Raw genomic sequence first — 57,671 nt, 5'->3', positions numbered from 1 at the left:
TTGTCGGTAGAATCGGAACGCTGCTTCTCGCTGAGCTGCGAGCCGCCGCACCTGTTTTCGCGCCCCGCCATCGACTTTGTCATGGCCTCGGCGGCGGACGTGTACGGCCCCGCGCTGGTTGGCGTGCTGCTCACCGGCGCCAACCACGACGGCGCGGCGGGACTGGCCGCGATAGGCGAGGCGGGCGGCCTGACGGTGGTGCAGGACCCCGGCGAGGCCCAAGTGGGCGTGATGCCGCGCGAAGCCATCCGGCAACGCGCGCCGGATTTGATATTGCCCTTGCGGGACATCCGCCACCTGCTGGCGGCGCTGGAGACAACGTTGGAGAAACGCTGATGCTGGAACGGACCAAGCTGCTGATCGTGGATGACCTGCCGGAGAACCTGCGCGCGCTCCAGGCCTTGCTGCGCGACGAGGAACGCACCGTGTACCAGGCCACGTCCGGCGACGAGGCGCTGGCGCTGCTGCTCGAACACGACTTCGCGCTGGCCATCCTGGACGTGCAGATGCCCGGCATGGACGGCTTTGAACTGGCGGAGCTGATGCGCGGCACCGAGAAAACGCGCCACATCCCCATCGTGTTCGTCAGCGCGGCCGGCAAGGAGCTGAATTACGCTTTCAAAGGCTACGAGGCGGGCGCGGTCGACTTCCTGTACAAGCCGCTGGACGGCGACATGGTCAAGAGCAAGGTGAATGTGTTCGTGGCGCTGCACCGGCAGCGGCAGGAAACGCAGCGCCAGGTGGTGGCGCTGGAAAAGGCGCGCGCCGAGCAGGAGGCCACGCTGCAAGCACTGCACCTGGCGCAGGAAGAACTGCAGCGCGCCTTGCGCACGCGCGACGAGTTCATGTCGCTGGTGGCGCACGAGCTGCGCACGCCGCTCAACACCCTGTCGCTGGAAACGCAGCTGCGCAAGCTGCAGATCGAACGCGGGGTGCAGGAGGGCTTCAATCCCGAGGTGTGGAAAAAGATGGTGGCGCGCGACGACCGCCAGATCCAGAGCATGATACGGCTGATCGACGACATGCTGGACGTGTCGCGCATCCGCAGCGGCAAGCTGTCGATACGGCCCGCCGAGACGGAGCTGTCCGGGCTCTTGCAAAGGGTGGTGGCGGATCTGTCGAGGCAGGCCCGCGAAACCGGCTGCGAAATCAGCCTGAAAGCGGAGCAGGAAGTGCGCGGCCACTGGGACGAATTCCGCATCGAGCAGGTGATCGTCAACCTGCTGACGAACGCGCTGCGCTACGGCTGCGGCACACCGGTGGAAGTGAAGCTGGAAGCGGACTGGCGCGCCGCGCGCATCACCGTGCGGGACGGCGGCAAAGGCATTGCCGAGGAAACCCAGGCCCGCATCTTCGAGCCCTTCGAGCGCGGGCTGGACACGGGCGTGAGCGCCGGCCTGGGGCTGGGCCTCTACATATCGAAGCAGCTCGCGGAAGCCCACCAGGGCACGCTCAGCGTCAGCAGCGCCCCCGGCGACGGCTCCACATTCACGCTAACCTTGCCGCGCACGGCGGCTTAGAACTCTTCCCAATCGCTCTCGGCAGGCTTGCCCGGCGCCAGCCGCTGCGCAGGTTTGGCAGGCGCGCGCACGGCAACGGCGCGCGCCTGCGCCGCAGCCTTGGCCGGTGCAGGCGCGCTGCGCCGTGGCGCCGGCGCCGCCGCTGCGGTATGCGTTCCCGTCTTGAAGAACCCCACCACGGTGGCCAGATTGCCCGCCTGCTCCTGCATGCTCTGCGACGCGGCCGCAGCCTGCTCCACCAGCGCCGCGTTCTGCTGCGTCACTTCGTCCATCTGCGAGATGGCCGCGTTGATCTGTTCGATGCCCAGCGTCTGCTCCTGGCTGGCGGAGGTGATCTCGCCCATGATGTCCGTCACGCGCTGGATGCTGTTGACGATGTCGCCCATGGTGCTGCCCGCGTCGTTCACCAGGCGCGAGCCGGTGTCCACATTGGCCACGGAGGCGTTGATCAGCTCCTTGATCTCCTTGGCCGCCGCCGCCGAACGCTGCGCCAGGTTGCGCACCTCGGACGCCACCACCGCGAAGCCGCGTCCCTGCTCGCCCGCGCGCGCCGCTTCCACCGCCGCGTTCAGCGCCAGGATATTGGTCTGGAAAGCGATGCCGTCGATGACAGCGATAATGTCCACGATCTTGCGCGAGGAATCATTGATGGTGCCCATGGTGTCCACCACCTGCGCCACGATGTCGCCGCCCTTGACCGCCACTTCGGACGCGGACTTGGCCAGCGTATTGGCCTGGCGCGCATTGTCCGCATTCTGCTTCACGGTGGAAGTCAGCTCCTCCATCGACGACGCGGTTTCCTCCAGCGAGCTGGCCTGCTCCTCGGTGCGCGAGGACAGGTCCAGATTGCCCGCCGCGATTTCGCTCGATGCGGTGCTGATCGCGTCGGTGCCGGTGCGCACCTGGCTCACCACGTTGAGCAGGCTGTCGTTCATGGCCTTGAGCGCGTTCAGCAGGCGCCCGGTCTCGTCGCCGCCGCCGCTTTCGATATGCGAGGACAGGTCGCCCGAGGCCACCGTCTCGGCCACGTCCACCGCCTTGTTCAGCGGGCCGGTGATGGAGCCGGTGATGAACCACGCCACGCCCGCACCGATGACGATGGCGGCGATGCCCAGCACCAGCATCAGCGTCTTCGAGCTGGCGTAGACCTGCACCACGTCGGTGCTGGCGTCGGCGGCCAGCTTGGCCTCGTAGGCCACGAAAGCGTCCAGCGCCTTCAGCACCGCGTTCAGCGACGGGCCGGTTTCCTTGATCAGGAAGGCGGTCGCGTCCTGGATCTCGCCTTCCTTGCGCAGCTTCACCAGCTCGTTGTTCTTGGCGGCGCCGGCTTTCAGCGCATCGTCAACCGCTGCCATGAGCTGCTTCTCCTTGTCGTCGGCCAGCAGCTTGAGCATGGTCTCCTTGGCGGCACCGTACTTCTTGCGCGCCTCGGCGATCTTTTCCAGCTCGGCGTTCATTTCCGGCGTGCCCGGCACCACGATCATGGTGGTCAGCGCCAGGGAGATGTTGCGCACGTTGTCCACCATGGTGTTGGCGGCGGCCATCTTCACGTTCTTGTCGTGCACGATGTCGTTGGTGCGGCTGCCGATGCGCGACAAGGAGCTCAGGCCCAGCACCAGCATCGCCGTCAGCAGCGCCAACACAATCGCGAATCCAACGCCCAGGCGGGCTCCTATCTTCATGTTTGAAAGTAGCATGTCATCCCCAATGAGCTGATTGTTATAGCCTGCTATTGTTCCTCAAAAAAAGCGGCGGGCGGAGCATTATTATGCGCGGACCGGCGCTTATGTAATTTGTTGTCGTTAGGAAACAACGAGAGTCAGGTTTCACGTCGAACGGAGCAGTCGTAAAATAGCAAGAAAAGGAGGCGGCGGCATGCGGCGTGACCTTGATAGACGCGAGTGGCTATGGCGGCGCAATTGTTCGCTGACGCCGCGCCAGACGGTGGCGGCGTGGGCCATGCTGTGCGTGCTTTCCCTGGCCGTGGCGGCGGTGTTCCTGCTGCATGGCGTATGGCAGGTGCTGTGCTTCACCGGCGTGGAACTGGCTGCGGTGACGGCCGCCTTCCTGTGCTACGCGCGCCATGCGTCAGACTATGAACAGGTGGTGCTCACCAGCGGCTGCCTGGTGGTGGAGCAGGCCAACGCCGGGAAAATAGCGCAGACCCGCTTCGTACCCAGCCGCACGCGCATCGGCATGCCGGAGCACGCAGGGGAACTCATTACACTGGAATCGGGCGGCGTAACGCTGGAGGTGGGGCGCTACGCGCTGGCCCCGCAGCGCACGGCCTTTGCCAGCGAGCTGCGCATGGAGCTGCTGGCGGGACGGTTTTAAATCAGAAGCGGTAGCCCACGCCCACCGCCAGCAGCACAGGGTCCACTTTCACTTTGCTGATGATGGCGCCGGCGCTATTGACGTCGCTGCGGATCTGCACCTTCTTCACGTCCACGTTGAGCGACCAGTTTTTATCCAGCGTGAAGTCCGCGCCTGCCTGCAGCGCCAGGCCGAAGCTCTTGTGTTCCAGGCCGGCGGCGCCGTTCAGGATATGCACCTTGGACATGGTGGTGTAGTTCAGGCCCGCGCCCACATACGGCCGGAACTGCGCGTCCGGCAGGAAGTGGTACTGCGCCAGCAGCGTGGGCGGCAGGTGCTTCATGGTGCCGATGCTTTTCCCGTCCAGCAGCACGTCGTGTTTTTGCGGGTAGGTCAGCACCAGCTCGGCCGCGAACTGCGGCGTGAAGAAGTAGGAAACGTCGACTTCGGGGATGGTCTTGCTGTCTATGGTGAGACGGTTGGCCGCGCCGGTGCCGCCCACGGGGTCGGATTTGTCGGCCGGGTCCAGGTGCACGGCGCGCAAGCGCACCAGCCAGGGACTGGCTTCCGCTGCCGCCGCATGGCCCATGGCCAGGGTGGCGATACTCATGATCATTGCTGCTGCCGTTACTCTTGCGTGCTTCATACACTTCCTCTCTGCTTCATCGTTAAGTAATGAGCGCAGTGTATTGAGGTGCATGAATGAGTACCTTGATGTAAGTCAAAAAGCCCCGAGCTTGCCGCGCTACTTTGCGATACAAAACGGTGCTCTGCAGGGCGGAAATTCCGGGTGTAAGATGTCCCTCTTTGATTCCGGTCAACACACCCTCAGGGAGATAGCATGGCGCAGCTCAATGTCAATGGAACCACGCGTGATTTCGAGGCGGAGGACGATACGCCGCTGCTGTGGGTGCTGCGCGAGCAGCTCGGCATGACCGGCACCAAATACGGCTGCGGCGTGGCGCAATGCGGCGCCTGCACCGTGCATATCGACGGCGAAGCGACGCGCAGCTGCGTGCTGCCGGTGTCCGCGCTGAACGCGAAACAGAAAATCGTCACCATCGAAGGCCTGTCCAAGGACGGCTCGCATCCGGTGCAGAAAGCCTGGGCCGCGCTGGACGTGCCGCAATGCGGCTTCTGCCAGTCCGGCATGATCATGGCCGCCGCCGCGCTGCTCAAGCAAAAGCCGAAAGCCACCGACGCCGACATCGACGCGGCCATGACCAATATCTGCCGCTGCGGCACCTACAACCGCGTGCGCGCGGCGATCAAGGTGGTGGCCAAGGGAGCGGACCCCAAATCGGCCGGCCTGGCCATTACGCACGTGGGCGACCACGCCGGGAGCAAAGCATGAGCCGCGCCGAAATGCGTAGTGCATCAGTCTCGCGCCGCAGCTTCCTGAAAGGCGCTTCGCTGGCCCTGGGCGGGCTGATGGTGCCCTTCGCCATTCCTTTCGACGCCGCCGCGCAGGAAGCCGGCATCCCGCCCGAGGTCAACGCCTGGGTGGTGGTCAAGCCGGACGACACCATCGTCATCCGCATCGCCCGTTCGGAAATGGGGCAGGGCACGCTGACCGGCCTGGCCCAGCTGGTGGCCGAAGAACTGGACGCCGACTGGAGCAAGGTCAGCACCGAATACCCCACGCCGGGCCAGAACCTGGCGCGCAAGCGCGTGTGGGGCAGCTTCTCCACCGGCGGCAGCCGGGGCGTGCGCGAGTCGCACGAGTACGTGCGCAAGGGCGGCGCCGCCGCGCGCATGATGCTGGTGCAGGCAGCGGCTGCTGAGTGGGGCGTGCCTGTGGCCGAATGCGTCGCTGCGAACAGCGTGATCACGCACGCCGCCAGTGGCCGCAAGACCAGCTACGGCAAGGTGGCTGAAGCGGCGGGCAAGCTGGCCATCCCCGCCGAGGTGAAACTGAAAGACCCCAAGGACTGGAAGCTGGCCGGCAAGCGCCTGGCGCGGCTGGACACGGTGGACAAGACCACCGGCGCGCAGATCTACGGCATGGACCTGAAGCTGCCCGGCATGCTGAACGCCGCCATCAAGGACTGCCCGGTATTCGGCGGCAAGGTGAAGAGCTTTGATGCGGCCGCCATCGAAAAGCGGCCCGGCGTGAAGAAGGTGGTGCAGGTGGGCGACAGCGCCGTGGCCGTGGTGGCGGACACCTGGTGGCGCGCGCGCACCGCACTGGACGCGCTGCCCATCGTATGGGACGAAGGCCCCAACGCCAAGCTCTCCAGCGCCGACATCGCCGCCATGCTGAAGGAAGGGCTGGACGCGCCGGACGCAGTGGTGGGCAACAGCAATGGCGACGCGCGCGCGGCCATCGCCTCGGCCAAGCGCAAGGTGGAGGCGGTGTATTCCTATCCCTTCCAGAACCACGCCACGATGGAGGTGATGAACGCCACCGCCAAGTGGACGCCGGAGCGCTGCGAAGTGTGGACGCCCACGCAGAACGGCGAAGCGGCGCTGGCCGCCGCGTCCGAAGCGGCTGGCCTGCCCGCCGCCAAGTGCGACGTCTACAAGCTGCACCTGGGCGGCGGTTTCGGCCGCCGTGGCGCGGTGCACGACTGGGTGCGCCAGGCGGTGGCCATCGCCAAGGAGCTGCCCGGCACGCCGGTGAAGCTGCTGTGGACCCGCGAGGAGGACATGCAGCACGGCCGCTACCACCCCGTCACGCAGTGCAAGCTGACGGCGGGGCTGGACGAGAAGGGCAATATCACCGGGCTGCATATGCGCATCTCCGGCCAGTCCATCCTGGTATCGGTGGGCATGGCCATCAAGGACGGCAAAGACCCGGCGGTGTTCCAGGGCCTGAACGCGCCGGGGCCGGAGGCGTCCATCGGCTACACCTTCCCGAATCTGCTGATCGACCACGCCATGCGCAATCCGCCCGTGCCTGCGGGCTTCTGGCGCGGCGTGAACCTGAACCAGAACGCGGTCTACCTGGAGTGCTTCCTGGACGAAGTGGCGCACGCCACCAAGCAGGACCCGCTGGCCCTGCGCCGCAAGCTGATGGCGAACCATCCCAAGCACCTGGCGGTGCTGAACGCGGTGGCCGAGAAGGCCGGCTGGGGCAAGCCCGCGCCCAAGGGCGTGTTCCGGGGACTGGCGCAAACCATGGGCTTCGGCAGCTATGTGGCCGCTTGTGCCGAGGTATCGGTCAATAAAAACGGCAAGCTGAAGATACACCGCATCGTCGCCGCCACGGATTCCGGGCACGCCGTCAATCCGCAACAGATCGAAGCGCAAGTGGAAGGCTCCTTTGTGTATGGCTTGTCCGCCGCGCTGTACGGCGAATGCACGCTGAAGGACGGCCGCGTGGAGCAGACCAACTTCGACACCTACGTGCCGCTGAAGATGGACGAGATGCCGAAGGTGGAAACCATCGTCATGCCGTCCGGCGGCTTCTGGGGCGGGGTGGGCGAGCCGACCATCGCGGTGGCCGCGCCGGCGGTGCTCAACGCCATCTTCGCCGCCACCGGCAAGCGCGTGCGGGACCTGCCGCTGAAGAACCACAGCCTGAAGAAGGCCTGATCTTCACGGCGCCCGCGCTATGCCTGGATTGCTGCCCAATGCCGCACTGCCCGCCGCGCTGGCTGCGGCGGCCGTGCTATTCCTTGCGGACGCGCGGGCCGCAGACTATTCCTCGCCGCTGCAGGGCGCAGCCGCCGGCGACGCTGCGCGCGGCCGCGCCATCGTCGCCAACCGCCAGGTGGGCCTGTGCCTGCTGTGCCACACAGGCCCCATTCCGGAGGAACGCTTCCAGGGCAATCTGGCGCCGCCGCTTGACGGTGCGGGCGACCGCTCCACGGCGGCCCAGCTGCGCCAGCGCCTGGTGGACGCGCGCAGCATGAACCCATCCACCATCATGCCCTCCTACTACAAGACCGAAGGCCTGGCCCGCGTGAGTGCCGCCCACCAGGGAAAAACCATCCTCACCGCCCAACAGATTGAAGACGTGATCGCCTACCTGCAAACCCTGCGCGCGGAGCGGGCGCCATGACCACGCGCCGCCAGCTGCTGCAAGCCGGCGCCGCCTTGCCGTTGCTGGCACTGGTGCGTCCCGCGTCCGCCACGCCGGAGGAAATGCGCGCCGCCATCTCCGCCTACACCGGCGGCGTGTTGCCCAAGACCGGCAAAGTTGTTTTCGACATCGCCAAGCTGATAGACAACGGCAACGCAGTCCCCGTCACCATCACGGTGGACAGCCCCATGACGGCGGTGGAGCATGTCACCGGCATCGCCATCTTCAACGAACGCAACCCGGAAACCGACATTGTCCGCTTCACGCTGGGACCGCGCAGCGGCAAGGGCGAAGTGTCCACCCGCATCCGCCTCGCCACCTCGCAAAAGCTGGCGGCCGTGGCGCGCCTGAGCGACGGCAGCTATTGGCAGCAGACGGTGGACGTCATCGTGGCGCTGGCTGCATGCATCGAAGGGGAGGCCCCGTAATGGCGCGCGCCCTGATCCACATGCCCGCCAATGCGCGCAAAGGCGAAGTGATTGAAATCCGCGCCCTGGTCGCCCACCCCATGGAAAGCGGCTACCGCCCCGATGCCGGCGGCAAGCTGGTTCCGCGCGACATCCTCACCAGCTTCACCTGCCGCTACAACGGGGTAACCGTGTTCAGCGCCGAACTGCATCCCGCCGTTTCCGCCAACCCCTACATCGCCTTCTTCACCGTGGCCACCGAAAGCGGCACACTCGAATTCAGCTGGCAGGGCGACCACGGCTTTGCGCAAACGGAAACCATGCCCATCACGGTGAGCAACTCATGAAGGCCGGCCGCGCCGCCCGGCAGCACGCAGCAGCAATGGCGGCCTGCTTCGCCACGGCCTGTGCCGCGCTGGCTGTAACTCCGCCGGACACGCGCAAATCCGGCGCCGAATTCATGAACGCCTCCACCCAGGCCATGCAGCGCGACGACACGCAAAACCCCGCCATGCTCTGGGTCAGCGGCGGCGAAGCGCTGTGGAACGCCAAGGCCGGCAAGTCCGACCGCTCCTGCGCCAGCTGCCACGGCGACGCCAAACAGAGCATGCGCGGCGTCGCCGCCCGTTTCCCCGCCTTCGACAAGGCCAGCGGCCGCGTTGTGTCGCTCGGCCAGCGCATCGACATGTGCCGCCAGGGCGCCCAGCAGGCCGCCCCGCTCAAGCCGGAAAGCGAAGACCTGCTCAGCCTCGAAAGCTATGTCGCCCTGCAATCGCGCGGCATGCCCATGAACCCGCCCCAGGACCCAGGCACCATAGCCGCAGCCGCGAAGGGCGGGCAGCTCTACCGCCAGCGCATCGGACAGCTGAACCTCTCCTGCGCCCAATGCCATGACGAGAACTGGGGCCGCAAGCTGGCCGGCGCCACCATCCCGCAAGGGCATGCCAACGCCTACCCCATCTACCGTCTTGAGTGGCAAGCCGTGGGATCGCTGCAGCGCCGCCTGCGCAACTGCATGAGCGGTGTGCGCGCCGAAGTGCCGCCCTACGGTGCGCAAGACCTGGTTGACCTCGAAGCATTCCTATCCCTGCGCGCCAGAGGCATGGCGCTCGAAACCCCGGGCGTGCGCCCATAACAAGGAGCAGTCATGCAACTGATACGACACTGTCTCACCGCCGCTGCGTTCCCGGTCTTCATCGCTTGTGCATTCTCCTCCGCGCACGCCGCCGAGCCCATCGCCTCCGGCGCGCGCCTGGCCGCCACCTGCACCGGTTGCCACGGCACCAACGGCGCCACCACCGGCACCGCTTTGCCGCCGCTGGCCGGCCAGTCCCGGGAAGCGCTGCTCACTTCCCTGCAGGCCTTCAAATCCGGCGCCCGCCCGGCCACCGTCATGACACAGATCGCCAAAGGCTACAGCGAAGAGCAGCTGGCCATGCTGGCCGCCTACTTTGCCGCGCAGCGGCCCAACACCACCGTCCAGGGAGGCCGACCATGAAACGCCGTCAATTCCTGCAAGCCTCCGGCGCCGGCATGGTCCTCGCCAGCACGGGCTGCGCCAGCATTACCGGCAGCGCCAAACCGCAAGTCGTGGTGGTGGGCGGCGGCTACGGCGGCGCCACCGCCGCCAAATACGTGCGCATGTGGAGCGGCGGCGACATCGACGTCACGCTCATCGAGCCCAACGCCAGCTTCATCTCCTGCCCGCTCTCCAACCTGGTGCTGGGCGGCTCGAAGCAGCTGGCCGACATCACCATCAGCTACGACGCGCTCGCGCGCCACGGCGTCCGCATCCTGCGCGACAGCGTGCAAGCCATTGATGCAGGCAAGCGCACCGTCACTCTCGCCGGCGGCCAGGTGCTGGGCTACGACCGTCTGATCGTCTCGCCCGGCATAGAATTCATGTGGGACCAGCTGCCCGGCATGCAAAAGCCCGGCGCGCAGGAGCGCCACCTCCACGCCTGGAAAGCCGGTGCGCAAACAGCCGCGCTGCGCGCGCAGCTTGAAGCCATGCCGGACGGCGGCGTCTACGCCATGACCATTCCCGCCGCGCCTTACCGCTGCCCGCCCGGCCCGTACGAACGCGCCTGCCAGATCGCCCACTACTTCAGCCAGCGCAAGCCCAGGTCCAAGGTGCTGGTGCTGGACGGGAATGAAGATGTGGTGTCCAAAGGCCCGCTGTTCAAGAAGGTATGGCAGGAGCGCTACAGCGGCATTATCGAATATCGGCGCGGCTTCAAGACGGTGGACATCGACGTCGCAGGCCGTGCCGCCATCTCCGAGCTGGACGACCATGTGAAAGCCGACGTGCTCAACGTGATCCCGCCGCAGCGCGCCGGCGCCATCGCCGTGCAGAGCGGGCTGGCCAACGCCGGCGGGCGCTGGTGCGCGGTGGACTTCCTCACTTTCGAATCCACGCAGGCAAAAAACATCCACATTCTCGGCGACGCCATCCTGGCCGCGCCGCTGATGCCCAAGTCCGCCCACATGGCCAACCAGCACGCCAAGGTATGCGCCGCCGCCGTGGTGGACCTGCTGAACGGCCGCGCGCCGGAAGCCAAGCCCATGCTCAGCAACACCTGCTACAGCTTCGTCTCCGACAAGGACGTCATCCACGTCGCCTCCGTCCACGCCTACGACGCGGACAAGAAAACGCTGCTCGTCGTCCCCGGCTCCGGCGGCCTCTCCAGCGCCCCCAGCGCGCTCGAAGGCGAATACGCCCTGAGCTGGGCGCGCAACATCTGGAGCGACACCCTAGGCTAGCACTCCTCCCCCCTGCGATCCATGGCCGATCATGACCGATGATGGGTCGTAGGGCGGGTTAGCGCAGCGTAACCCGCCAAGCTCCGCCTGCGTCCTCATTATCCGCGCAATGTCCGCTCCAGCCACGCATAAGCGATCCGCTCCTGCTCCAGCCGCAAGCCCGGCTGGATGCGGTTGTCGCGCAGGTCGTCATACAGCATGCGCTCGGCCGCGTCGAGCCGGGGCAGGTCGTGCCTGACCTGGTCGGCCTCCGTTCCCCACGCCCCCTGGTGCGCCAGCAGGGTAGCGCGGTCCATCAGCAGTGATGCCGCATGGGGAAAGCGGCCGCGCAGTTGATCCAGGATCGCAAAGCCGTGCGTGTCGATGTCGCCCCAGTAGCGCAGCGCGCAGCGTTCCAGCCAGCGCGCCTGCGCCAGCGCGTCCCAGCCGTAGCCCGCGCCGAACACCACCAGGCTTCCTGGCGCCGGCGGGAATGCGAGGAAGTTGATTTCGTTTTCGGTAATGAACACCTGCCGCGCCGGTGGCGCCAGGGCGGCGAAACTGGCTGCGTCCAGCGTGACGTCGGCCTGGCGCGTCCCCGGCAGGATGGCGAGCGCATCGTCCAGCACGCGGAAGCGGATGCGCGCCGGCTTGTCGCGGAAACCGTAGCGCAGGTTGAACTGGCCCGCGCCCGTGGCCTCCGTCTTGATGGCCTCCGCTGGCAGCACCATCTCCAGCAGCTCGCCCAGCGTGCCCCGGTGCCCCTCGATGAATTTGCTGTGCACGCCGGGAATGTCGATCTGGCGCAGATACAGGCCGCAGCGCGGATGCGCGCACGCCCAGTCCACCACGTCCAGCAGCTGCGGCCAGGCCCCAGCCAGCTCCAGCGCGCGCAGCGGCCTGCGCGCCAGCCAAGGCAGCAGCGCGGGCCGGCGCGCCGCCGTGGCGGCGCACAGCGCCCGGTAGCGCTCGGCCTCGCGCCGCTTGCCGATCCAGGCCAGCGCCGAGTCCAGGCTGTCGACCCATGCCGTGTGCGGCACCGCGTTGGCGCCCAGCACACGATGCGCCACTTGGCGCAGCTCGATGCGGCAATGGGGCATGGCCTGCAGCTCCGCGATCCAGGCGCGCACGCTGTCGAAGCGCTGCGCCAGTTCGTCGGAGCTCGGCCCTTTCAGCGCCAGGCGGCGCGGAAACGCCGCCTCGCCGGCCGCCAGCAACTCGCCTTTGTCCCACAGCTTCTGCACCTGCGCGCGCAGGTCGGCCGGGCGGGTCCAGTTCATCGCGCCGGCCCCGCCTTGCCTTCCTGCTCCGCCTTCTCGGCGCGGTATGCCTCGATGCTGAGGTTGCGCAGCCTGGAGTCGCGCCCCTGCTCGTTGTGCACGAAACCGACCGAGGCCACGTGCGGCTCGATGATGTGGATTTTTTGCAGCGGCGTGACGATCAGCAGCTGCAGATTGAGCTGGGCGAACAGCTTCAGGCCGTACTGCGCCGACTCGTCCGAGCCGCGTCCGAAGGCCTCGTCGATCACCACGAAACGGAACGAGCGCGAACGCACCGCGCCCCATTCCAGCCCGAACTGGTAGGCCAGGCTGGCGGCCAGGATGGTGTAAGCCAGTTTTTCCTTCTGGCCGCCGGACTTGCCGCCGGAGTCGGAATAGTGCTCGTACTCGGCGCCGTCGTGCCGCCAGCGCTCGCTGGCGCCGAACAGGAACCAGCTGCGCACGTCGGTCACCTTGGCGGTCCAGCGCCGGTCCAGCTCCGTCAGCCCGTCGCGTCCCCGGAAGCGGTCGATGATGGCCTTCACCTGCACGAACTTGGCCTCGGAATACTGGCTGTCCTCCGAGCCCGTCAGCGCGCCCTCGGTGCAGGCCCGCAGCTCGCTCTGGAAGTCGCGGATCTCGGCGTCCGGGCTGGGCTGCGATTCGAGCACGATGTAGCGGCCGGCGTTGTAGTCGATCTGCGTCAGCGAACCGTTGATGTGGGCGATGCGCTCCTTGATGGTTTCGCGCTCGCGCGCCAGCTGCGCGCTGAAGTTGGCGATTTCGTTGATGGTGTTGATGTTCAGCAGTTCCTTGAAGCGCGCCTCGAAACGGGGCAGGTCGTCGCGCCCGAGCTGGTCCAGCAGCTTGCGGTACTCGTGGTCCGCCTCCACGCTGGCGTCGAACTCGCTGGTCTCCAGCTTGAACTCGTCCTTGAAGCCCATCATGGCCTGGATGATGCGGTCGCGCAGGCGCTTGAGCGCCTTGTCCTCGGCGTCGATACGGTCCTGCAGCCAGCCGCGCGCGTCCTGTTCGCGGTTATCGCACGACTCCACCGTGAGCTGGTGCTCGCCCAGCGCCGCCTGGCGTATCGCCTCCAGCTCGGCGCCGGCCGCCGCCAGCTGCGCGGCGTCGGCCGCGCCGTGCGCGGCTTGCGCCTGGCTGCGCAGCTCCTCGGCCGCCTGATGCCTGTTCTCGACCGCCCCGCCTTCCCTGGCTTTCGCCTGCAGCGCCGCCTCGGTGTCGGCCAGCTCCCGCTGCAGCTGGACCAGCTGCGCGTTGAGCTGGCGCAGCGTGTCGGAGGCCGCTTCGAGCCGGAGGTACTCGTCGCGCAGGCGTTCGATGCCGGCCGCCAGCCCGGCCCAGTCCAGTTCGCGGAAGTCGGTGAACTCCTCCAGCCGCGACAGCGCATCGATGCGCCGCTGCGCGGCGCGCCGCGCTTCCTGCAGCGCGCTGATGCGGGCGCCCACCGCGCCCAGGCGCAGTTCCAGCTGGCGCACCTTGTCCTCCAGCGCGGCGATTTTGGCGGCGTTGGACCAGCCCAGCACATACAGGCTGCGGTCGTCGATGCGGCGCCGGTCGTCCTTCTCGTGCCGGCCGGTGGGATCCTTCAACTGGCCGGCACGGGTGATGGCGCGCGCTTCGCGCCGGAACTGCTCCTGCGTGGCGCAGCAGGCCACGTCGTAGCGGTGCGCCAGTTCGCGCTCCATCCAGTCGAAGTAGGGCGAATCGGGCTTGACCGACAGTTTGCGCACCAGTGAGTCGCGGTGCAGTTCGGGCAGCGCGCCGGCGCGCGCCTGGCGCACGTGGAAATACACCAGGCGCCCGCGCAGCTGGCTGCGGTCCACCCACTCGGCCACCGCCTGGTAGTGCCGGTCCGGCACCAGCAGCGACAGGCCGAAACCGCGCAGCAGGCGCTCGGCCGCGCCCTCCCATTCGCGCTCGTCCTGGCGCACCTGCAGCAGCTCGCCGGCGAAAGGCATGTCCTCCTCGTCCAGCTCCAGCGCCTGGCACAGCGCGGCGCGGATGCGCACCTGCTGGTCGTCGATATTGCTGCGTCGCGACTTCAGGCTGGCCACGTCCGCCAGCAGCGCGCTGCGCTCCTCCATGCCCTGGCGGAAGCCGAAGTCCTGTTCGCGCTCGGCGTTTTCGGCATCGGCCGCCTGCGCGCGGGCTTGCTCGGCCAGCTCGGCGAACTGGCGGCGCTGCGCCAGGAAGGCCGTCTCGTCGCCGGCCGGCTGCGCGTCCGCCAGCGCGGCCAGGCGCGCATAGCGCTGCGCCTTGTCGTGGCGCGCGCCGCGCTCCTGGTCCTTCTGCTGGATTTCCGCCGCCAGCCGCTCCAGCCGGTCGCCGCCGTTGTCCGCCACCGCGCGTTTCAGTTCGTCGGCCTGGATGTGCTGCGCGTCGCGCCGCTCCTGCAAGCGCTTGTGCTGCGCCTCCACGCGCTCCCACTCCTCGCGCAGCTTGGCCAGGCGGTGGTCCAGCAGGCCCAGTTTCAGGCCCGCGAAATAGGGGCGCAGCAGCTCGCGGCAGGCGCGCATGGCGTCCACCTGTTGCGCCAGGCCGCCATGACGGTCGCAGTCGGCCACCATGGGCTCGAGCAGCGCCACCTGGCGCTTGGCCTTCAGCACCGCCTCGTGCGCGCGGTTCAGGTCGTCGAAGTGGCCGATCAGCGCGGACAGGCGCGGCGCCACGTCGAACGGCTCCAGCATGTGGCTGCGCACGAAGTCCGTCAGGTTGCCGACCGATTTCATCGACACGGTCTGGTGGAACAGCTCCAGCGCCTGCTCGTTGTCGATGCCGAAGCGGCGCCGGAACCAGGCCCCGTATTTCGGAAAGCTGTCCTCGATCTCGGCGCCCAGGCCGCGCAGCTTCTTGCGCAGCTGCGCGATGTCGGTGCCGAACTGCGAGAAGTCGGCGGCGATCGACAGATCGCGCTCGGCGCCGACGAAGAAGCGCGCCGGCTGGCCCTGCGCGTCCTTCATCCAGAACACCTGCGCCAGCGTGACGGTCTGCTTGTAGCCGGCGTTGTGGAACACGCCCAGGATCACCGAATAGCTGTTGTGGCCGCGCAGGTTGACCGGCTTGGACGCGCCGGTGGCCTCGTTGCGCTCGGACTTGTAGCTGCCCAGCACATAGGAGCGCAGCGAGCGTTCCTTGCTGTCCGCCCCGGCCGCCTTGTTGTAGGCGATGCGGTTGGCCGGCACCAGCAGCGTGGTCACGGCGTCCACCAGGGTGGACTTGCCGGAGCCGATGTCGCCGGTCAGCAGCGCGTTGCGCCCGTCCAGCTGCATGCTCCACACGCGCTGGTCGAAGGTGCCCCAGTTGAACACCTCCAGCCGCACCAGGCGGAAGCCGGACAGGGTGTCGTCGCTCATGAACTCCAGGTCCATGCTGGCGGTGTCGTTATGCATCGCCGCCCTCCGCGCCACCCTGCAGCTGCAAACGGTAGGCGTCCAGGCGCGCGTCGAACTCCGCCAGCCACTGCGCGTCCACGAAGGCCTTCAGGATGCGCCGCACTTCGTAGCTGGGCGGGCCGCCGCTGGCCTTGAGCTTGCGCAGGAAGCCCATCTCGTCGATCTTGTTGGCGTGGGTCTCGATCTGGTCGACGATGCGGGTCTCGTTGCTGCCTGCCGGCAGGAACACCCGCACCAGCTCCGCCAGCTCGTCGCGCGACAGCACCAGGCGCGTGCCGCCGCCGCTGGCGTCGAACTCGGCCAGTTTCTTGCGCAGCAGCGCAAGCAGCAGGCTGACCGGGAAGGACAGCGGGCGGCGCGCCACCAGCCGCGGCATCCTGGCCGCCGCCTCGTCGCCCTCGCTCGCGCCGCGCGCGCGCAGGAAAGCGTAGCCCTCGGCCTCGTCCAGCACCAGCTCGAGCTGCAGCACCGCCACGTAGTCGCGTACGCGCGCCTGCAACTGGAGCAGGGCGCTCCACAGGCGCTCGTCGCCCTCGCGGTACAGCACCCCCTTGAGCAGCGCGATGGCCAGCGCGGACAGCTCGTCCTGCGGCGCGGCGGCCGGGGCCGCGTTGATGTCGTGTTCCATGTCTACCTTATAAAAATCACGCGCGGCAGGTGTGCGCGCCGCAGCGCCGGCGCGCCGTCGGCGTCCACGCCCTGCCATGCAATCTGTTCCGGCGTGTCCTCGTCGACCACCGTCTTGAACGACTCGCCGGCCAGCTGCAGGTAGGTCACCAGTTCGGCCAGGCCGTGCTGCAGCGGATAGCGCTCGGCCAGCTGCTTCAGCGTCACCTGGCTGTGCTCCTGCAGCGCGTGGCGCACGTTGCGCGCCATTTGCGCTTTGTCGATCACGATCTGCGCGTACAGGGCGGCCGCGTCCACGTCCGCCGCGCCCGCTTCCAGCGCGATGTTGGTGAAGACCGGCTTGACGGACGGGGTGTGCAGCGGCCGCTCCATCGGCAGCTCGATCTCGGCCGCCGGCTCGGCGATCTCCATCACCGCGCCCGGCGGCGGCGCCTCGCGCAGCGCCAGCGCCTTGGCCTCGATGCCGTGCAGGATCTCCATGATGCGGCGGTTCTCCAGCCAGGCCCGGTCGTCCAGGAAGCGGCGCAGCTGCTGCGACAGCTGCGCCACGGTGCGCTGGGTATGCTCGCCGGCCTCCAGCCAGTCGTAGTGCACGCGCCGCGTGCGCGGGTCCGGTTTCAGATCGGCCACCGGCGGCAGCGCCAGCACGCGTTCCAGCAGCGCCGACAGTTCGTCCTGGCGGCGGCTCGACATCAGGAAGTCCCAGAAGGCGCGGAAGCTGCGGCCCTGGTCGGAGTCGGCGATGGCGTCGCGCTCGCCCATGATCTGCTCCAGCAGCGCGCCCTTGGCGCCGTCCCACAGCGCGATGCGCTCGCGCACGTTGCGGTCGAGTAGGCGGAAATTGTGCTCCACCTCGCGGAAGTCGGTCAGCAGCTCGCGCGCGATCTGGGTGAACTGCTGGAAGCGCTCCTTCAGCGCGGTGTCGTCCAGCAGCGGCACGTCGCCGCCCAGCACCTGCGCGATCTCGATGTCGATCTCGTCGCGCCGCCGGCGCAGTTCCGCCACCCGCAGCGCGGGGTCGGTCTCGCTGCCCTCGCTCATCTGCTTGAGCAGGTCGAACAGGGTGAGCAGGCGCGACTCGGTGCCGACGAAGCTGCGCGCCGACAGGGTGGCCAGCCAGGCGATCGCCTTCTCGGTGGCGGGCGTCAGGTCGAACTGCGCCTCGTCCGAGCCCTGGCGGTAGAACTTGCGCAGCCAGCCCTTGTCGGTGGCGGCCCAATCGTTCAGGTACTCCAGCGGCGCCTTGGGAAAGGCGTCCGCTCCCAGCTGCTGGCGCAGCGCGTACAGCTCGTCGTCCAGCGCCTCGGCCAGGTCGGCCGCCGCCATCACGCGCACGTTCGGCGCCACGAACACGCGGTGCAGGAAGCTTGCCACCAGCGGCGCGTGGTCCGAGCGCAGCAGGCGCCAGGCCGGATGGCGCGCGCGCAGCGCGTCTAGGGTGGCAAAGTCGAGTGTCATGGCGTGCGGGCTGGCGGAGGAGCCATTATGATACTGGAAGTGCCCCGCCATGAACACTTGCTTGCGCATACCGCGAGGATGAATATGCCGCACTGGGCCAATCTATTGCGCTGCATCAACACTGCAGGCGCCGCAGTATGACACCATCGCTGAACCTCCACGCAAGGGATCCGACGATGGAAAAACTGCTGCCGTATTTTGAACGCGAACTGGGCATGCTGCGCCGCGCCAGCCACGACTTCGCCGAGCGCTACCCCAAGCTCGCCGGCAGCCTGCTGATGAACGGCGAAACCTGCGCCGACCCGCACGTCGAGCGCCTGATCCAGTCCGTGGCCCTGCTCAACGCCCGCACCGCCAAGCGCCTCGACGACGACTACGCCGGCTTCACCGAAGCGCTGCTCGGCGTGCTCTACCCGCACTATCTGCGCCCCATCCCGTCCTGCTCCATCGTCCGCTTCGACAACAGCACCGTGGCGCGCGGCGCCGCAAGCAGCGCCGTCATCCCGCGCGGCACCGCGCTCAAATCCCTGGGCAGCACCGCTCCGGGCTGCAAATTCCGCACCGCCTACGACGTGGCCGTGGCCCCGGTGCAGATCAGCACCGCGCGCTTCGACACCTTTATCCACGCACCGTCGTCGCTGCCGCTGCCGCCCGACATCACCGCCGCCATCCGCATCACCATCGCCTGCACCGTGCCCAACCGCAGCCTGGCCGAAATGCGCCTGCCGGTGCTGCGCGTGTATCTCGACGGCGAAGCGTCGCTGCGCGCCACCCTGCGCGATACGCTGTTCATGCGCACCTCCTGCGCCTGCATAGAAACGGAAGGACAATGGCGCATGCTGGAGCGGATACCCGTGCGCCCCGCCGGCTTCGATGACGCCGACGCGCTGCTGCCCTTCGGCCCTGCCGAGCAGCCCGCCTACCGCCTGCTCAGCGAATACTTCGCCTACCCCGAAAAATTCGACTTCATCGACATCGACCTGGCCGACCTGCTGCGCCACGCCGCCCCCGGCTGCGCCAACGTCACGCTGCACCTGGCGCTCAACGGCCTGCGCGGCGACTCCAGCGCCGCCCGCGTGCTGCGCACGCTCACGCCGGACAACCTGCTGCTCTCCTGCACGCCTATCGTCAACCTGTTCCGCCACATCGCCTCGCCTATCCGGATCACGCACACCCGCAGCAGCTACCCCCTGCTGCCGGATGCACTGCCGGCCCAGGCCTGCGAGGTCTACAGCGTGGACTCCGTGCACCTGCTCCAGCGCGCCGGATCGAGGGACGGCATCAGTACCGAGTTCGTGCCTTACTACTCCCTGCGGCACGGCGAATCGTCCAACGGAAAAGGGCACTACTGGATAGTGCGGCGCGACGAAGAACTGGCCAACGGCCGCCAGGCCCACGAATATTCGCTCGCCCTGATAGACCGCGACTTCGACCCGCTCAAAGCCGAATCCGGCACCGCCTCCATCGGTATCACCTGCACCAACCGTGACCTGCCGCACGAATTGCAAGGCGGCCTGCCCGGCGGCGACCTGGCCTCCGAATCCACGGCAGGCAACGTGCCGATACGGCTGCTGCGCAAGCCCACGCGCTCCCAGCGCCTCACGTCCGCGCGAGGCGCTCAGTGGGGGCTGGTGTCGCACCTGTCGCTCAACCACCGCGCCCTGACGCAGCAAGGCCTGCCCGCATTCACCGCCATGCTGCGCCTGTACGCCATGCGCGACAGCGCCGTCTCCCAGCGCCAGATCGACGGCATCACCGGCCTGGCGCACAGGCTGGGCACCGCCTGGCTGCAGCGCGGCGCGGGCCTGGCCTGCCTGCACGGCGTGGACATCCGCATCACGCTCGACGAGCAGGCCTACGCCGGCACCGGCATCCACATCTTTGCGCAGATGCTGGACAACCTGCTTGGCATGTATGCCCATCTGAACAGCTACACCCAGCTCACCATCGTTTCTCACGCCACCGGAAAGGAGCTGCTGCAATGCGCACCCCGCAACGGCAGCCTGCCGCTGGCCTGACTGGTTTGATCGGCGCGCTGCTGGCCGCACCGCAGCGTTTCGACTTCTTCCAGGCCGTGCGCCTGCTCGAGCAATGGCTGGACGCCGCATCACCGTCCAGCGAGTCGCAGCCCGGCATGCCGTCGCTGCGCTACCGCAACCGCCTGTCGCTGGCCTTCCCGCCCTGCGAAATCACCCGCATAGATGAAGCCGATGGTCACCTTGACGTCACCCCAGCCTTTATGGGCCTGCTCGGCAGCAGCGGCACGCTGCCGCACCACTACACCGAGCGCATCGCCGCGCACGAACAGCGCGAAGACGACGACGGCCCGCGCGCCTTCCTCGACATGCTGTCCCACCGCGCGCTCGCCATGTTCTGCACAGCCTGGGCCATGCACCGCCCCGAATGCATGCAGGATGCCGGCGGCGGTGATGGCTACCTGGCCAAGCTTCTGCAGCTCTCCGGCGCGCAACCTCCGCCGGACTGCGTCATCGGACGCGAAAGCTTCGCCCGCTACGCCATGCAGATCCGCAGCCGCACCGTCTCGCACGACGTAATGACAGGCATGCTCACCGAATACTTCGGCGTGCCTGCCAAGGTTGAGCCGCTGGTGGGTGTGTGGGAAGCCCTGCCCGCGCCGCAGCAGGCGCAGCTCGGCCGTAGCCACTGCTGCCTGCGCAAAGGCGTGCTGCTCGGCGAACGCATCCACCGCTGCGACACGCGCGCCCGCATCCGCATCGGCCCTTTGTCGAAGGCGGACTTTGAGCGCTTTCTCCTCCATGGATCCGGCGCCGCTGCCCTGCAAGGCATGCTCGCCATGTTCTGCACAGTCGGCATCGCCTTCGAAATCCGCCTGCTGCTGCGCGCCGCAGATGCCCGTGGCTTCTCCCTGCACCCCAGCGAGCAGGAAGGCGGCGCCCGCCTCGGCGTCAACGCCTTCCTGCTCGGCGCTCCATCCGCGCACGACCGCGAAGACGCCAGTTATTTGCTCACGCCATGACGCTGCGGCTTTGCGGCATATCAATTCGTTCCATCCTCCCTGGACCTAGAATGCAATTCCACCCTGTACGCCCAGCCGCTACGAGGCCATAGACCATGCCCAGCCCCAGCACCAAACCCGGCGACAAGCTTGACCGCGCCCGCCAGGAGTTCGAAATCCTGCTTGCCAAACTGGCGGAAGCCCGCCGTATGCACGCGCGCTGGGAAGCCAGCGCTGTGCGGCTGCGCGAGCTGGGGCGGCGCACCCTGGAGCCACTGGAGGAACAGTTCAATGTCTACGCGCGCCAGTTGATCAAGGTGTTCGACCAAGCCTACGGCCACAGCACCTTGAACGATTCCGAACGGGTTGCTATCGCCGAATCCATCTGCACCCTGGCCAACCGCATGCTGAACACCAGCGGCGACAACGAAATCCAGCAGTTCTTTGACCGCTACAGCAGCAGCGAATACGGGGTGAACCGCATGCATTTCGGACCGGTGCTGCGCGAAATAGGCGATATGCTGCTGGCAGACACCTACCCGATGTCCTTGTCCTGGAACGAGGAAGAAGACCAGGAGCAGGCGGAAGAACTTCACGCCAAGCTTGTGCGCGCCATCCTCACCATGCCGCCGGAGCAGCAGCCGGCGCTGCTCGAACAGGCCGATGCCGGCTACATCAACGGCGACCCTGTTGCGCTACGGGTGCTCGAAATAGAAATGGAGCAGGGCAGGCGGCCAGGTTCGGCGCACCTCGGCCGCAAGCAGATCGAGCAAAACATCGAGGCACTTGAAGACTACCTGATCGACCTGGAATTCGACACGGTCGGCATCCAGTTCTCGCTGATGGTGAAGCTCAACCTGCCCGCCACCACGCAGCTGACCGAATACATCGCTCGCCAATGCGTACGCATGCAAAAACACCTGCTCGAGCACCAGCTGGAAAACATCGCCTGCGACGTGGCCGACTTCCGCGACATCGTCAAGCTGAAAGCCTGGCTCAAGGAAAAGCAGCGCAACACGGAGAGCGCCGCGCCTACCCATCACTAGGCTTACTGCAGGCGAATGGCCGTATCGAACACCCAGGTGCGGCGGATCTCGATCACATCATACTGGCGCGCCACGGTTGGCGGGAACGCACCGTAGGGAGCCTGGCTGGCCACCACGCGCCGTATCGCCTCGTCGATGGCAGGCACGCCGCTGGAGACCACGAACGTCACCTTCTCCACCGAGCCGTCCGCGCGGATGGCCACCGTGACCGTTGGCTGGGTGTGAGGCTGCTTCACCACTTCACGGACCATGTCGAAGGTCATGTTCAATTCGATCTTCTTGCTCATGGCTTCCGCGTACAGCACCAGGTCGGGATTCGGATCGGCGCGGCCGTAGAGCCATCCGCGACGCAGACCGCTTGCCGTAGGCAGCAGCGAGCGGGAAGGGCGGTTCTGCGCGTCGCGCTGCGCCGCCTCCGCGTCGAGCTGCTTACCGATCGCGCGCAGCCGCTCCTCCCGCTCCGCCTTGTCACGCAGCGTCTGCTCCTGTTTCGCCGCCACCTGGCGCGCCGCTTCCTGCCTTGCCGCCTCCTGACGCCCCGCTTCCAGCTTCGTCGCTTCCTGCCGCGCCGCTTCCTGTCTCGTCGCTTCTTGCCGTGCCGCTTCTTGTCTCGCCGCCTCCAGCTTTGTCGCCTCTTGCCGCGTTGCCTCCTGTCGGGCCGCTTCCTGTCTTGCCGCTTCCTGCCGCACCGCCTCCCGCTTCATGGCATCCTGCCGCGCCGCTTCTTGCCTGATTGCGTCCTGCCGTGCGGCTTCCTGCCGGAAGGCCTCCTGTCGCGCCGCTTCCTGCCTGAGAGACTCCTGCCTTGCCGCCTCTTGCCGCACCGCCTCCTGTTTCGCGGCGTTCTGCCTAGCCGCCTCTTGCTTGAGTGCGTCCTGCCGTGCGGCTTCTTGCCTGAGTGCTTCCTGTCGCGCAGCTTCCTGCTGGAGTACTTCTTGCCGCGCGATCTCCTGTCTTATCGCCTCTTGCCGCGCTGCCTCCTGCCGTGCCGCCTCTTGTTTTAGTGCGCTCTGCCTAGCCATCTCTTGCTTGAGCGCCTCCTGCCGTGCGGCTTCCTGCCTGAGCGCCTCCTGCGGCGCAGACTCCTGCTTTGCCGCCTCCTGGCGCCCCATCTCCTGCTTCAAGGCTTCCTGCCGTGCAGCCTCTTGCTTGATTGCGTCTTGTCGCGCCGCTTCCATCTGGCTCTGGGTCTGCCGCGCCTTCTCATCCTGTCTTGCCTGCTCCTGGCGCAGTGCTTCCCGGCGCAATTCCTCCTGGCGGACAAGCGCCTGGCGCTCAGCCGCCAAGCGTGCTGCTTCGGCGCGTTCCCGCTCCAGCCGTGCAGCCTCCTGCCTCGCCTTCTCGTCCTGTCTTGCCAGCTCCTGCTGCAGCGCCTCCCGACGCAGCGTCTCCTGCCTGGCAAGCTCCAACCGCTCGGCCGCCAGCCGCGCCGCTTCGTTCCTGGCTGCCTGCTCAAGCGCCCGATCCCGCGCCTCCTGCTCGACCTGCTTCTGCGCCGCCTCGCCCCCCACATCCGGCGCCGGAACGTCGCTCCCCTGAACCGGCAGGTTGCGCTCCAGGGAGGTAGCCGGCGCTCTGGCGGCCGGCGCATTCGGCGCGATAGGCAAGTTGACGTCGGGTCTGGTCCAAGCCGTCATTCCCGGCGCCTGCGGCTGCGAAGAAGCAGTCTCCGTGACAGGCACCGGCTCGGAGGTTGATGGCAATATTGCCGCTGCCGCTGCCGGTCCCGCATCCCCCTTGCCCGCCAACCCGGCGTCTTCCGGCCCAGATAGAGGCACAGGCAAAGGATCCGCCGGCGGCGCCGGCATCAGCAGAATGCGCAAATCACTGGCATCCACACGCCTATCCTTCCAGGGAAAGTTAAGTCCCGGAAGCCCAAACGTCTGCCCGCCAAAAGTGATGCTCAACAGCGCGGCATGCACGAGCAAGGAGAGCAGCAGCGCATTGCTCAAGCGCCAGCGGTCACGCTGAATGACGCCAGCCGTTCTCAAGCCGGAAATCCTTCGCGCAGCGATTCCCGGCCGCACAAAACCACTCTACTTTTAACCTGCGCAATCAAAGCCATTGCATCGCCCGGAAAGGAATGTTGATAAATTCAACACAGCCTATCACAAGCGCACACGCTTGCTTAGCCTTACGTTGCGCCCGCTCAAAGTAGCGTTGCCAAAGCAGTGCCATCATCGCCGAACCCCTAGCCCCCGAGGAGCCCCAGTGGAAAGCGATCTGCTCGACTTCCTGGTCCAGCCCAAGGACCTCATCACCACCAACCGCCCCCTGCGCCTGCGCCTGGACTGCTCCACCCAGCTCTCCGACGACATGCTGCTGCCGCAGCGCGTGTACGGCGCCGAAAGCATCTGCGGCGGACTCGAATACCGCATCCTGTGCGTCTCCGCGCGCGCCCAGCTCCCGCTCAAGGAATTCATCGGCCTGCCCGCCGCGCTGGACTTCGTCACCGACCGGGGAGGCCTGCGCAGCATCTGCGGCATCATCACCGAGATTGCCGCCGGCGACAGCGACGGCGGCCTGGCCAGCTACCAGCTGGTGCTGCGCGACGCGCTCTCCATCATGGACAAGCGCACCAACACCCGCGTGTTCCGCAACAAGGACGAAGTGGAAATCGTCCAGCTGATCCTGGACGAATGGCGGCTGGGGAACCGCATCGTTGGCATTTGCTTCAAGCACGAGCTGGCCGACTTCTTCGACACCATCAGCTACCCCAAGCGCGAATTCACCATGCAGCACAACGAGTCCGACGGTGCCTTCATCCGCCGCCTGCTCAAGCGGCGCGGCATCTCCTGGTACTTCCGCGCCGACCACGGCGAGCGCACCCTGTTCCACACCATGGTGCTGCTGAATCGCCCCGACAGCGTGCGCGAAAACGCCGCTGGCACCGTGCGCTACCACCGCGACAGCGCCACCGAAGAACGCGACAGCATCACCTCGTGGAGCGCGGTGCGCACGCTACAGCCGGGCAGCACCGCCACCCACAGCTGGGACTACCGCAATCCGCTCGGCGTGCACTTCATGAGCGTGGCCGCGCTGGGGGAGGCCGACCAGGGCAGCAGCGGCCGCTGGATGGCCGCCAGCATGGACGACTACCAGGTACTGCCCCCGCACGCCGGCGACGACCATGAAGATCTGTTCAAACTCGGCCAGCTGCGCATGCAGCGCCACGACTACGAAACCAAGTGCTTCCACGCCGAAGGCAGCGTGCGCGACCTGTGCGTGGGCGAATACTTCACGCTCGAAGGCCACCCGGAGATCAGCAGCCACGCCGCAGAGGAGCGCGACTTCACCGTCACGGCGCTGCAGGTGACCGCGCAGAACAACCTGCCCAAGGCGCTGGCCGCACGCGTGGAACGCCTGTTCGCCCGCAACCGCTGGATGCGCAAGGACGCGGACGGCGCGCACGACGCGCAGCTGCGCCAGGAGCTGGCCGGGCACGTGGCCGAAGGCAGCTCGCGCATGCACATCCAGTTCACCGCCGTGCGGCGCGGCGTCCCCATCGTGCCCGCCTATGACCCGCGCACCGACCTCCCGCAGCCGCAGATGCAAAGCGCCATCGTGGTCGGCCCGGAAGGCGAGGAAGTGCATTGCGACGAAATGGGCCGCGTAAAGATCCGCTTCCCCGGCACGCGTGCGCAGGACCACACTGACCGCGACCTGGCCGGCACCACCAACGACGAATACGACTCTGCCTGGATACGCGTCGCCTCCAACTGGGCCGGCAACGGCCCCGGCCACCAGAGCCAGTGCGGCACCCTGGGCCTGCCGCGCATCGGCAGCGAGGTGCTGGTGGCCTTCCTCGGCGGCGATCCGGACAAGCCGGTGATCGTGGGGCAGCTCTACAACCAGGAAGGTTTGCCGCCCGCGCTGAGCACGATGGACGGGCTGCCCGGCAACAAGCACCTGTCCGGCATCAAAAGCCGCGAAATCAAAGGCGGCCGCGCCAATCAACTACGGCTGGACGACACGACTGGCCAGATCAGCGCGCAGCTGGCGAGTGATCACGGCAATAGCCAGTTGAATCTTGGCTTTCTTACGCATCCGAGAAGTTGCGGCGAGAGTGAGGCGCGCGGCGAAGGCGTTTAATTGAACAGTGGCGAGCAGATCGCGCTGCGAGCTGCAAAAGGCCTATTACTCTCAACATGGAAGCACACTGGGACTAACGGCAAGCAGATGGATCGCCAGCAGTTCCTTGACCTCTTGGCCGATTGCGCCGAACTGGTTAAGTATCTCGGTGAATATGCTGGTGAGCACCAGGCAAAGCCGATTGAAACGAAATCCCATGAAGAATTGCTTATGGACTTTAAGTCGTGGGAGGCAGGAAGTAACACAGAACCACGCGCCGTTGGTGGTGGTTCGCCAGCCATCGCATTGACGGCTCCAAAAGGCATCAGCTTTGCGACTCCGAAAGCAATTGTGAGCTACGCGGGTACTGGTCTCAATACCGTAGCACAGCAGAATTTACAAATGACTGCAGGCCAATGCCTCAACCTCAACGCTGGCAAGGGCATCTCGCTATTCGCCCAGAGCGACGGCATCAACCTGATCGCGCACAAAGGAAAGCTGCTGCTCCAAAGCCAGCATGACGAGACCGAGTTTAACGCGGCCAAGGGTATAAAGCTCACCGCTAGCGAGGGCAAGATCATCGGCATGGCGACGGAAATTGTCTTGATTGCGGAAGACGGTTCCTTCATCAAGATCGGCGACGGAATCACGCTCGGCACCAGAGGCACGATTACACACCATGGCGCCAAGTTTCCATTCAAAGGGGCAACCACGATGAGCGCCTCTCTCCCAACCTTCGACGAAGGAAATACAGACCTCAAATTCGAAGCACGCTACTACAGCCAGTTTGACGACAGCATCCCCGCACCTGACGTGGATGTCGAGATTAATGCCAGCGATGGGACTGAACGCTCGGAAAAAACCGATGGCAGTGGAAAGACGGCGATGCTGCAAAGCGACGCGATGCATCTTGCCTCCGCCAAGGTAATGCGTAACAAGTCCAGCTAGCCTTTGCCAAAAGGAGTTTAAGGTGGGAATCTACACGAAAGTGCCATACGAAGCAGGCTTTGCCAGCGGCGTCTACGCCCGTAAACGCTTGAAAGACAAGGTGATTCCGCTGCGGCATAACGTGCCCGGCAACATCATCGTCATTCATGGCGTCAACGATGTCGGCACAGCATACGCAGCGGTTGAAAGTGGCTTGTGCGAGGGTTTAAGCACCCGCCTTTGCGGCGACCTCAAGGCGGCCAGCTATCGCCTTCCAGCCGAATCAGACAACAACAAAGTGGAAGAAGACCCCGACGCCATCTTCTACAAACGCACCATCTCCGACAGTACTCACAGTCCCGTGATCCCGTTCTATTGGGGATTCCGGGAACTCGACGCGCATGTCAGCAGCAACGCCAAGCTGGCGCGGGGACAGTTCCTTGATCGCCATGGCAATCGCCTGGACAAGGATTATTGGAAGGGTGGCGGTCCGTTCGCCAATGCCACTAGCACATTGCCCGATATGTGGAATCGCGGCAAATGGGGTGTGTTCCGGGCGTTGGACATTGCGCAGAAAGACGCTACTCACCCGGTTTTGAACAACCCTGGTCGCATGTATATGATCTTGGCCGCGCAACGCTTGGCCGCGCTGATTTGCATGATCCGGGACTATGATGAGAATGAAACTGTTTCCATCGTGGCGCATAGCCAAGGCTGCCTGGTCAGTCTGTTGGCGCAGGCGTTTCTGCTCGATCCGAAGATCAAGGCGGTCCAGCCCAATGCCAGGCCTGCCGACACTTTGATTCTGAACAATCCGCCCTATAGCTTGGTCGAAAACATCCCGATATCGGTGTCCGCTGTCGACGGCTATTCCGATGATGATGCCCTGATGAAGAATCGATATAGTTCGATCGACGGTATTCAAACTTTGAACGCGCGCTTGACTACCCTATCGCGGATAACCAAGGCCATCTGGGCGCGCAAACACACTCAACCTCCGATGGCGGAGTTGCCTGAGGTCGCGAAGCACTTTGGTGTAGTCGGCAAAGCCTGGAAGGCCAGTGAGGACCGGGATAATCGCGGGAAGGTGTATTTGTACTTCGGCCCGGAAGACATGACGGTGGCCCTCTCCAATGTTCAAGGCATTGGATGGCAGGGTGTGCCTGAGTACCAACGCGGCACAAAGACAGTACGGAAGGAGACCGCTGGCATCAAGCACAATAGTTCCAGCGACATCCTGCGCAAGCCGTTGGGAGAGTTGGGAGAAGGGTTCCGCCAGCGCGTGTTTACGCGCAAGCGTCGGCCTGATCCAATGTCCGGCGAATACGTGCAAGTTGGGGCTGCTAACAGCCCTTACTACTTCATGTTGCGTCAGCCAGGAGAGGACGACCAGTCGCACAGCGAGGTCAGTGATTTTTTCCTGAGCAAGCACGCGGTGCGGGGCCATCTCGCCGGCAGGAAGGATACCCCGGAGGGCGCAGACGTGGAGGAGACGATCAGCCATGGTGTGCGGCTCATCAACGGAGAGGCGCTAAAACAGCCCGTACTTGCCAGCCTTCTTGAAGGATCGTTCTCCGATGCGAAAGGGCGTGCAGGGGGCATAGAGGCTGTCGATCAGATCGACGCAGCTATCGCTGTCACGAGTGAATACGGCGTGTACAACATGTGGCTGACTGTCCCCTACGTATATCCAGCTGCAGAAGCAGACAAGTTGGTCATTTCCGACAGCCCCAGGCGGGAATTGCATAACCTGAGGGTTGGGCATACAGCCGATCTGAAAAGCAAGGTGCAGGACTGGCTAAACAAGGATAAGGTTGTAGGGGAGTGCTGCGAAGTGCTGGAGGCTTACGTTTGCATGAATAACGGCTTTACGCCGCTGCCGGCCAACCCCGCCAAGGTGATTGTCAAACGCACCGAAACGCCCAATGAAGCGAGGTTGCGTTGGCAGAAAACCAAAGTCCCCCGCTCCTTCCACGGCGCCATCTTCGGCGGCAAGGAAAACCACCGCAACGTGACCGCTTATGACGTCGCTATCGGTAGCGGCAAAGCGTCGAGCGATCCCAAATTCTACAAGTACCTGTGTGAGTTCGCGGACTGGCGGGTGCAAAAGGATCCTCTTAGGAAGCGGAGGAGCATCCTGCAATGGGAGGAATTTAGAGCAACTCACGCGGCCTATTTGGGATCCGAACCGGCGTGGCGAAGACGCCTAATCGAGGGCAATGCCGAGTACTACTCGACAGGTGTATTGCCAGCTGGATTGCCGGTATTGCCGGAGGGCTTGCCTGCTGACGTGCTGTCGGAGTTGAAATCCTGAATATATTCCGTGGAGGCCACATGTCGAAAGCGATGATGGTTTTTTGGGTTTGTTTGGGAGTGCTGGTGTTCTTCATCTATAAGGCCTACGTGAACACGCATTCAAGAACTCCAACGCCAGCCAAACAGACAGCTGCTATAGCCCGGAAAGCGGCTGATACCCCAAGAGCAAAAGAGTATGTCCTGGAGGTGATTGGTCTTGGCGTTACCCTTGATAAATATCGCCAGAAAGCGCTTTGGCAGGCGTTGGTGAATGGGAATGCTCACACAACTATAAGGGAGACGGATCCAAAAAAATATCCCTGGCAAGGAACCGATAAGAGTGGCCTGTCTGGTGAACACGAGGGTGCCAGCCTTGAGAATGCCGCTTTTGAAATTCCCCAATTTTGGGGAACGCCGGTATTTAATGCGGAGCCATTGTGCCACCGGAGTATTCAAGCAGGCGGGACAAAGCTTGAGCAAGTAGGGATTACGGGCGGTGTTGGTGTATCGGGAATGATCACCCATCTCTTTGTGGCCAATCATCACGAGCTGTCCGAGAGGCCTGATCGGATTGTTGAAATGATTTTCACATTTTTCGACAAGAACCCCGATGTTCCTTACGTAGTCCTCACTTCTGCCGATAGTATGCCAATGCGATTAGCATATCTGCCAACTTACACGGTTATGAAAGACGGCTACTATGTCCCCGAGATGCCGGACTCGTCTGCTCTATTTGTGTTGGCAAGGCGCGAGCGTGTCGACGCCATGCGGCCATTTGTCTTCGAGGATGTCAGTGATGGTAAGTCAGTAGCCTTCCAAAACGACTACGGAATTGCCAGACGTCTGTTTCTCGCTTACTTGAACCTGCGTGATTCGGTTCCACGTCATCCCGACAGCATTGGCTTGCAACCAAACACCGCGGAATGGCTCGCCGAAGCAGCAAAATTCGGCGCCCGTCCCGACATCCGTGGCACAGGCCCAATCAGCTTCCTGGACGCCACTTCCTTGTGGAAGCACCATCCGCCGCGCGACTGGAAGCCCACTCCCTGGTTCCCCGTCCCATGGAACACTGATCAGCTTGAACGCTTTGATGCGCTGCCGAGCCTCGGCTTCATTCACCGCCCCGTCTTCGTCAAGATGACCGATAACGAAGGCAAGGCAATCAAGCACCAGGCCGACCGTGAAGCCGCCTTGCACGCCGGCTGGCAGGAAGCATTGCAGACCTTGCCGCAAGCAGAGCGCGCCGCCGGACCGGCGCGCGTGATCGTCGCCACCGCCAACAACCAGAAGCAACTGATCACCTTCCACGGCCTGCTCCGCCAGATCGAAGCCGACGGTGGTCCCGAGATCGACCCGTCCAAGTCCAACCAGTTCATCGACACGGACCGCCGACTCGGCAACACTGGTGCCGCGACGTTCTTCATGCAGATGGCAATCGGCGTGATCGGCAGCTACCAGGAGGGCGGCGTCAGCGCCGCTTTCAACCTGCGCGACCCGAACGAAGCCAGCATCATCCTCGTGACTCCGCCGTCCGAAGAAAAACGCAGATCTCAATATCACACAATAGGCACCAGAATCCTGGAAAACACGACCCTGCCCCAGATCGATCCGAAAAACTACGAGCGTCCATAAGGAAAGAACCATGCGCAAAGTCATCTGCGTCGGCTACTCCACCTCGCACGGCGGCAAAGTCATCAGCAGCGCCGCGCCGCACTTCACAGTCGACGGCAAGCCCGTCGCCGTCTTGGGTGACAAATGCACTTGCCCGGTTGTTGGCCACGGCGGTGTCTGCACCATCATCGAAGGCGATTCCGATCACACAATAGACGGCGTTCCCGTGGCATATGAAGGCCACAAAACCAGCTGCGGCGCAACGCTCATGGCGAGCGGCGACATGCTTCACAAGGGCTAATCCAGCGCCGCTACACGATCCACGCATGCTGCTAAAATGAAGGCGCGTGATGCTACGCTTGCTGACGACTTCCGTCTTTGACGACTGGCTGTTGAACCTGAAGGATAAGGCGGCTGTCAGTTCCATCCAGGTACGCATTGCGCGTGCGCGTAACGGAAGCTTTGGAGACTGCGCTGCAGTGGGTGGTGGCGTCTCCGAAATGCGGATTCACCTTGGCCCCGGCTACAGAATCTACTTTGCAAGGTATGGCAAGGAGATCGTGATCCTGTTGGCGGGCGGTGACAAGTCTTCTCAGCGTGACGACATCAAGCGAGCACGGCAACTATTGCGTGATATACAAGGTATAGAATGACAATCCAGCTGACGGAATGGGATGGCTCAAGATATTTGCAGACGCGCGAGGACGTGGGCTTATACCTGACAGCATGTTTTACTGAGGGCGGCAGTGACGCCGCTTTGCTTGCCCAGGCGTTGGACGATATCGCCCGTTCCACTGGCTTGGCGCAACTCGCACTGGAAAGTGGGATCGATGCTCATGAATTGGCGCAATCGCTTTCTCCAGGGGAGGGGCCCAGTTTTGATGCAGTCCTGAAATTGGTCAGCATGCTTGGACTTCAGTTCAGAATCGAACCGTGCGCGGCATAGCTGGCGTATCTACTTCTTGCCATGCACCTTGCTGGGTCTGCAATAGGCGACCCACGATGAGCAACATGTTCGGGTAAGCGATCGGTATTATTTAGAAGCGAGGGCGAAAGAATAGTTCCACTGCTTGCCCGGCAGCGCACACTGCTACGTTCCAATTCGCTATATTCTAGGTTTCACAAGATAGCTCAGGAATCTCCTTCTGCATGAATGATAGGCTAAGGGCTATGACCAGTCCTGGGGCTTGCTTGGCCTTACGTTGCGCCCGCTCAAAGTAGCGTTGCCAAAGCAGTGCCATCATCGCCGAACCCCTAGCCCCCGAGGAGCCCCAGTGGAAAGCGATCTGCTCGACTTCCTGGTCCAGCCCAAGGACCTCATCACCACCAACCGCCCCCTGCGCCTGCGCCTGGACTGCTCCACCCAGCTCTCCGACGACATGCTGCTGCCGCAGCGCGTGTACGGCGCCGAAAGCATCTGCGGCGGGCTCGAATACCGCATCCTGTGCGTCTCCGCGCGCGCCCAGCTGCCGCTCAAGGAATTCATCGGACTGCCCGCCGCGCTGGACTTCGTCACCGACCGGGGCGGCCTGCGCAGCATCTGCGGCATCATCACCGAGATTGCCGCCGGCGACAGCGACGGCGGCCTGGCCAGCTACCAGCTGGTGCTGCGCGACGCGCTCTCCATCATGGACAAGCGCACCAACACCCGCGTGTTCCGCAACAAGGACGAAGTGGAAATCGTCCAGCTGATCCTGGACGAATGGCGGCTGGGGAACCGCATCGTCGGCATCTGCTTTCAGCACGAACTGGCCGACTTCTTCGACACCATCAGCTACCCCAAGCGCGAATTCACCATGCAGCACAACGAGTCCGACGGCGCTTTCATCCGCCGCCTGCTCAAACGGCGCGGTATCTCCTGGTACTTCCGCGCCGACCACGGCGAGCGCACCCTGTTCCACACCATGGTGCTGCTCAACCGCCCCGACAGCGTGCGCGAAAACGCCGCCGGCGCCGTGCGCTACCACCGCGACAGCGCCACCGAAGAACGCGACAGCATCACCTCCTGGAGCGCTGTGCGCACGCTGCAACCGGGCAGCACCGCCACCCACAGCTGGGACTACCGCAACCCGCTCGGCGTGCACTTCATGAGCGTGGCCGCGCTTGGGGAGGCCGACCAAGGCAGCAGCGGCCGCTGGATGGCCGCCAGCATGGACGACTACCAGGTGCTGCCGCCGCACGCTGGCGACGACCATGAAGACCTGTTCAAACTTGGCCAGCTGCGCATGCAGCGCCACGACTACGAAACCAAGTGCTTCCACGCCGAAGGCAGCGTGCGCGACCTGTGCGTGGGCGAATACTTCACGCTCGAAGGCCACCCTGAGATCAGCAGCCACGCCGCAGAGGAGCGCGACTTCACCGTCACGGCGCTGCAGGTGACCGCGCAGAACAACCTGCCCAAGGCGCTGGCCGCGCGCGTGGAACGCCTGTTCGCCCGCAATCGTTGGATGCGCAAGGATGCGGACTGCGCGCACGATGCGCAGCTGCACCAGGAGCTGGCCGGGCACGTGGCCGAAGGCAGCTCGCGCATGCACATCCAGTTCACCGCCGTGCGGCGCGGCGTCCCCATCGTGCCCGCCTACGACCCGCGCACCGACCTGCCGCAGCCGCAGATGCAAAGCGCCATCGTAGTCGGCCCGGAAGGCGAGGAAGTGCATTGCGACGAAATGGGCCGCGTAAAGATCCGCTTCCCCGGCACGCGTGCGCAGGACCATGGCGACCGCGGCTTGGCCGGCGCCAACAATGACGAATGCGACTCGGCCTGGGTCCGCGTCGCCTCCAACTGGGCCGGCAACGGCCCCGGCCACCAAAGCCAGTGCGGCACCCTGGGCCTGCCGCGCATCGGCAGCGAGGTGCTGGTGGCCTTCCTTGGCGGCGATCCGGACAAGCCGGTGATCGTGGGGCAGCTCTACAACCAGGAAGGTCTGCCGCCCGCGCTGAGCACGATGGATGGGCTGCCCGGCAACAAGCACCTGTCCGGCATCAAAAGCCGCGAAATCAAAGGCGGTCGCTCAAACCAGCTGCGGTTGGATGATACGACTGGCCAGATAAGCGCGCAGTTGGCGAGTGACCACGGCAACAGCCAATTGAATCTTGGGTTTCTTACGCATCCGAAAAGTTGCGGCGCTGGCGACGCACGCGGCGAGGGCGTGGAATTAAGCAGCGGTGAGCAGATCGCGCTGCGAGCTGCAAAAGGCCTGTTGCTCTCAGCATGGAAGCACTGCGGGACTGACGGCAAACAGATGGATCGCCAGCAGTTCCTTGATCTCTTGGCCGACTGCGCCGAATTGGTCAAATCTCTTGGCGAATACGCTGGTGAGCATCAGGCAAAGCCGGTGGACGCGAAATCCCATGAAGAACTGTTTGAAGATTTTAAGGTATGGGCTGCAGGAAGCAACACAGAACCGCGCGCCGTTGGTGGCGGTTCGCCAGCCATCGCATTGACGGCTCCGACAGGCATCAGCTTTGCCACACCGAAAGCAATTGTGAGCTACGCCGGTACTGGTCTCAATACTGTCGCACAGCAGAATTTACAAATGACTGCAGGCCAATGCATCAACCTCAACGCAGGCAAGGGCATCTCGCTATTCGCCCAGAGCGACGGCATCAACATGATCGCGCACAAAGGAAAGCTGCTTCTCCAAAGTCAGCATGACGAGACAGAGCTTAACGCGGCCAAGGATATGAAGCTCACCGCTAGCGAGGGCAAGGTCATCGGCATGGCGAAAGAAATTGTTTTGATTGCGGAAGATGGTTCCTTCATCAAGATCGGCGACGGGATCACGCTCGGCACCGGGGGCACGATTACACACCATGGCGCCAAGTTTCCATTCAAAGGGACATCCACGATGAGCACCGCTCTTCCAACCTTTGATGAAGGTAATACAGACCTCAAGTTCGAAGCACGCTACTACAGCCATTTGGACGGCGGCATCCCTGCACCTGAGATGGATGTTGAGACCAGTGCCAGTGATGGGACTGAGCACTCTGAAAAAACCGATGTTGACGGCAAGACGGCGATGCTGCAAAGCGACGCTATGCATCTTGCTTCCGCCAAGGTAATCCGTAACAAGTCCAGCTAGCCTGCGTGCAAGGGAGTTTAAAGTGGGAATCTACAAGAAAGTGCCATACGAGGCGGGCGCTGCCAGCGGCGTGTACGCTCCCAAACGCTTGAAGAACAAGGTGATTCCGTTGCGGCATAACCTGCCTGGCAACATTATCGTGATCCATGGCGTAAATGATGTCGGAACCGCATACGAAGCGGTTGAAAGTGGCTTGTGCGAGGGCTTAAGTACCCGCCTTTGCGGTGATCTCAAGGCGGCCAGCTATCGCCTTCCAGCCGAAGCAGACAACAAAAAATTGGAAGAAGACCCAGATGCCATTTTCTACAAGCGCACCATCTCGGATAGTACCCACAGTCCCGTGATTCCGTTCTATTGGGGATTCCGAGAGCTCGACGCGCAGGTTAGCAGCAACGCCAAGCTGGCGCGCGGACAATTCCTTGATCGCCATGGAAACCGCCTTGACAAGGATTTTTCGAAGGGCGGCGGTCCGTTCGCCAATGCCACCAGCACCTTGCCCGATATGTGGAATCGTGGCAAATGGGGAGTGTTTCGGGCGCTAGACATCGCGCAGCAGGACGCCACTCATCCGGTTCTGAACAACCCGGGCCGCATGTACATGATTCTGGCAGCACAACGGTTGGCTGCGCTGATTTGCATAATCCGGGACTACGACGAGAATGAAACCGTGTCCATCGTGGCGCATAGCCAAGGCTGTCTGATCAGTCTGCTAGCACAGGCATTTCTGCTAGATCCGAAGATCAAGGCGGTTCAACCCAATGCCAGGCCTGCCGATACTTTAATTCTGAACAACCCTCCGTACAGCTTGGTCGATGACATCCCGACACCTGTGGCAGCTGTCGATGGCTATAGTGATAACGATGACGTGATGCAGGATCGATATGATCCTATCAAGGGCGTTCAAACCTTGAACGCCCGCCTGACGACGTTATCGCGGATAACCAAGGCGATCTGGTCCCGCCGGCACACACAGCCGCCGCTAGAGGAGTTGCCTGAGATTGTGAAGCACTTTGGCGTAGTCGGCAAAGCCTGGAAGGCCAGCGACGACCGTGACAACCGCGGCAAGGTGTATTTGTACTTCGGTCCGGAAGACATGACGGTTGCCCTCGCCAATGTTCAAGGCATTGGATGGCAGGGCGTGCCGGAGTACCAGCGCGGCACAAAGACAGTGCTAAAGGAAATCGCTGGCATCAAGCGCAATAGCGCCGTCCGCATCCTGCGTAAGCCGCTGGAGGAATTGGGAGAAGGGTTCCGTCAGCGCGTGTTTACGCGCAAGCGCAGACCTGATCCGAGGTCCGGTGCATACGTACAGGTGGGGGCTGCTAACAGCCCTTATTACTTCATGCTGCGTCAGCCTGGGGAGGACGACCAGTCGCATAGCGAGGTCAGCGACTCCCTCCTGAGTAAGCATGTCGTACGGAGCCATCTCGCTGGCAGGAGGAATACCCCGGAAGGCGCAGATGTGGGCGAGACGGTAAGCCATAGTGTTCGGCTCATTAATGGAGAATCGCTAAAACAGCCCGTATTGGCCAGCCTTCTGGAAGGATCGTTTCCCGATGCGAAAGGGCGTGTCGGCGGCACGGAGGCTGTCGATCAGATCGATGCGGCAATCGCTGTCACCAGTCAATACGGTGTGTACAACATGTGGCTGACCGTCCCCTACGTTTATCCGATTGCGGAAACGGACAAGTTGGTCATTTCTGATAGCCCTAAACGGGAATTGCACTACCTCAGAGTCGGGCATACGGCTGATCTGAAGAATAAGGTTCAGGATTGGCTGAATAAAGAAAAGGAGGCAGGCGAGTGCTGCGAAGTGCTGGAAGCTTACGTTTGCATGAATAACGGTTTTACCCCGCTGCCGGCCAAGCCCGCCAAGGTGATTATCAAACGTACCGAGACACCCAATGAAGCGAGGCTGCGTTGGCAGCAAACCAAAGTCCCTCGATCTTTCCACGGTGCCATTTTCGGCGGCAAGGAAAACCACCGTAACGTGACCGCGTATGACGTCGCTATCGGTAGCGGCAAAGCGTCGAGCGATCCCAATTTTTACAGCTACTTATGTGACGTCGCAGACTGGCGGTTGCAAGAAATGCCCTCCAGAAAGAGGCCGGGCATTATGCAATGGGAGAAATTCCAAGGCACTCATAAGGTCTATTTGGGATCCGAACCAGAATGGCGGAAACGCCTAATCGCGGGCAATGCCCACTACTACTCAAGCGGTGTATTACCTGATGGATTGCCAGTACTGCCGGAAGGCCTGCCTGCCGATGTCTTGACGGAGCTGAAATCCTGAAAACTAATGCGTGGAGTCAACATGTCAAAAACGATGATGGTTCTTTGGGTCTGCCTAGGGGGGCTGATATTTTGCTTATATAAGACATACATGAACACACATTCAAAATCTCCTTTGAAGCAAGCCAAGCTGTCAGCGGCTGCGGCTCCGAAAGCGGCTGCTGAGCCCGGAAGAAAGGAGTACGTTTTGGAGGTGATTGGTCTTGGCGTGACGCTCGACAAGTATCGGCAGAAGGCGATCTGGCAGGCCTTGGTGGACGGGAACGCCTATACGACGATACGCGAGATGGATCCGAAGAAATATCCATGGTCAGGCAACGACAAGGACGGTCTTTCCGGTGGGCATGAAGGCGCTAGTCTTGAAAATGCCGGGTTTGAGATTCCTCAATTTTGGGGAACGCCGGTATTTAATGCCGAGCCATTGTGCCATAGGATTATTCAAGAAAACGGGACAAAGCTTGCCCAAGTGGGAATTACTGGCGGTGTTGGCGTATCGGGAATGATCACCCATCTCTTTGTGGCTAATCATCATGAGCTGTCCGAGCGACCTGATCGTATTGTCGAAATGATTTTCACGTTTTTTGACAAGAACCCAGATGTTCCTTACGTAGTCCTCACTTCTGCCGATAGCACGCCGATGCGACTTGCATATATGCCGACCTATACGGTGATGAAGAACGGCTACTATGTCCCCGAGATGCCGGACTCGTCTGCTATGTTTGTATTGTCCAGACGGGAGCGTGTCGACGCCATGCGGCCGTTTGTTTTCGAGGATGTCAGTGACGGAAAATCAGTGGCCTTTCAAAATGCTAACGGGATTGCCCGACGCCTATTCCTCACTTACTTGAAGTTGCAGGAATCGGTCCCACGGCACCCGGACAGCACTGGTCTGCAACCAAACAGCACAGAATGGCTCGCCGAGGCAGCAAAATTCGCCGCCCGTCCTGAAATCCGTGGGACCGGCACTATCAGCTTCCTGGACGCCACTTCCTTGTGGAAGCACCATCCGCCGCGCGACTGGAAGCCCACTCCCTGGTTCCCCGTCCCATGGAACACTGATCAGCTTGAACGCTTTGATGCGCTGCCGAGCCTCGGCTTCATTCACCGCCCCGTCTTCGTCAAGATGACCGATAACGAAGGCAAGGCAATCAAGCACCAGGCCGACCGTGAAGCCGCCTTGCACGCCGGCTGGCAGGAAGCATTGCAGACCTTGCCGCAAGCAGAGCGCGCCGCCGGACCGGCGCGCGTGATCGTCGCCACCGCCAACAACCAGAAGCAACTGATCACCTTCCACGGGCTGCTCCGCCAGATCGAAGCCGACGGTGGTCCCGAGATCGACCCGTCCAAGTCCAACCAGTTCATCGACACGGACCGCCGACTCGGCAACACCGGTGCCGCGACGTTCTTCATGCAGATGGCAATCGGCGTGATCGGCAGCTACCAAGAGGGCGGCGTCAGCGCCGCTTTCAACCTGCGCGACCCGAACGAAGCCAGCATCATCCTCGTGACTCCGCCGTCCGAAGAAAAACGCAAATCTCAATATCACACAATAGGCACCAGAATCCTGGAAAACACGACCCTGCCCCAGATCGATCCGAAAAACTACGAGCGTCCATAAGGAAAGAACCATGCGCAAAGTCATCTGCGTCGGCGACTCCACCTCGCACGGCGGCAAAGTCATCAGCAGCGGCGCGCCGCACTTCACAGTCGACGGCAAGCCCGTCGCCGTCTTGGGTGACAAATGCACTTGCCCGGTTGTTGGCCACGGCGGTGGCTGCACCATCATCGAAGGCGATTCCGAGCACACAATAGACGGCGTTCCCGTGGCATATGAAGGCCACAAAACCAGCTGCGGCGCAACGCTCATGGCAAGCGGCGACATGCTTCACAAGGGCTAATGCAGCGCCGCTGCACGATCCACGCGCGCTGCTAAAATGAAGGCGCGCGATGCTACGCTCGCTGACGACTTCCGTCTTTGACGACTGGCTGTTGAACCTGAAGAACAAGGCTGCTGCAGTTCCATCCAGGTACGCATTGCGCGTGCGCGTAACGGAAGCTTTGGAGACTGTGCTGCAGTGGGTGGTGGCGTCTCCGAAATGCGGGTTCACCTTGGCCCCGGCTACAGAATCTACTTTGCAAGGTATGGCAAGGAGATTGTGATCCTGTTGGCGGGCGGTGACAAGTCTTCTCAGCGTGACGACATCAAGCAAGCACGGCAACTATTGCGCGCTATACGAGGCATAGAATGACAATCCAGCTGACAGAATGGGACGGCTCAAGATATTTGCAGACGCGCGAGGACGTGGGCTTATACCTGACAGCATGTTTTACTGATGGCGGCAGTGACGCCGCTTTGCTTGCCCAGGCGTTGGACGATATCGCCCGCTCTACTGGCTTGGCGCAACTCGCACGGGAAAGCGGGATCGATGCTCATGAATTGGCGCAATCGCTTCCTCCAGGGGGGCGTCCCAGTTTTGATGCAGTCCTGAAATTGGTCAGCATGCTTGGACTTCAGTTCAGAATCGAACCGTGCGCGGCATAGCTGGCGTATCTACTTCTTGCCATGCACCTTGCTGGGTCTGCAATAGGCGACCCACGATGAGCAACATGTTCGGGTAAGCGATCGGTATTATTTAGAAGCGAGGGCGAAAGAATAGTTCCACTGCTTGCCCGGCAGCGCACACTGCTACGTTCCAATTCGCTATATTCTAGGTTTCACAAGATAGCTCAGGAATCTCCTTCTGCATGAATGATAGGCTAAGGGCTATGACCAGTCCTGGGGCTTGCTTGGCCTTACGTTGTGCCCGCTCAAAGTAGCGTTGCCAAAGCAGTGCCATCATCGCCGAACCCCTAGCCCCCGAGGAGCCCCAGTGGAAAGCGATCTGCTCGACTTCCTGGTCCAGCCCAAGGACCTCATCACCACCAACCGCCCCCTGCGCCTGCGCCTGGACTGCTCCACCCAGCTCTCCGACGACATGCTGCTGCCGCAGCGCGTGTACGGCGCCGAAAGCATCTGCGGCGGGCTCGAATACCGCATCCTGTGCGTCTCCGCGCGCGCCCAGCTGCCGCTCAAGGAATTCATCGGACTGCCCGCCGCGCTGGACTTCGTCACCGACCGGGGCGGCCTGCGCAGCATCTGCGGCATCATCACCGAGATTGCCGCCGGCGACAGCGACGGCGGCCTGGCCAGCTACCAGCTGGTGCTGCGCGACGCGCTCTCCATCATGGACAAGCGCACCAACACCCGCGTGTTCCGCAACAAGGACGAAGTGGAAATCGTCCAGCTGATCCTGGACGAATGGCGGCTGGGGAACCGCATCGTCGGCATCTGCTTTCAGCACGAACTGGCCGACTTCTTCGACACCATCAGCTACCCCAAGCGCGAATTCACCATGCAGCACAACGAGTCCGACGGCGCTTTCATCCGCCGCCTGCTCAAACGGCGCGGTATCTCCTGGTACTTCCGCGCCGACCACGGCGAGCGCACCCTGTTCCACACCATGGTGCTGCTCAACCGCCCCGACAGCGTGCGCGAAAACGCCGCCGGCGCCGTGCGCTACCACCGCGACAGCGCCACCGAAGAACGCGACAGCATCACCTCCTGGAGCGCTGTGCGCACGCTGCAACCGGGCAGCACCGCCACCCACAGCTGGGACTACCGCAACCCGCTCGGCGTGCACTTCATGAGCGTGGCCGCGCTTGGGGAGGCCGACCAAGGCAGCAGCGGCCGCTGGATGGCCGCCAGCATGGACGACTACCAGGTGCTGCCGCCGCACGCTGGCGACGACCATGAAGACCTGTTCAAACTTGGCCAGCTGCGCATGCAGCGCCACGACTACGAAACCAAGTGCTTCCACGCCGAAGGCAGCGTGCGCGACCTGTGCGTGGGCGAATACTTCACGCTCGAAGGCCACCCTGAGATCAGCAGCCACGCCGCAGAGGAGCGCGACTTCACCGTCACGGCGCTGCAGGTGACCGCGCAGAACAACCTGCCCAAGGCGCTGGCCGCGCGCGTGGAACGCCTGTTCGCCCGCAATCGTTGGATGCGCAAGGACGCGGACGGCGCGCACGATGCGCAGCTGCGTCAGGAGCTGGCCGGGCATGTTGCCGAAGGCAGCTCGCGCATGTACATCCAGTTCACCGCCGTGCGGCGCGGCGTCCCCATCGTGCCCGCCTACGACCCGCGCACCGACCTGCCGCAGCCGCAGATGCAAAGCGCCATCGTGGTCGGCCCGGAAGGCGAGGAAGTGCACTGCGACGAAATGGGCCGCGTAAAGATCCGCTTTCCCGGCACGCGTGCGCAGGACCACGGCGACCGCGGCCTGGCCGGCAGCGGCAACAACGAGTGCGACTCGGCCTGGGTCCGCGTCGCCTCCAACTGGGCCGGCAACGGACCCGGCCACCAAAGCCAGTGTGGCACCCTGGGCCTGCCGCGCATCGGCAGCGAGGTGCTGGTGGCCTTCCTCGGCGGCGATCCGGACAAGCCGGTGATCGTGGGGCAGCTCTACAACCAGGAAGGTCTGCCGCCCGCGCTGAGCGCGATGGACGGGCTGCCCGGCACCAAGCACCTGTCCGGCATCAAAAGCCGCGAAATCAAAGGCGGCCGCGCCAACCAGTTGCGGCTGGATGACACGACTGGCCAGATCAGCGCGCAGCTTGCGAGTGAGCACGGCCGGAGTGAACTCAACCTTGGATACCTTACCCACCCCAAGGAAGGCGGTCATGGCAAGCCGCGAGGCGAGGGTGCTGAGCTCCGAAGTGACGAGCACATAGCCTTGCGTGGTGCAAAAGGAATGTTGTTATCCACTTGGAACGCACTGCAGGGTAGTAGCCAACTGGAGTGAGGAGGACACCTTGCTTTGATGGAGGAGTGTCTAACTCTATTTCGTGCATTGGGCAATTATGCCGCTGATCATCAAGGCGTCAAACTGGACTCGAACCAACAAAATGAACTGCGTACTGCATTCGAAAAATGGGAAGGTGGAAGTAACACCCAACCTGGAGGGAATGGTGGAATCCCTGTTCTGGGAATAACAGCACCTGCCGGAATCAGCCTTGCTTCGTCTTCAACAATCGTTGGCTATGCCGGAAGCAATATCGATATGGTTGGAGCTCAAAACTTGCAACTGGCAGCCGGCGGTCGTTTGAACGTAAATGCGGGAAGAGGAATTGCGCTCTTTGCTCAAGACGGTGGCGTCAGTGCCATCGCTCACCAGGGAAACATGCTCCTGCAAAGTCAGCATGGCGACACTACGATCAACGCGTCTGGCGAGTTAAAACTGACCGCGAGTGAAGGTAAGCTAACAGCAGTTGCGGACGAGATCATGCTGGTGTCAAAAGGGGGGGCATTCATACGACTAGGCGAAGGCATCACGTTTGGTGCGAGCGGAGATCTTACCTTCAATGGCAGCGCTTTTCGTTTTGAAAAACCGGCCACCATGAAGGCAGAGGTGCCAGAGTTTGCGGCGGCGGCTCTCGTTCCGGAAGAGCTTTGTAAGCTTGAGAGCGACTTCGCCTTACAGCAGTTGACCGGTGTGGCAAGACGTTGCAGTGAAGGGGAATTCATAATCTTTGCCGCCCCTGTTTTCGGTTTCGATGTTCCTGCACCGGTGTACGTCAGCTTGTATGAAGCCCTGCGTGACGGCCGTATTCCTAATGCCCGAATTGTGGTCGTACAGGGTGGTGTCTACCCAGGGGCATTCGACACCGTAAAGCGCGAAATTGTTGTCCATCAAGGAGCTGCGTGCAAAGCCGCGAAAGATGCAGAGGCAGCTTGGGAGCTATTGACGGTACTCTTGCACGAATTCGGTCATCACATAGACTCAGTAATACGCGAAGACTTGGCTTCAAGCGAGGTGGAAGAGGCAAGCCCCTTGAAGACGGACGCGGAGGGCGACGAGGGGGCCAAGCTCGCTTATGCACTCGCATTTTTTGATTTTGAAAACAGTGTGGACACAGAGTTCGCACAGCTTGTATCGCAAGACTACTCCGGACCACTTCGCGTCAACTACAAAGATGCCCGGAACTATATCAAGCTTTCCCAAGATGACGAGGCGCAGCGGAAGGAGGGGAAATCCGGTGACCTTGAGTTGTTCGGAGCAAGTGGCGAGCATGTTAAGCAACGACCACTGGAATCGTTCGGCCATGAACAGATTGAGCAAGGATTGATTGCTGCCGACAAATTTGTCTTTGACCGCGACACAAGGCTACATATCTACTTTGGCAATTGGCTACGTGATTATTCGCAAATTCTGGATCCGAAAATCATCCGTCCTCCCGGTATGCCAAAGGATCTGACGCGCTATATCTCACGCGATACACTCACTAAAGTGGTCGATGTTCTTGCAGAAGAAAAATTCGTGTTTGAGGCGGCAAGCAAGAAAGAGTTCGCGGTTACAAAGGAAAACCTGGGCGTATACCGGGCCGTTGAGCATATCGACAACCCAACGAATTTTGACACTAACCCACGGGACAACCGTGCCGTGTATGCCGACTTCGAGCCGCCCCCTTCCGCAACTTACCTAAGTATAGATGCAGGCTCGTCGATGAAGCACTACATCGCCGCATCGCGAGACTATATGACCGCCCAAATCAACAAGGCAGTAGGTAGTGGAAAAACAGCCGAAGGTTGTCGCCATTTCGGAGCAGGGCTTCACGTCCTGGAAGACTATTTTGCACATAGCAATTTCGTCGAACTGAGCCTACGCAAGCTCGGTTATTCGAAAGTACTTCCTTGGACTTCAAAGACTACTTGTAAGTACGGCTATCCGGTCGTAACCGGCATGTTCGACAGCGAAGATGTTATCGCGAGTGTGGCTGCATTGTTCGCGGAGCCGATGCTGGTCTTCGAGCCTCGCAAGCCAGGTGAACGCACCAAAGGGGAAAGAATTCTGCTGATTCTTCTTGCGGATCACAGCGATCAGACATGGCTGGCCGGCTACGAGACGATGCTCAATCTTCGCGACAAAGTAGCAGCGATGCCAGGTGGAGTTTACTTGCAGGCTATCTTGTTTTATGCGCTGACTCCTGTTCACCTAATCAGTTTTGTTCGCAATTGCTTTGTTCATCTCATCGGTAATAGCGTCGACGACGCCCAGGTCTATGGTAAAGGAGACCCCAACATAAACGGCTCTACGGATCCCTCTCACTCACAGCTTGCCAAGGATCATGATGACCACCCATTTCATACGTTAGCCGCTTCTCTGGCAAAAACGGCCGTTACTCAGGTAGGGAAAGCCATGGCAGAAAGCTGGAAAGGAGCGGCAGGAGCTGATCCTGCCGCTCTGGCTGCGGCATATTTGGTGCATCCCTATGACTGCAATTGGCAGGATGAGACCGTTAAAACTTGGGCGCAGACGCACCAGGAAAATGTTAAGCGAGGTGAGTCTGTTACGGCATTTGAAGCCCTGCATGTAAAGCATGAGGCAGCAGTTAGGCAACGATTCAGGGAAGTCGAAAAACGAGCCCAAGAAGCAGAGGCGTACTTTAGGAAGTATGCCTTGTCAATCTCAGGAGAAAAAGCGCAGGTAAAGCCATGAAAGACGGAATCTTGTTTGCGGTCATCCTGGCCTACTCTTGCATTTGTAGTGCAGAAGATAGTTGCTCTGTAGGTAGGCTGGAGAAAATTAAATGCAGCGTGTCCGAGAGTGCCGCAGCTTTATTCGGCTTGGGCAAGACAAGAACTGTCACTCGGGGGGCGAAGCCTGAGATTGTTGTCAAAGGGACGCAAATATTCGTTAACAACCGAGCCATCGCGATAGGCCAGTCATTGGAGAAGTGGGCAAAACTTTTACCCGGCACGCCAATTTGCTCTACGGAGCTTCTAAGGCAGAGCTGTGTATGGGATAAGCTCGGCGTAGATATCTTGGCGGAGGATTCCTTGGTAATCTCCGTTACTGTTTTTTTTAACATCGAACCCTGGGGCCCGTTTGCTACCGAATTGCCTGATGGCACACCGATCGCTCCTTTAGTAGACGCCCGACCGAAGCATGCGTTTCCCGGCTACTTCGAGTTGGACGGATACGGAATCGACCCCCAAACAGAATTTTGGGAAATCCGTGCTCGCATCAATCCCCGCCGCAATCTTCATTGCGATATAGGTGGGAATTGCGGTAGCACGGCGATCTTGCTGACATCGGGCGTAAAAATCTACCTAGATCTCTATAGGACTACAAGCCCGCGCGGCAAGCTTGCTACGGTGGTGATTGGCCGATAGCCAAGAGGTCTCATTGAGGAAAATTCTCAATACTACTCAAGCGGCGTATTGCCCGAGGGACTGCCAGTTCTGCCGGAAGGTTTGCCAGCCGATGTCATGTCGGAACTGAAGGCCTGAATACTAACTCCTAGGAGGCCACATGTCGAAAGCAGTGATGATCTTTTGGATCTGTTTGGGAGTGCTGATATTTTGCATCTACAAAATTTGCGAGAACACTCATTCAAAATCTTCTTTGACGCCAGCCAAACTGTCGGCGGTTGTGTCCCCGAAAGCGGCAGATGCGCCAGGAGGAAAGGAGTATGTCTTGGAAGTGATTGGTCTGGGGGTAACGCTGGACAAGTATCGCCAGAAAGCCCTTTGCCGTGGTCTAATTTGCCTGGACACCTCAATAGGTGGAAAATTCACCATCTGAGGAGTTAAAGCATGACAACAAGAAAACGCAAGACATTCGATCCGAGCCTGAAGCTGGAGGTGGTCAGAATGATCAAGGAACAGGGCCTGAGCATCCAGAACGTCAGCGAAAGCATGGACATCGGCCAAACTGCTATCCGGCGCTGGCTGGCGCAATACAGTGCCGAGCAAAGCGGCCAGCCGGGCATCGGCAAACCACTCACCGCCGAGCAGCAGCGCATTCGGCAACTCGAACTGGAAAATCAGCAATTGCGGCAGGATGTGACCATCTTAAAAAAGGCCTCGGCCTTCTTTGCCCGCGAAATGAAATGATCTATCAGCTCGTTCATCAACTGCAAAAGGAGGCCATTCCGGCCCAACAAAGCTGCCGCGTTCTGGAGGTAAGCCGATCAGGCTACTACGCCGCGCAACGACGCTCCGCCAAACCGGCGGTGTGCAAGGCTAGCGTGCATCTGAAAGCCGAATTTCAAGCCAGCGGGCAAAGCTACGGCAGCCGCCGTCTGGTTTCGGCCATGGCCAACGCCGGCTTCCACATCGGGCGCTACAAGGTGCGCCGTTTGATGCGCCAAGCGGCTTTGAAGCCCGTCTGGAAACGCAAGTTCGTTCACACGACGGACAGTAAGCACGACCTGCCGATCGCCGCCAATGTGCTGAACCGGCAGTTCAATCCGCCCGCGCCCAACATGGCATACGTATCGGACATCACGTACATCCGCACCGGCTCCGGCTGGCTGTACTTGGCCGTCGTGATAGATTTGTACGCACGCAAGGTGGTCGGCTGGTCCATGGCGCCAAGCATGCCTGCCAAGCTCGTCTGCGAGGCCCTGAACATGGCCATCCAGCAGCGGCGCCCAGGACCCGGCCTGATCGTCCATTCGGACCGGGGCAGCCAATACGCCAGCGAGCTCTACCAAGACCTGCTGGCGACGCATGGTTTTGTTTGCAGCATGAGCCGGAAAGGAAACTGCTGGGATAACGCCGTAGCAGAACGCTTCTTCCTGAACCTGAAAATGGAGCGCGTCTGGCAGCGCCAATACGCCAATCACGCCGAGGCAAAGACCGACATCACCGACTACATCGTCGGCTTCTATAACTGCAAGCGCATCAATTCAGCACTGGGCAATCTGCCGCCCGCCGTCTATGAACGGAAAATGGCAGTGCATGAACCTATCGTAGTGTCCGAAATTACTTGACCACCGCACTTTGGCAAGCTTTGGTGGACGGTAACGCCTACACGACGATAAGGGAGATGGATCCGAAGAAGTATCCATGGTCGGGGGACGACAAGGACGGTCTTTCCGGGGGGCACGAAGCAGCAAGCCTCGAAAATGGTGCGTTTCAATCGCCGCAGTTTTGGGGAACCCCAGTGTTCAATGCCGAGCCCTTGTGTCGTGCCCCTGAATATACGGACCGCCCGGAATTGCCACAAGGCGGTATGGTTGGCGGCTCCAGTATGTCCGGCATGATTACGCACTTGTTTGTTATTGCTGATCGAGAGTTGAGCGAGAGGCCGGATCGAATTGTAGGGAGGATATTTGAGTTTTTCGACAAAAACCCCGATGTGCCATACGTCGTTCTCACTTCTGAAGACAGTACGTCGACCCGAATCATGTATTCGCAATTGCGTACCGATAGGATCCGCAAGGACGAATACTCGGTCCCTGAAATGCCGGACTCATCTGCATTGTTCATCTTGGCCAGGCGTGAGCGCGTCGACTCAATGCGACCGTTTGTTTTTGAAGATGTCAGTGATGGCAAGAGCGTGGGATTTCAAAATCAGCATGGCATCGCTAGGCGTTTGTATCTCGCCTATCTAGACTTGCAGAAGTCAGTTCCGCAGCCATCGGGTAGCATTGGCCGCGAGCCCACCAGCGAAGAATGGCTCGCCGAGACAGCAAAATTCGCCGTCCGTCCCGAAATTCGTGGCACTGGTGCAATCAGCGTCCTGGACGCCACCTCCCTTTGGAAGCACCACCCACCCCGTGACTGGAAGCCCACTCCCTGGTTCCCAGTCCCATGGAACACCGACCAGCTCGAACGCTTCGATGCACTGCCGAGCCTTGGCTTCATCCATCGCCCGGTCTTCGTCAAGATGACCGACCATGAAGGCAAAGTAATTAAGCACCAGGTAGATCGCGAGGCCGCCCTGCACGCTGGCTGGCAGGAAGCGTTGCAGACCTTGCCGCAGGCAGAGCGCGCCGCGGGACCAGCGCGCGTGATTTTCTCCACCGCCAACAACCAGAAGCAATTGATCACCTTCCACGGCTTGCTCCGCCAGATCAAAGCCGACGGCGGCCCGGAGATCGACCCGGCCAAGTCCAACCAGTTCATCGACACGGACCGCCGGCTTGGCAACACCGGCGTCGCGACGTTCTTCATGCAGATGGCAATCGGCGTGATCGGCAGCTATCAGGAAGGCGGCGTCAGCGCCGCCTTCAACCTGCGCGACCCAAGCGAAGCCAGCATCATCCTCGTGACGCCACCATCGGAGGAAAAACGCAAATCCCAATACCACTCAATAGGCACCAGAATCCTGGAAAACACGACCCTCCCTCCTATTGATCCCAAAAATTACGAGCGTCCATAAGTAAAGGGCTAATCATGCGCAAGGAAATTTGCGCCGGCGACCCCACCTCGCACGGCGGCAAAGTCATCAACAGTGGAGCACCGCATTTCACGGTCGACGGCAAGCCCGTCGTCTTTTTGGGCGACAAATTCACTTGCCCCATTGTTGGCCACGGCGGTGTCTGCACTGTCATCGAAGGCGATTCCGAGCACACGATAGACGGCGTGCCAGTGGCGTATGAAGGCCACAAAACCAGTTGTGGCGCAGCGCTTATGGCAAGCGGCGATGCTTCACAAGGGCTAAGCCAGCGCCGCTACACTATCCTGGCATGCGGCTAAAATGAAGGCATCTGATGCTACGTCTGCTGACTACTTCCTTTTTTCCTACTGGCTGTTGAACCAGAAGGGCAGGGAGGCTATCGCTTAGCACGGCAACGATTGCGTGATATACGAGGTTTAGTATGAAAATCCAGCTGACGGAATGGGACGGCTCAAGGTATTTGCAGACGCGCGAGGACGTGGGCTTATACCTGACAGCTTGTTTTACTGAGGGCGGCAGCGACGCTGCCTTGCTTGCCCAGGCGTTGGACGATATCGCCCGCTCCTCTGGCTTGGCGCAACTCGCCCGGGAAAGCGGGATCGATGCCCATGAACTGGCTCAATCGCTTTCTCCAGGAGGGCATCCTAGTTTCGAAGCAGTCCTGAAATTAGTCAACATGCTTGGACTTCAGTTCAGAATCGAGCCATGCGCTGCATAGCTGACACAGAGCCGCTTCCAGAGCCCCCCTTGAAAGGGACCACTATTCTCCGCTTACCCTCCTTTTAGCACGCAAAATTTGCGGAATACTTCCATCGGCATTGGCGTCGAAAGATGCCATTCGATCGAGATCGGTCGGTCCCCTTGGTGACCGGCTAAGGTGACTGGACCAAGTGCGACAAAGGCATGTTCAGCGTCTTCACGCACGAAGAGTTGGAAAGTCCAGCCGTTGGTTGGGCTCTGCAGATATCGCTGCCCAGTTGCGTTCCTTGCGCTTGCCATGTTCTGTGATTGCCAATGGAATCGATCTGGACTGATAGCATAGTCGTGGTACTGGACGCGATCATGAAATCCCTCGCGCTTGTCTAACGTAACGAACAGCAGTTCGATCTTTTCCTTTGCTAATGGTAAGCAGCCTTCGCGGAACTGGGGTCTTGCCACGGCTGTTAGATGACCAGCAGCAGTCTGAATTTCGCGCCGCTCATATCGCGCATGCAAGGTCAGTGGCCAGTCTGAAGGCACGCCAGGTAGATGAACACCCTCCACCAGCGATTCATCCTGCAGCCAATTCACAATCTCAACCAGTTCTTGTTTCAGGGCCGGATGCTCGTTCATTAGTGCTAGGAAGGCGTGTGGATCAAGAAGGTCCTTGTCGTTATGTAGCATTTGATACGCCAGCATCTGTACCCGTTGCGTGTCAATCTCACCGGTCGATAGCACGGTGGTCCAGGCGTCCAGAGCGGCCGGATCATTGGCGTGCAATATCGATCCCATCCGTCGAATTAACTCGTCCTCTCGTGGACCTGGTGCTGGAAGTGGTAGGTTGATATCGCGCTTATAGCTGGTCCACGAGCGACTATTTTTGTAGATGTCTGCGATCTCGAGCTCGTTATCGCGCAGAAAGGTGCTCAAGGTCAGCGCTTGATTTCCCCGCTGTGCCGCCCAAGCGGCTAGCTCTTGCCTTAGACGTACCGCATTCAACTGCAACGCATTGCGTATATTCGTTAGTACACGCTCGCGCGACACGCGATCGAGCTGCAAATGGCATCCAGTTGGCAGGGATCCAAAACCATTCTCTAACGAGTTCTTAAGTTGGGCGCGCGTCTGGCCCGTGATGGCGCGGAGTAGTGTATCGAATCGGAATTCGGCGCTATGTATGCCTACAAAATCCAATACCAAGCAGCTCTCTTTTCCATCAGCTAGACGGAGTCCACGGCCAATCTGCTGTTGGAACACCACCGGGCTTTGTGTCGGCCTCAGCAAAAGTAGCGTGTTGATTTCCGGGATGTCTACGCCCTCATTAAAGAGGTCACAAGTGCAGATCAGCTTGAGCTTACCTGAACGGAGATCGCCGATAGCCTGGTCTCGTTGCTGGCTTGAGTTCGCGCCGGTCACGCTGCACGACGGTAGACCAGCTTTTTCAAAGCAGGCGGCCATGAATTGGGCATGTGCCACGCTTACGCAGAACACGACACCCTTGAGCTTCCCGAGGTCTGACACATACTGCTGCAAGGTGTTCATCACGAGGCGGCTGCGAACCGTGTTGCTAGAGATGACCGCATCCAGCTGACCCAACTCCTCAGGCCGATTCCATTTGATCTTGCTTAGGTCTGTGTCGTCCGCTGTAGCGTAGTACTCGAATGGCGCCAGTAATTGCTGATCAAGCGCATCCCACAAGCGTAGCGAAACTGCGGGCGTGCCATCAGGACGAGGATCGAAATAGGCGTTTAAGCTTTTGCCGTCAGAGCGCTCTGGCGTGGCAGTCAGACCCAACAAAATGGTAGGCTTCACAGATTTTGCGAACTGGTCAAAGGTTGCCGCCGGCAGGTGGTGTGCCTCGTCGATGATCACTACCCGCCAGTAATCGGCCCCCATTCGCTGCACTAGGCCGCGACTGTGAACCGTTGCGATCGTTGCGAACAAATGCTCATGTTGGGATGGCTGATTCTCTCCATCAAGCAGTTCACCAAAACTCGGCGAGCGCAGTACTTGTCGGAACGTTGCCAGTGCCTGCTTAAGAATCTGAATTCGATGTGCAATGAACAGCAGCTTTGGCGGGCTACCTTCCTTGCGCACCAAGCGTTCATAGTCAAAGGCCGCCACCACGGTCTTTCCTGTGCCAGTTGCTGCGACGACTAAGTTGCGCATCCGTCCGTGGTGACGTTCTGCAGCAAGGCGTTCTAGCATCTCCGCTTGATATGGCTTAGGACGTAGATCGAACCAAGTATGGAGCACTATCGGTTCTGAAGCAGGGGCCTTGTGACCTGGCTGTGTGCGTTGTTCGTTCAACGCTTGTTTCAAAGCGGCTTGCTGAGCCACATCGTGCGGATCGTATGGCTGAAACTCGCCGTCATTCCAGAGCGTTTCAAAGTTCGCGCACGCTGCTTGGTAGAGGTCGTTGTCGTTCGCCTCAGTGAATTTGACGGTCCATTCGATGCCACCAATCAGGGCCGCTTCCGATAGGTTTGCGCTGCCAATATATGCCGTGCCAAATCCTGTTTTCCGATGAAACATCCAGGCTTTGGCGTGCAGACGATTTCGGCGTCCGTCCAGAGAAATGCGTAGCTGAGCTCCTGGCAGCAACGCGAGCTCTTCTACTGCGCGAGCTTCTGTGGCGCCTATATAAGTCGTCGTCAGTATGCGCAGTGTGGTGCGGGGGATTCCATTTGCATCCAATGCGGTAGCTGCTTTAAGGATGTCTAACAGCTTGCGGACACCGCTCCAAGTGATGAAGCTAACTACAATGTCAACGCTATCTGTGCTGGATAGTTCGGCTCTCAGCTCATTCAGCAGAGAAGGATCATTGCGTGCTGCGGTAAATATCGATGGCCTGCGTAGGCCTGTTTGTGGCTGCACTGGGGCTGCATTCGGGGCATGTACTGAACTAAGCATGCGCAGCGGCGGCGAAGTGGGCACATCGTCTTCTTCTCTGTCATTCCGAGCGGCGCGCAGTAAATTTCCAATGAGCTTAAGTTCGGCATGTTCTTGCTCGTGCTTGCTCCCATCCTTGTCCGAAATTGCATCTAATATTTCGGATAGACGAGCGGTTAGCTCATTTAATAGATGCTCACGCCGCTCCGCCTTGGAGGGGATTCTAATTTGCGCGCAATTCGCGAACTCCATCTCGGAAAGCTCGGCAAGTTCATCATGACGAATCAGACGTTCATAAAGGCCGAGAGGGAGGGTATTGGACATTAGTTGCCTGAGGTTGGTGTTTTATAACATTGTAATCCGGCAATCGCCGATACAATAAAAAATGGCCTGAATAATCAGGCCATTTTCCAACTCAGACTAATAGTCTTTAAACGTCAATATTGCCCGCGCGCAGTGCATTCGTTTCAATGAACGCACGGCGTGGCTCAACATCATCCCCCATCAGTGTGGTGAAGATCTGGTCCGCAGCGATAGCATCCTCGATCTGCACCTTCAACAGGCGGCGCACCGTCGGATCCATGGTGGTTTCCCACAGCTGGCTTGGATTCATCTCACCCAGACCTTTGTAGCGCTGCTTGGATACCACGCGTTCCGCTTCGTCGCGCAGCCACTGCATCGCGTGGTGGAAGTCGACCACGGCGGAATCCTTGGTGCGCTCGCCTTCGCCGCGGCGGATCACGGCGCCTTCGCCGATCAGGCCTTCGAACGTGGCTGCCGCGTTGGCCAGGGTGGCGTAGTCCGCGCTCTGCACGAAGTCCGCGTCGATCGCGCACACTTTCACGTTACCGTGGTGCATACGCTCGATCCACAGCGCATGCTTCTCGCTCAGTTCGTCCGAGCGCACGGTCACGCGCACGGCCGGGTCGTTAATGCGGTCGGCCATGGCCTTGGCCGAGGCTTCGGCCTGCGCCAGCGTGTCCATGTTCAGCGTTACGCCGGTCATGATGGCGGTCAGCGCGGCGCGGTCGATCACGCGCGTCAAACGCATCATGATGGCGTTGGCGGTGTTGTACTGGCGTGCCAGTTCGGCCAGCGGCTCGCCCTGGATCACGTCGGCGCCTTCGCGCGGGGTCAGGGCGGCGGTGTTCAGCGCTACGGTCATCATGTAGCTGGCTTCTTCCACGTCGTCCTTCAGGTAGCGCTCGTCGCGGCCGGCTTTCACCTTGTACAGCGGCGGCTGGGCGATGTAGATGTGGCCGCGTTCCACCAGCTGCGGCATCTGGCGGTAGAACAGGGTCAGCAGCAGGGTGCGGATGTGGGCGCCGTCTACGTCCGCGTCGGTCATGATGATGATGCGGTGGTAGCGCAGCTTGTCGGCGTTGAACTCGTCCGGGCCGATGGAGGTGCCCAAGGTGGCGATCAGCGTGGTGATCTGCTCGGACGACAGCATCTTCTCGAAGCGCGCCTTTTCCACGTTCAGCACCTTACCGCGCAGTGGCAGGATGGCCTGGAACTTGCGGTCGCGGCCCTGCTTGGCGGAGCCGCCTGCGGAGTCACCCTCGACGATGTACAGTTCGCACAGCGCCGGGTCTTTTTCCTGGCAGTCGGCCAGCTTGGCGGACAGGCCCAGGCCGTCCATCACGCCTTTGCGGCGGGTCAGGTCGCGGGCCTTGCGGGCCGCTTCGCGCGCGCGCGCCGCTTCCACGATCTTGCCGCAGATGATCTTCGCGTCGTTCGGCTTTTCCATCAGGAAGTCGGTCAGCGTCTTGGCGACGATTTCCTCTACCGGGCCGCGCACTTCGGACGACACCAGCTTGTCCTTGGTCTGCGACGAGAACTTCGGCTCCGGCACTTTCACGCTCAGCACGCAGGTCAGGCCTTCGCGCATGTCGTCGCCGGAGATTTCCACTTTCGCCTTCTTGGCGAACTCGTGCTCGTCGATGTATTTGTTGATCACGCGCGTCATCGCGGCGCGCAGGCCGGTCAGGTGGGTGCCGCCGTCGCGCTGCGGGATGTTATTGGTGAAGCACAATACCTGTTCATTGTAGGCATCGTTCCATTGCATGGACACGTCCACGGAAATGGTGGTGTTCTGGTCCGACTGGCGCTCGCCCGTGGCCTGGAAAATGGTCGGGTGCAGCGTGGTCTTGGCCTTGTTGATGTATTCCACAAAGCCGCGCGTGCCACCCTCGAAGGCGAACACGTCTTCCTTGCCGGTGCGCTGGTCGGTCAGCTTGATGTTCACGCCGTTGTTCAGGAAGGACAGTTCGCGGATGCGCTTGGCCAGGATCTCGTAGTGGAATTCCACGTGCGTGAAGATTTCCTCGTCGGCCCAGAAGTGCACGTCGGTGCCGCGCTTGTCGGTCTCGCCGATCACCTTGATCGGGGACACGGCGAAGCCGTCCTTTTCTTCGATTTCGCGGTTCTGCGGCACGCCGCGCACGAATTCCATGTAGTGCACTTTGCCGTCGCGGCGGATGGTCAGCTTGAGCAGCTTGGACAGCGCGTTCACGCACGATACGCCCACGCCGTGCAGGCCGCCGGACACCTTGTACGAGTTCTGGTCGAACTTGCCGCCGGCGTGCAGCTCGGTCATGACGATTTCAGCGGCCGAGCGTTTCGGGTCGTGCTTGTCGTCCATCTTCAGGCCGGTCGGTACGCCGCGGCCGTTGTCGGTGATGGAGATCGAGTTGTCGGAGTGGATGGTGACGTGGATCTCGGTGCAGTGGCCGGCCAGCGATTCGTCGATGGAGTTGTCCAGCACTTCGAACACCAGGTGGTGCAGGCCGGTGCCGTCCGAGGTGTCGCCAATGTACATGCCGGGACGCTTGCGCACGGCTTCGAGGCCTTCCAGGATCTGAATGGACGCGGCGCCGTATTCTTCCACCTTGGCGGCCGGGATCGGTTGTTCGTTTTGGCTCTCGGACATGGACTGCTTTCTCTGTAATCTTGTTGACTCGGTGCTGCGGTTGGCGGGTTACGGCGCCTGGCGCCTAACCCGCCCTACGTGCCATCGGCTGGTCGTGGGCAATGCGTAGCGCGGGTTAGGCGGAACGCCGTAACCCGCCGCTGCTTAGATGCGCATCGGCATCACAACGTACTTGAAGTCGGCATTGTCGGGGATCGAAATCAGGGCGGACGAGTTGGAGTCGCCCAGCGCGATGTTGATCTGGTCGCACTTCAGGTTGTTCAGCACGTCCAGCAGGTAGGTCACGTTGAAGCCGATGTCCACGCTCACGCCGCCGTAGTCGATTTCCAGTTCCTCGACCGCTTCTTCCTGGTCGGCATTGGTGGAGCTGATCTTCAGGCTGCCCGGGGTGATGATGCAGCGCACGCCCTTGAACTTGTCGCTGGTCATGATGGCGGCGCGCTGCAGCGAGCGCAGCAGCTCGTCGCGGCCGATGGTGAAGTCGTTGCTGTAGCCCTTGGGGATCACGCGCGTGTAGTCGGGGAACTTGCCTTCCACCAGCTTCGAGATCAGCTCGATGTCGGCAAAGGTCAGTTTCACCTGGTTGGCGGCGATGTCGAGCTGCACCGGCTCGTCGTTTTCTTCCAGCAGGCGCTGCAGTTCGATAATGGTCTTGCGCGGAATGATCACTTCCTGGCGCTCGAAGGCCTGCTCGGTCTCCACCTGGCAGAAGGCCAGGCGGTGGCCGTCGGTGGCCACGGCGATCACGTTTTTACCGTCCAGCACCAGCAGCAGGCCGTTCAGGTAGTAGCGGATGTCCTGCTGCGCCATCGAGAAGTGCACCATGTTGAACAGGTGCTTCAGCGTTTTTTGCGGCAGCGTGAAGGACGCGTTGTAGCTTTCCGCTTCCTGCACGGTCGGGAATTCCTCGGCCGCCAGGGTTTGCAGGGCGAAGCGCGATTTGCCGGTTTGCACGGTCAGGCGCTTGTTCAGCAGCGTCATGGTGACGTCGCCGGACTCGGGCAGGGCGCGCAGGATGTCCAGCAGCTTGCGCGCGGCCACGGTGGTGCCGGTCACGTCGCTGCCGGAACCGATGGCGGCGTTGGTCGTGATCTGCACTTCGGTGTCGGTAGACAGGAACGAGACGCTTTCGCCGTCCTTGCGGATGAGGATATTGGCCAGAATCGGCATGGTGTGCCGACGCTCGACAATACCGCTCACGATCTGCAGTGGCCGGAGTAGCGTATCTCGGGTGGTTTTGACCAATTGCATATTTATCCTCAATATCAAAAATTAACGATACAAACTTGTTGCTGGGCTTGCCAGATTTTAATGGCAAACCGGCGCTTTGGGGCGGCTCTGGCGGGTTACGCGCTGCGCGCTAACCCGCCCTACGATATGGCTTGCACACCGTAGGGCGGCTTAGGCGCAGCCGTAAGCCGCCATGCATCAACCTTTCAGCGTCTGCTCCAGGACGTGCAGCTCGTGGTTGCATTCCGGATTTTTGGTGCGGTCCAGCGCGATCTTGCGCACGGCGTGCAGCACGGTCGTGTGGTCGCGGCCGCCAAACAGCTCGCCGATCTCGGGCAGGCTCTTCTGCGTCAGTTCCTTGGCCAGATACATGGCAATCTGGCGCGGACGGGCGATATTCGCCGGGCGGCGCTTGGAATACATGTCCGCCACCTTGATGTTGAAGAAGTCCGCCACCGTCTTCTGGATGTTTTCCACCGAAATCTGGCGGTTCTGCACCGACAGCAAGTCCTTCAGCGCTTCCTTCACGATGTCGATCGTGATGTCCTTGCCGTGGAAGCGCGAGTACGCCAGGATCTTGCGCAGCGCGCCTTCCAGCTCGCGCACGTTGGAGCGCAGGTGCTTGGCCACGAAGAAGGCCACGTCGTCCGAGAAGGTCACGCCTTCCTGCTTGGCTTTCTTCAGCAGAATCGCCACCCGCATTTCCAGCTCGGGCGGCTCGATCGCCACCGTCAGGCCGGAGTCGAAGCGCGAGATCAGGCGGTCGTCCATGCCGGTAATCTCCTTCGGATAAGTATCCGAGGTGATGATGATCTGCTTCTTGGCCGCGATCAGCGCTTCAAACGCGTAGAAGAATTCCTCTTGGGTACGGCTCTTGCCGCCAAAGAACTGAATATCATCGATCAGCAGCATGTCCAGCGAGTGGTAGTAATGCTTGAAGTCGTCGAAACCCTTGCGTTGGTAAGCGGTCACTACGTCGCGGACATACTGTTCCGCGTGGATGTAGCGGATGCGCGCGCCCGGCTGGTCGGCCATCACCTGGTTGCCGATGGCGTGTATCAAGTGGGTCTTGCCCAGGCCCACGCCGCCGTAGAAGAACAGCGGGTTGTAGCTCACGCCCGGGTTGTTGGCCACCTGGATGGCGGCGGCGCGCGCCAGCTGGTTGGCCTTACCGGTGACGAAACTGTCGAAGGTCAGGTCGGTGTTGACGCGGCTCTGCTCGCGGCGCGGCGAATTGCCGATGTTGTACTCGGGCGAACCCGGGCTGGCGGCGGCCTGGTCGCTGGCGCGCTGGGCGCTCATGTCCGGCACCGACGGCGCGCTGCTGTGGATAATGCCGGCGTTCGACACCGGCGCGGCCGGTTTGCGCGCCGCGTTCAGACGCGGGTCCAGCACAAACTGCACTTCGGTCGGCGCTTCCCAATATTGGCAAGCGAGCGCGGTGATGCGGCTGGCGAACTGGGACTTCACCCAATCGAGCTTGAAGCGGTTGGGCGCAGCAACGCGCAGCTTGCCATCCTCGTAGTCGAGGGGCACCAGCGGCTTAATCCAGGCACTGAATTGTTGCGGCGTCAGCTCCAGCTCCAGTTGAGCGGAACAGGTCTGCCAGAAATTTTCCAT

General features: G+C 61.8%; 45 protein-coding genes and 1 pseudogene (1 of these 46 running past the window's edge). 35 read left to right on the top strand and 11 right to left on the bottom strand.

All coding sequences use genetic code 11. The features are described 5' to 3' along the window. Positions 1-336, top strand: partial view of a chemotaxis protein CheB gene (locus KT882_RS00230; protein ID WP_161074349.1) — the 3' portion only. 288 nt of this gene lie to the left of the window's left edge; the window shows 336 of its 624 coding nt (coding positions 289-624); the start codon falls outside the window, past its left edge; the stop codon is at positions 334-336. Beyond that, positions 336-1,520, top strand: a complete 1,185-nt coding sequence (locus KT882_RS00225) for a hybrid sensor histidine kinase/response regulator (RefSeq protein ID WP_407682028.1) — start codon at positions 336-338, stop codon at positions 1,518-1,520. The genes KT882_RS00230 and KT882_RS00225 overlap by 1 nt, the downstream gene beginning before the upstream one ends. On the opposite strand, the gene KT882_RS00220 is transcribed toward KT882_RS00225, so the two are convergent. Next, positions 1,517-3,217, bottom strand: coding sequence for a methyl-accepting chemotaxis protein (locus KT882_RS00220; protein ID WP_228894083.1), 1,701 nt, complete (start codon positions 3,215-3,217; stop codon positions 1,517-1,519). The genes KT882_RS00225 and KT882_RS00220 overlap by 4 nt on opposite strands. 178 nt (positions 3,218-3,395) lie before the next feature. Between KT882_RS00220 and KT882_RS00215 the strand changes: the two genes are divergently transcribed. Continuing rightward, entirely contained in the window at positions 3,396-3,854 is a 459-nt protein-coding gene (locus KT882_RS00215; RefSeq protein WP_228894082.1) for a DUF2244 domain-containing protein, read from the top strand. A gap of 1 nt (position 3,855) precedes the next feature. Here the strand turns inward: KT882_RS00215 and KT882_RS00210 are convergent, their stop codons facing one another. After that, the gene (locus KT882_RS00210) at positions 3,856-4,443 is read right to left on the bottom strand and encodes an OmpW/AlkL family protein (protein WP_228894081.1); all 588 of its coding nucleotides are present in this window, start codon (positions 4,441-4,443) and stop codon (positions 3,856-3,858) included. A 231-nt stretch (positions 4,444-4,674) separates the two neighbouring features. On the opposite strand from KT882_RS00210, the gene KT882_RS00205 reads away from it, so the two are divergent. From KT882_RS00205 to KT882_RS00170, 8 genes are read left to right on the top strand one after another with little or no spacing between them, the layout of a single operon-like run. Then, a complete protein-coding gene (locus tag KT882_RS00205) occupies positions 4,675-5,187 on the top strand; it encodes a (2Fe-2S)-binding protein (protein ID WP_161074354.1) in 513 nt (170 codons plus the stop codon). After that, positions 5,184-7,370 (top strand): xanthine dehydrogenase family protein molybdopterin-binding subunit, encoded by a 2,187-nt coding sequence (locus KT882_RS00200; protein WP_228894080.1) that lies wholly within the window; start codon positions 5,184-5,186, stop codon positions 7,368-7,370. The genes KT882_RS00205 and KT882_RS00200 overlap by 4 nt, the downstream gene beginning before the upstream one ends. A gap of 19 nt (positions 7,371-7,389) precedes the next feature. Beyond that, complete coding sequence (gene soxX / locus KT882_RS00195) at positions 7,390-7,839, top strand: sulfur oxidation c-type cytochrome SoxX (protein ID WP_161074355.1); 450 nt, start codon at positions 7,390-7,392, stop codon at positions 7,837-7,839. Then, positions 7,836-8,288 carry a SoxY-related AACIE arm protein gene (locus KT882_RS00190; protein WP_228894079.1) on the top strand — a complete coding sequence of 151 codons (453 nt, stop codon included), beginning with the start codon at positions 7,836-7,838 and terminating at the stop codon, positions 8,286-8,288. The genes soxX and KT882_RS00190 overlap by 4 nt, the downstream gene beginning before the upstream one ends. Beyond that, positions 8,288-8,614 carry a thiosulfate oxidation carrier complex protein SoxZ gene (soxZ, locus tag KT882_RS00185; RefSeq protein WP_161074357.1) on the top strand — a complete coding sequence of 109 codons (327 nt, stop codon included), beginning with the start codon at positions 8,288-8,290 and terminating at the stop codon, positions 8,612-8,614. The genes KT882_RS00190 and soxZ overlap by 1 nt, the downstream gene beginning before the upstream one ends. After that, complete coding sequence (gene soxA / locus KT882_RS00180) at positions 8,611-9,402, top strand: sulfur oxidation c-type cytochrome SoxA (RefSeq protein ID WP_161074358.1); 792 nt, start codon at positions 8,611-8,613, stop codon at positions 9,400-9,402. Before soxZ ends, soxA begins: the two co-directional genes overlap by 4 nt. A gap of 12 nt (positions 9,403-9,414) precedes the next feature. After that, the gene (locus KT882_RS00175; protein ID WP_161074359.1) at positions 9,415-9,765 is read left to right on the top strand and encodes a c-type cytochrome; all 351 of its coding nucleotides are present in this window, start codon (positions 9,415-9,417) and stop codon (positions 9,763-9,765) included. After that, positions 9,762-11,030 carry an NAD(P)/FAD-dependent oxidoreductase gene (locus KT882_RS00170; protein ID WP_161074360.1) on the top strand — a complete coding sequence of 423 codons (1,269 nt, stop codon included), beginning with the start codon at positions 9,762-9,764 and terminating at the stop codon, positions 11,028-11,030. The genes KT882_RS00175 and KT882_RS00170 overlap by 4 nt, the downstream gene beginning before the upstream one ends. Positions 11,031-11,128: 98 nt before the next feature. Here KT882_RS00170 and KT882_RS00165 read toward each other — a convergent pair whose 3' ends face one another. Genes KT882_RS00165 through KT882_RS00150 form a run of 4 tightly spaced genes read right to left on the bottom strand, consistent with a single transcriptional unit; the run spans position 11,129 to position 17,769 of the window. After that, the gene (locus KT882_RS00165; protein WP_161074361.1) at positions 11,129-12,289 is read right to left on the bottom strand and encodes a DUF3322 domain-containing protein; all 1,161 of its coding nucleotides are present in this window, start codon (positions 12,287-12,289) and stop codon (positions 11,129-11,131) included. Then, positions 12,286-15,681 carry an ATP-binding protein gene (locus KT882_RS00160; RefSeq protein WP_228894078.1) on the bottom strand — a complete coding sequence of 1,132 codons (3,396 nt, stop codon included), beginning with the start codon at positions 15,679-15,681 and terminating at the stop codon, positions 12,286-12,288. Before KT882_RS00160 ends, KT882_RS00165 begins: the two co-directional genes overlap by 4 nt. Beyond that, positions 15,674-16,312, bottom strand: a complete 639-nt coding sequence (locus tag KT882_RS00155; RefSeq protein ID WP_161074363.1) for a DUF4194 domain-containing protein — start codon at positions 16,310-16,312, stop codon at positions 15,674-15,676. Before KT882_RS00155 ends, KT882_RS00160 begins: the two co-directional genes overlap by 8 nt. Before the next feature lie 2 nt (positions 16,313-16,314). Beyond that, the gene (locus KT882_RS00150) at positions 16,315-17,769 is read right to left on the bottom strand and encodes a DUF3375 domain-containing protein (RefSeq protein WP_161074364.1); all 1,455 of its coding nucleotides are present in this window, start codon (positions 17,767-17,769) and stop codon (positions 16,315-16,317) included. Positions 17,770-17,945: 176 nt separating this feature from the next. On the opposite strand from KT882_RS00150, the gene tssF reads away from it, so the two are divergent. From tssF to KT882_RS00135, 3 genes are all read left to right on the top strand, one after another. Continuing rightward, positions 17,946-19,787 carry a type VI secretion system baseplate subunit TssF gene (gene tssF / locus KT882_RS00145; protein ID WP_228894077.1) on the top strand — a complete coding sequence of 614 codons (1,842 nt, stop codon included), beginning with the start codon at positions 17,946-17,948 and terminating at the stop codon, positions 19,785-19,787. After that, complete coding sequence (gene tssG, locus KT882_RS00140; protein ID WP_228894076.1) at positions 19,751-20,767, top strand: type VI secretion system baseplate subunit TssG; 1,017 nt, start codon at positions 19,751-19,753, stop codon at positions 20,765-20,767. The genes tssF and tssG overlap by 37 nt, the downstream gene beginning before the upstream one ends. Positions 20,768-20,862: 95 nt before the next feature. Then, the gene (locus tag KT882_RS00135) at positions 20,863-21,792 is read left to right on the top strand and encodes a hypothetical protein (RefSeq protein ID WP_228894075.1); all 930 of its coding nucleotides are present in this window, start codon (positions 20,863-20,865) and stop codon (positions 21,790-21,792) included. Positions 21,793-21,794: 2 nt separating this feature from the next. Here the strand turns inward: KT882_RS00135 and KT882_RS00130 are convergent, their stop codons facing one another. Then, a complete protein-coding gene (locus KT882_RS00130; protein WP_228894074.1) occupies positions 21,795-23,783 on the bottom strand; it encodes a TonB C-terminal domain-containing protein in 1,989 nt (662 codons plus the stop codon). Between the two features lie 220 nt (positions 23,784-24,003). On the opposite strand from KT882_RS00130, the pseudogene KT882_RS00125 reads away from it, so the two are divergent. The 21 genes and pseudogenes from KT882_RS00125 to KT882_RS00025 form a co-directional block, all read left to right on the top strand. Then, positions 24,004-26,031 (top strand): annotated as a pseudogene (locus KT882_RS00125) (type VI secretion system Vgr family protein); the annotation flags it as partial. 63 nt (positions 26,032-26,094) lie between these two features. Continuing rightward, positions 26,095-26,811 (top strand): DUF2345 domain-containing protein, encoded by a 717-nt coding sequence (locus KT882_RS00120; protein ID WP_228896809.1) that lies wholly within the window; start codon positions 26,095-26,097, stop codon positions 26,809-26,811. Between the two features lie 22 nt (positions 26,812-26,833). Then, positions 26,834-29,104 (top strand): T6SS effector phospholipase Tle3 domain-containing protein, encoded by a 2,271-nt coding sequence (locus tag KT882_RS00115; RefSeq protein WP_228894073.1) that lies wholly within the window; start codon positions 26,834-26,836, stop codon positions 29,102-29,104. 20 nt (positions 29,105-29,124) lie between these two features. After that, a complete protein-coding gene (locus KT882_RS00110) occupies positions 29,125-30,717 on the top strand; it encodes a type VI lipase adapter Tla3 domain-containing protein (protein WP_228894072.1) in 1,593 nt (530 codons plus the stop codon). A gap of 10 nt (positions 30,718-30,727) precedes the next feature. Then, complete coding sequence (locus KT882_RS00105; protein WP_228894071.1) at positions 30,728-30,997, top strand: PAAR domain-containing protein; 270 nt, start codon at positions 30,728-30,730, stop codon at positions 30,995-30,997. A 49-nt stretch (positions 30,998-31,046) separates the two neighbouring features. Further along, positions 31,047-31,349 (top strand): type II toxin-antitoxin system RelE/ParE family toxin, encoded by a 303-nt coding sequence (locus KT882_RS00100; protein ID WP_161075705.1) that lies wholly within the window; start codon positions 31,047-31,049, stop codon positions 31,347-31,349. Next, positions 31,346-31,642 carry an addiction module antidote protein gene (locus tag KT882_RS00095; protein WP_228894070.1) on the top strand — a complete coding sequence of 99 codons (297 nt, stop codon included), beginning with the start codon at positions 31,346-31,348 and terminating at the stop codon, positions 31,640-31,642. The genes KT882_RS00100 and KT882_RS00095 overlap by 4 nt, the downstream gene beginning before the upstream one ends. A 328-nt stretch (positions 31,643-31,970) precedes the next feature. Further along, positions 31,971-34,778: a type VI secretion system Vgr family protein gene (locus tag KT882_RS00090; RefSeq protein ID WP_228894069.1), complete on the top strand. Its 2,808-nt coding sequence runs from the start codon at positions 31,971-31,973 to the stop codon at positions 34,776-34,778. 22 nt (positions 34,779-34,800) lie between these two features. Continuing rightward, entirely contained in the window at positions 34,801-37,071 is a 2,271-nt protein-coding gene (locus KT882_RS00085; RefSeq protein WP_161075699.1) for a T6SS effector phospholipase Tle3 domain-containing protein, read from the top strand. Positions 37,072-37,092: 21 nt separating this feature from the next. Continuing rightward, positions 37,093-38,688, top strand: coding sequence for a type VI lipase adapter Tla3 domain-containing protein (locus tag KT882_RS00080; RefSeq protein WP_161075698.1), 1,596 nt, complete (start codon positions 37,093-37,095; stop codon positions 38,686-38,688). Between the two features lie 10 nt (positions 38,689-38,698). Then, positions 38,699-38,968, top strand: coding sequence for a PAAR domain-containing protein (locus KT882_RS00075; protein ID WP_228894068.1), 270 nt, complete (start codon positions 38,699-38,701; stop codon positions 38,966-38,968). A gap of 177 nt (positions 38,969-39,145) precedes the next feature. Then, the gene (locus tag KT882_RS30960) at positions 39,146-39,319 is read left to right on the top strand and encodes a type II toxin-antitoxin system RelE/ParE family toxin (RefSeq protein WP_443094225.1); all 174 of its coding nucleotides are present in this window, start codon (positions 39,146-39,148) and stop codon (positions 39,317-39,319) included. Further along, positions 39,316-39,612, top strand: a complete 297-nt coding sequence (locus KT882_RS00065) for an addiction module antidote protein (protein ID WP_161075696.1) — start codon at positions 39,316-39,318, stop codon at positions 39,610-39,612. The genes KT882_RS30960 and KT882_RS00065 overlap by 4 nt, the downstream gene beginning before the upstream one ends. A 328-nt stretch (positions 39,613-39,940) precedes the next feature. After that, positions 39,941-41,914, top strand: coding sequence for a type VI secretion system Vgr family protein (locus tag KT882_RS00060; RefSeq protein WP_228894067.1), 1,974 nt, complete (start codon positions 39,941-39,943; stop codon positions 41,912-41,914). 18 nt (positions 41,915-41,932) lie between these two features. Beyond that, positions 41,933-44,608 (top strand): HET-C-related protein, encoded by a 2,676-nt coding sequence (locus KT882_RS00055; protein ID WP_228894066.1) that lies wholly within the window; start codon positions 41,933-41,935, stop codon positions 44,606-44,608. Then, a complete protein-coding gene (locus tag KT882_RS00050; RefSeq protein WP_228894065.1) occupies positions 44,605-45,285 on the top strand; it encodes a DUF7738 domain-containing protein in 681 nt (226 codons plus the stop codon). Before KT882_RS00055 ends, KT882_RS00050 begins: the two co-directional genes overlap by 4 nt. 139 nt (positions 45,286-45,424) lie before the next feature. Beyond that, positions 45,425-45,697 (top strand): hypothetical protein, encoded by a 273-nt coding sequence (locus tag KT882_RS00045; RefSeq protein ID WP_228894064.1) that lies wholly within the window; start codon positions 45,425-45,427, stop codon positions 45,695-45,697. Positions 45,698-45,708: 11 nt separating this feature from the next. Beyond that, a protein-coding gene (locus tag KT882_RS00040) for an IS3 family transposase (protein ID WP_228894063.1) occupies positions 45,709-46,889 on the top strand; the annotation gives its coding sequence in 2 pieces (ribosomal slippage) (positions 45,709-45,958 and positions 45,958-46,889; 1,182 coding nt in all). Further along, positions 46,886-48,283: a type VI lipase adapter Tla3 domain-containing protein gene (locus KT882_RS00035; RefSeq protein WP_228894062.1), complete on the top strand. Its 1,398-nt coding sequence runs from the start codon at positions 46,886-46,888 to the stop codon at positions 48,281-48,283. Before KT882_RS00040 ends, KT882_RS00035 begins: the two co-directional genes overlap by 4 nt. Positions 48,284-48,297: 14 nt before the next feature. Beyond that, positions 48,298-48,600 (top strand): PAAR domain-containing protein, encoded by a 303-nt coding sequence (locus KT882_RS00030; protein WP_228894061.1) that lies wholly within the window; start codon positions 48,298-48,300, stop codon positions 48,598-48,600. A gap of 122 nt (positions 48,601-48,722) precedes the next feature. Then, positions 48,723-49,019 (top strand): addiction module antidote protein, encoded by a 297-nt coding sequence (locus KT882_RS00025; protein WP_161075240.1) that lies wholly within the window; start codon positions 48,723-48,725, stop codon positions 49,017-49,019. A 53-nt stretch (positions 49,020-49,072) separates the two neighbouring features. Here the strand turns inward: KT882_RS00025 and KT882_RS00020 are convergent, their stop codons facing one another. The 4 genes from KT882_RS00020 to dnaA form a co-directional block, all read right to left on the bottom strand. Then, complete coding sequence (locus KT882_RS00020; RefSeq protein WP_228894060.1) at positions 49,073-52,213, bottom strand: DUF3427 domain-containing protein; 3,141 nt, start codon at positions 52,211-52,213, stop codon at positions 49,073-49,075. 106 nt (positions 52,214-52,319) lie between these two features. Continuing rightward, positions 52,320-54,821 (bottom strand): DNA topoisomerase (ATP-hydrolyzing) subunit B, encoded by a 2,502-nt coding sequence (gene gyrB / locus KT882_RS00015; protein WP_161075243.1) that lies wholly within the window; start codon positions 54,819-54,821, stop codon positions 52,320-52,322. Positions 54,822-54,965: 144 nt separating this feature from the next. Further along, positions 54,966-56,072 (bottom strand): DNA polymerase III subunit beta, encoded by a 1,107-nt coding sequence (dnaN, locus tag KT882_RS00010; protein ID WP_161075244.1) that lies wholly within the window; start codon positions 56,070-56,072, stop codon positions 54,966-54,968. Positions 56,073-56,249: 177 nt separating this feature from the next. Further along, on the bottom strand, positions 56,250-57,671 hold the full coding sequence (gene dnaA, locus KT882_RS00005; protein ID WP_161075245.1) for a chromosomal replication initiator protein DnaA: 1,422 nt from the start codon (positions 57,669-57,671) through the stop codon (positions 56,250-56,252).

Origin of the sequence: Pseudoduganella aquatica (assembly GCF_020865585.1) — a bacterium.
Classification (GTDB): Bacteria; Pseudomonadota; Gammaproteobacteria; order Burkholderiales; family Burkholderiaceae_D; genus Rugamonas; species Rugamonas aquatica_A.
Note: the sequence above shows the minus strand (reverse complement) of the source record. Positions and strands in the feature narration are given on the sequence as shown.

Excerpts from the sequence above, each read along its gene's own strand:
- KT882_RS00160 (WP_228894078.1), bottom strand. The coding sequence starts at position 15,681 with ATGCATAACGACACCGCCAGCATGGACCTGGAGTTCATGAGCGACGAC.
- KT882_RS00105 (WP_228894071.1), top strand. The coding sequence starts at position 30,728 with ATGCGCAAAGTCATCTGCGTCGGCTACTCCACCTCGCACGGCGGCAAA.
- soxX (WP_161074355.1), top strand. The coding sequence starts at position 7,390 with ATGCCTGGATTGCTGCCCAATGCCGCACTGCCCGCCGCGCTGGCTGCG.
- KT882_RS00095 (WP_228894070.1), top strand. The coding sequence starts at position 31,346 with ATGACAATCCAGCTGACGGAATGGGATGGCTCAAGATATTTGCAGACG.
- dnaN (WP_161075244.1), bottom strand. The coding sequence starts at position 56,072 with ATGCAATTGGTCAAAACCACCCGAGATACGCTACTCCGGCCACTGCAG.
- KT882_RS00065 (WP_161075696.1), top strand. The coding sequence starts at position 39,316 with ATGACAATCCAGCTGACAGAATGGGACGGCTCAAGATATTTGCAGACG.
- KT882_RS00205 (WP_161074354.1), top strand. The coding sequence starts at position 4,675 with ATGGCGCAGCTCAATGTCAATGGAACCACGCGTGATTTCGAGGCGGAG.
- KT882_RS00165 (WP_161074361.1), bottom strand. The coding sequence starts at position 12,289 with ATGAACTGGACCCGCCCGGCCGACCTGCGCGCGCAGGTGCAGAAGCTG.
- KT882_RS00200 (WP_228894080.1), top strand. The coding sequence starts at position 5,184 with ATGAGCCGCGCCGAAATGCGTAGTGCATCAGTCTCGCGCCGCAGCTTC.
- KT882_RS00190 (WP_228894079.1), top strand. The coding sequence starts at position 7,836 with ATGACCACGCGCCGCCAGCTGCTGCAAGCCGGCGCCGCCTTGCCGTTG.
- tssG (WP_228894076.1), top strand. The coding sequence starts at position 19,751 with ATGCGCACCCCGCAACGGCAGCCTGCCGCTGGCCTGACTGGTTTGATC.
- KT882_RS00045 (WP_228894064.1), top strand. The coding sequence starts at position 45,425 with ATGTCGAAAGCAGTGATGATCTTTTGGATCTGTTTGGGAGTGCTGATA.
- KT882_RS00110 (WP_228894072.1), top strand. The coding sequence starts at position 29,125 with ATGTCGAAAGCGATGATGGTTTTTTGGGTTTGTTTGGGAGTGCTGGTG.
- gyrB (WP_161075243.1), bottom strand. The coding sequence starts at position 54,821 with ATGTCCGAGAGCCAAAACGAACAACCGATCCCGGCCGCCAAGGTGGAA.
- KT882_RS00135 (WP_228894075.1), top strand. The coding sequence starts at position 20,863 with ATGCCCAGCCCCAGCACCAAACCCGGCGACAAGCTTGACCGCGCCCGC.
- KT882_RS00100 (WP_161075705.1), top strand. The coding sequence starts at position 31,047 with ATGCTACGCTTGCTGACGACTTCCGTCTTTGACGACTGGCTGTTGAAC.
- KT882_RS00210 (WP_228894081.1), bottom strand. The coding sequence starts at position 4,443 with ATGAGTATCGCCACCCTGGCCATGGGCCATGCGGCGGCAGCGGAAGCC.
- KT882_RS00170 (WP_161074360.1), top strand. The coding sequence starts at position 9,762 with ATGAAACGCCGTCAATTCCTGCAAGCCTCCGGCGCCGGCATGGTCCTC.
- KT882_RS00025 (WP_161075240.1), top strand. The coding sequence starts at position 48,723 with ATGAAAATCCAGCTGACGGAATGGGACGGCTCAAGGTATTTGCAGACG.
- KT882_RS00120 (WP_228896809.1), top strand. The coding sequence starts at position 26,095 with ATGGACTTTAAGTCGTGGGAGGCAGGAAGTAACACAGAACCACGCGCC.
- soxZ (WP_161074357.1), top strand. The coding sequence starts at position 8,288 with ATGGCGCGCGCCCTGATCCACATGCCCGCCAATGCGCGCAAAGGCGAA.
- soxA (WP_161074358.1), top strand. The coding sequence starts at position 8,611 with ATGAAGGCCGGCCGCGCCGCCCGGCAGCACGCAGCAGCAATGGCGGCC.
- KT882_RS00050 (WP_228894065.1), top strand. The coding sequence starts at position 44,605 with ATGAAAGACGGAATCTTGTTTGCGGTCATCCTGGCCTACTCTTGCATT.
- KT882_RS00030 (WP_228894061.1), top strand. The coding sequence starts at position 48,298 with ATGCGCAAGGAAATTTGCGCCGGCGACCCCACCTCGCACGGCGGCAAA.
- dnaA (WP_161075245.1), bottom strand. The coding sequence starts at position 57,671 with ATGGAAAATTTCTGGCAGACCTGTTCCGCTCAACTGGAGCTGGAGCTG.
- KT882_RS00150 (WP_161074364.1), bottom strand. The coding sequence starts at position 17,769 with ATGACACTCGACTTTGCCACCCTAGACGCGCTGCGCGCGCGCCATCCG.
- KT882_RS00215 (WP_228894082.1), top strand. The coding sequence starts at position 3,396 with ATGCGGCGTGACCTTGATAGACGCGAGTGGCTATGGCGGCGCAATTGT.
- tssF (WP_228894077.1), top strand. The coding sequence starts at position 17,946 with ATGGAAAAACTGCTGCCGTATTTTGAACGCGAACTGGGCATGCTGCGC.
- KT882_RS00225 (WP_407682028.1), top strand. The coding sequence starts at position 336 with ATGCTGGAACGGACCAAGCTGCTGATCGTGGATGACCTGCCGGAGAAC.
- KT882_RS00055 (WP_228894066.1), top strand. The coding sequence starts at position 41,933 with ATGGAGGAGTGTCTAACTCTATTTCGTGCATTGGGCAATTATGCCGCT.
- KT882_RS00020 (WP_228894060.1), bottom strand. The coding sequence starts at position 52,213 with ATGTCCAATACCCTCCCTCTCGGCCTTTATGAACGTCTGATTCGTCAT.
- KT882_RS00155 (WP_161074363.1), bottom strand. The coding sequence starts at position 16,312 with ATGGAACACGACATCAACGCGGCCCCGGCCGCCGCGCCGCAGGACGAG.
- KT882_RS00220 (WP_228894083.1), bottom strand. The coding sequence starts at position 3,217 with ATGCTACTTTCAAACATGAAGATAGGAGCCCGCCTGGGCGTTGGATTC.
- KT882_RS00075 (WP_228894068.1), top strand. The coding sequence starts at position 38,699 with ATGCGCAAAGTCATCTGCGTCGGCGACTCCACCTCGCACGGCGGCAAA.
- KT882_RS00175 (WP_161074359.1), top strand. The coding sequence starts at position 9,415 with ATGCAACTGATACGACACTGTCTCACCGCCGCTGCGTTCCCGGTCTTC.
- KT882_RS00080 (WP_161075698.1), top strand. The coding sequence starts at position 37,093 with ATGTCAAAAACGATGATGGTTCTTTGGGTCTGCCTAGGGGGGCTGATA.